Raw genomic sequence first — 52,325 nt, forward strand, 5'->3', positions numbered from 1 at the left:
CTGCTCGGCGAGCTGATCACCCGGCCGGGAGGATCGCGCATCCTGCGCGGACTCCTCGCGGTGCTGATCGGAGCGGTCCTGTACCGCTTGGTATTGACCATGGCCCTGAACGCCGGTCTTTCGCCGACGGATCTCAACCTCGTGACGGCGCTGACCTTGATCGGCGCATTCGCTCTGAATCGCGTGGTGGCGAGAGCGGGCCGCACCCTCGCACAACGCAGATCCGGGCAACGATCAGCGAGTTCCTGGGACACCACCCACACGAAGGGTGCGGTAAGTGCTTGAGCTGAACAAGGTGCGACTGGTTCACAACCAGGGCACCAGCACCGAGGTCGTCGCGTTGCACGACCTCAGCCTCAAGGTCGACACGGGCCAGTTCGTCACCGTCGTGGGCGCGAATGGAGCCGGCAAGAGCTCGATGATCCAGGTCATCTCAGGTGCGGCCAGGCCGACCAGCGGCACGGTCAGGATCGGAGGAGCCGACGTCACCCTGCGACCGGACTTCGGTCGCGCACGCCAGGTCGCCAGGGTCTTCGACGATCCTCGTGCCGGCACCGCGCCAGAGCTGAGCATCGAGGAGAACCTGGCCCTGGCGATGTCGCGAGGCCGCCGCCGCAGACTGCGCTTCGCCGTGACGCGGAGCCGCAGGAGCGTCATGCGCGAGCACCTGAAACAGTTGGGCCTGGGGCTCGAAGAGAGGCTCTCCGCCCCGGTGGCCCTGCTGTCGGCGGGTCAGCGACAGAGCCTCACCATGATCATGGCGGGGCTCACCCAGCCCGATGTGCTCCTGCTGGACGAGCACCTCGCTGCGCTCGACCCGGGCACCGCCCAACGGGTGCTCGCCCTCACCGTCGACCTCAGCGCCGAGCTCAGCTGCACCAGCGTGATGATCACCCACAACATGGAGCAGGCGATCAGCGTCGGCGACCGCCTGCTGGTCATGGGGCGAGGCCGTGTCATCGCCGACATCTCCGGAGCCGAGAAGGCGAGCCTGACCGTGCCGGGACTGGTGAGCCGGATCACGGAGGCGGGCGCCGAGGCGTCGGACCGGATGATGCTGAGCCCGCGATCCGGCTGACGGCCCGACGCGGCCGTGACACCCGACAGCAGCGACCGAAGCGAGTAGAGGAGCAGGCGTGTCTGAGATCTGGAGCCTTGTCACCTATGCCAGGCCGGGTGACGACCGAACATCTGTCGGCGTGAGGCTGGCGGACGGATCAGTCCGGTCTCTGCGAGCGTTCGAATGGGCGCACGACGTCATTGACGTCGTCAAAGACTGGTCGCGGCTGGAACCCGCGCTCAAGGCTCTTGATCCGCGCGCGGGTTCGGTCATTGCCGACGCCGTGCTCCGGGCACCGTTGCGCTTTCCGGACAAGATCGTCTGCGCCGGAGCGAACTACGCCGACCACCTTCGCGAACTCGGACTCGAACCCAAGCCCGGCCCGGTCTTCTTCTTCCTCAAGCCGCCGCCTTCGACGGTGGTCGGGCCCGGCGAGGCCATCCGGATCCCGACCGCGGACGGCGCGCGGGTCGACTACGAGGGCGAGCTCGGCGTCGTGATCGGGAAGCCGGGCGGCTCCATCACCCGGGAGGACGCCATGGGGCATGTCGCGGGCTACACGATCGTCAACGACGTCTCGGCACGCGGCCTGCTGGCCAGGCCGGACCCTCTGGTGCCGGCCATGGGGTTCGACTGGATCTCCTCCAAGGGACGCGACACCTTCTGTCCCACCGGTCCCGGAATCACTCCGTCGTGGCTGGTTCAGGACCCACATGCGCTCAGCCTCGAATTGTCGGTCAACGGTGAGGTGCGGCAGTCGGCGACGACGGGCGGGATGACCGCCTCGATCCCGGAACTGATCGCACAGGTGAGCGCGCTGATGAGCCTTGCGCCCGGGGACGTCATCGCCACGGGAACGCCCGCGGGCGTCGCCATGGCCAGTGGGCGCTACCTGCGCCCGGGAGACGAGATCTCCATCCGGATCGACGGGCTCGGCGTGCTGACGAACCCGGTGGAGGGCGCGTCGTGAGCGGCCAGCGCGAGCCGGTGAGGATCTTTTCGGGCATCCAGCCGACTGGGCGAAAGCACCTGGGGAATTTTCTGGGAGGCGTTCAGCAGTTCGTCGAAGGCCAGCATCGTGGCGACGCCGTCTACTGCATCGTCAACATGCATGCGACGACGATCGCCTACGCGCCTGAGGCGCTCCGCGAGCGTGTCTACGACACTCAGGCGCTCCTCATCGCGGCCGGGGTCGATCCTGACAAATGCGTGCTCTTTCGGCAGTCGGACGTCGCCGAGCACGGCGTGTTGTGCTGGCTGCTGTCCTCGGTCACCGCATACGGCGAGCTCGGCCGAATGCACCAGTTTAAGGAGAAATCGGTCCAGCAACGGGACCTCGTGAGTACCGGACTGTTCCTCTATCCCGTGCTGCAAGCGGCCGACATCCTGCTTTATCAGGCCCAGGAGGTCCCCGTCGGCGAGGACCAGCGCCAGCACCTCGAGCTCACCCGGAACCTCGCTCAGCGCTTCAACGCGCGTTTCGGCGAGACTTTCACGGTCCCTCGGATTCGTGTTCCGAAGACAGCGGCGCGCGTCATGGACTTGCAGGACCCGACAGCGAAGATGTCAACAAGCGCGCGAGGGGACGCCGGGACGGTGCACGTGCTCGATGACCCGGACACGATCGCGCAGAAGGTGCGCTCGGCCATGACGGACTCGGGCCGCGAGGTTCGCCTGTCTCCGGAGAAGCCGGGAATCTCGAACCTGATCGAGATTTATGCCGGCATCCCGGCTGTCGACAGAAGAGGTCGAGGAGCGATTCGCCCGAACGACCTATGGCCCATTCAAGAGCGCCGTCTCTGAATCGGTCATCGAGTTGCTCAGACCCATCCGTGAGCGCTATCTCACTATTCGTCCGGACGAACGCTCCTTGGATGCCGTCTTGGCGACCGGGGCGGAGAAGGCGACCGTTATCGCGTCCAAGACCATCAGTTCCGTGTACGAGTGCATGGGCCTCAACTGAGTCCGCTGCACCATCCCTGCGACACAGACGAACAGTCGGGGGCATCAGAAAAAGAGGAATGAAGGACATGACGTCGAAGAATTCTGTTTCTCGGTCCACCCGATGGCTCGGTTCCAACTCCCTGCCCTGCGCGGCCGCCGGTGCGACCCTTCTCGCGATCCTCGGCCTCACGGCCTGCGGCGCCCGCGAGGACGACAAGGCCGCCAGCGGCCCGTGCTCAGCCTCCTACCGCCAGGGGATGTTGGTGATCGCACAACTGCAACTGTTCAACAACATGGTCGAGGGCTACAAGGAGGGGTTCTCCAAGCAGACGGGAATTCCCGTAAACGGCCTGAAGATCGACGTCAAGAACGCGCAGGGCAACCCGACCAACTTCCAGACCCTGGCGCGCTCCTTCGCCTCCGGACCCTACGACCTTCTGGGGGTCATCGGAACCCCCACGACCATCGCGCTCGCGCAGTCGACAAAGAACAAGCCGATCGTGACCGTCTCGATCGAAGACCCCGTCGGGGCGAAACTGGCGGACTCCGTGGACAGACCCGGCAGCAACGTCACGGGCAGCATCGACATCCCTCCATCGGCGCAAGTCCTGGACGGGATCTTGGCGCTGCAGCCCAACGCGAAGACCATCGGCACGATCTACACCTCGGGCAACGACGCGTCCCTCAAATTCAACAAGGAGTTCGGCGCCGCGGCCAAGGCGCGCGGCGTCAAATTCGTCCAGACCTCGATCACCGGTTCCAACGAGCTGCAGTCGGCGGCGCGGTCGATGGTGGGCGACGTCGATGCGATGCTGATCGGTCGGGACGGCAACGTCGCGGCCGGTCTCCCGGCCATCGGAGCCCAGGCTCAGCGAAGCAGGCTTCCGCTGTACCTGGCGTACACCGGACCGGGTGCACTGGTCGATGGTGTCGTCGGCGGCTTCGGATCGGATGAGCGTGAGGTCGGCGAGCTCGCCGGTGTCGTCGCCGGGAAGATCTGCAAGGGTGCCGACCCGGCCACGACGCCCTTCTCCGTGTACACCGGACACCATTGGCAGTTCCGCAAGGACACCTTGGCGAAAGTCGGGCTGACCGTCCCCGACGGGCTGACGAAGACGTCCGAATTCGTCAATGGCGCGAGCTAAGCCTCGCCAGACGACCACGGCAGTCCGCGTTCCACCCCCGTCCAGTCATGTCCCTGCACCGCCACAGAGAGGGCCACAAATCCATGGTGCACGTGAGACCCGGAATCGACTCGATCAAGTTGTACGTCCCCGGTCGGGCCACCACGGGGCTGTCTGAGATCGGAGAGCTTCCCTACGTGCCGCTCGCGTCCAACGAGAGCCCGTTCGCGCCCCTGCCCAGTGTGGTGAAGGCGATCGAGGAGGTGGTCGGCAAGCTCAACAGGTACCCCGACCCGGGCGTGTACGCGCTCCGCGAAGCTCTCGCCGCCGAACTCGACGTTCCGCTGGCGCAGGTCGCGGTCGGCGCGGGATCCATGACGCTGTGCCTGCAGGCGGTGCTGAGCACCTGCGGGGCCGGCGACGAACTGATGTTCGCGTCGCCTTCGTACGAGGGGTATCCCCTGCTCGCGTCGGTGGCGGGCGCGACGGCGGTCAAGATCCCGCTGCGCGACGGCGCCCACGACCTCGACGCCATGGCCGAGGCCGTCACCGACCGGACCCGGGCGATCTTCATTTGCAACCCCAACAATCCGACGGGCTCCACCGTTGAGGCGCAGCGGATCGAGCGGTTCGTCGAAGAGGTCCGCGACGACATCCTGATCCTCATAGATGAGGCCTATGCGGAGTTCATGGGCGACCCGATCAAGACCGTCGGCCTCTCCCTGGTCCGGCGGCACGCGAACGTGGTGAGCCTGAGAACGTTCTCCAAGGCCCACGGACTGGCCGGCCTGCGGGTGGGATACCTGGTGGGCCAGCCCGCCGTCGTGGAGGTCGTGCAGCGAAGCCACATGCCGTTCAACACCAATACCTTGGCCCAAGCGGCGGCCATCGCGTCCCTGAAGGACCGGGACGGCCTCGCGGCTCGGCTCGCCGAGGTTCGCACGGAGCGGGCCTTCGTCCTTGACGGGCTCCGTCAGCTCGGGCTCCCAGTCCGCGACACGTTCACCAACTTCGCCTGGCTCGACCTCGGCGACCAAGCGGAGGCGTTCGCAGCCGAAATGGGCCGGCACGGGGTGCTCGTGCGGCCGCTTCCACCGCACGGCGTCCGCATCACCCTTGGGGACCGGGTCGCCAACGAGCGGGCCCTCGCGACCGTCGCGACCGTGCTCGCCACCTTTGAGCGCGATCTGTCCCCGGCCTGATGGTCTCGAACGACCTCGAACGACACGCAAGGCTCGAACGCCTGGCGGCGCTCCAACGTCTGGCCGACCTCGCGCCGCCGCCCGCGGCGACCCGGGCGTACGGGCCGGGGCCGGAGCAGGTGGGAGATCTCAGGCTGCCGCCGGGTGACGGGCCGTTCCCGGTCGCCGTGCTCGTGCACGGCGGCTTCTGGCGGCCCGCACCGACCCGAGCGATCATGTCGGCGTTGGCCGCCGACCTCACGACGCATGGGTGGGCCACCTGGAACGTGGAGTACCGACGCATCGGGAGCGGGGGGAGCGTGCCGTCCACGATCTCCGACGCGGCGGCCGCGATTCGTCACGTCCGAGACCTCCAGGCGCCGGTCGACCCGGGCCGGATCGCCGTGGTCGGGCACTCGGTGGGCGGCTACCTCGCCCTCAAGGTCGCGCCCGAGGTCGAAGTCTCAGGCATCCTCGCGCTGGCGCCCCTGTGCGACCTCGCAGACGCGGCGCGCCGTGGGCTGGGAGAAGGAGCGGTCACGACGTTCGTCGGCGCCGACCCGGACTCAGACCCCTTCTCCTTTGAGTCCGCCGCCCTCCCGATCGACCACCCCGGCATCAGTGTGCGTCTGCTGCACGGGGATGCCGACGACCGGGTCCCGATCGACCACAGCCGCTGGTTCATGGACCGGCTGCGCCGCTCCGGGGCGCAGGCCCGGCTCGTAGAACTTCCCGGCATCGGGCATTTCGAATTCCTCGATCCCCACCACGATGCGTGGGTGACGGTGCGGCGCGAACTTGACCGACTTCGCGGGCGCGTCGTCTGAAAGGGCCGACGACTCGGCATCGTCCGCGCGGGGCGTCCCGAATGCGGCGTCACCGACCAAGCAACCTGAGCGCGGCGTCCACGATGCCGACCGTGTCGATGCCGTGCAGCTTGTAGGCGTCATGGAGGTCACTGGACTGCCCGAAGTGCCTGACCCCGAGGCATCGGATCGCGTCGCCTCGCCAGCCCGCCAGAAAGGCGAGTGTGTGAGGGTGGCCGTCCTGGACGGTCACCAGTGGTGAGCGGGCTTGGCGGGGAAGCAGCGAGTCCAGCACCGTGGCATCGCCGCTCCCCTCGTTCATCGCCCGGAACACCAGATCCGGGCTTGTCAGGCACACGACGCCGGCGGTGACACCGGCCGAGTTCAGCGTTCGGGCCGCGTCGAGCACTTCCGGCATCACGGCTCCGACCCCGATCAGGGTGACATTCTCGGCGGAAGGATCGTTGTCGGTGACGCGGTAGCCGCCAGCGATGACCTGGCGCCTGCGGCGTTCCTTCAGAACCGGGTCGTCGGGAACACGGGCCAGGGCCGGATCGATCGGCCGGGTCGAGAGGCGGAAGTACGCGGACGTTCCGCCCGCGAGACCCACCTGCGACATCGCGTGCAGCATGCACCATTCGAGATCGGAGGCGAACGCGGGCTCCCATGCGGTACAGCCGGGCTGCTCCAGACCTATCGACGGCGTGGTGATCGACTGGTGCGCTCCGCCCTCCGGGGCGAGGGTGACACCCGACGGCGTTCCGACGAGGATCGACTGGCCGCCGGCGTAGATACCGGACGACCAGGGCTCCAGTGCCCGCGAGACGAAGGGGTCGTAGATCGTCCCGATGGGGATGAGCCGTTGCCCCCATCTGCTCCAGGTCGCCCCGAGCTCACCCAGCAGGCCGACGAGATTGACTTCCGCGATACCGAGTTCGATGTGCTGGCCGTCGATCGCCTCGGCCCACCGCAGCAGCCTTTCGGAGTCGTCGGCGAACCAGTCGATCCGTTCGCCACTGGACCAGACACCGGTCTTGTTGATCCATCCGCCCAGGTTCGTGGAAGAGGCCACATCAGGGCTGCAGGTGACCACGCGTGCGGCGATAGAAGGTGCATCGTTGGCCAGATCCCTGAGCAACCTGCCGAGGGCGGCCTGCGTCGACACCGGACGTCGGTGGGCGTGTGCCAGCGACCTCGGCACGTTCACCTCCTCGCGACACGCCGAGGCACCCCTCGCCAGGTCTCGCGAGCGGTGCTCGCACAAGGCCGCGGGGACCGATTCTTCCCCGAAGGCTCGCCATGGATCTTCCAGGGAGGTTCCGCAGCGCTCGGCCAACAGTCTCATCTGCGACTCGCTCAGCAGCGACGAGTGGTTGTTGGGATGTCCCTCGGTCGGCAGGCCGCATCCCTTGATCGTATAGGCGAAGATCACCGTCGGCCGGTCACTTCGGGCATCCCGCAGTGTCCTCACCAGGAGCCCGAGATCGTGCCCGCCAAGATCGCGTACGACGGCGCTGAGCTCTGCGGTGTCCATCCGTGCCAGCAAGGCGCTCAGGTCCGGCGCCGGGTCGGCCCCGGCCAGCCGGGAGGCCACGTCGGTCGGACTCGCCCGCAGGAGCCGCTGATACTCCTCGTTCGGCATGGCGTCGAGCCGTTGGCGAAGGGCCTCGCCTCCCGGCTGGGAGAACAGGCGACTGATCCGCTCACCCCATTTGAGCGTCACGACCTGCCAGCCCGCGGCCTCGAACATCCCTTGAAGACGATCAATCTGGATCCCGGGAACAACCCGGTCCAGCGATTGACGATTGAGGTCGACGATCCAGAGCAACTCACCGAGCTGAGAGACCATCGGATCCGCGACCGCCTCCCAGATCGCTCCCTCATCCAGCTCGGCGTCGCCGAGCAAACTGATGAACCGGCCGGCGGGGGGTGTGCCCTTGAACTTGGACCGCAGGTAGCGATGGGCGATCGCGGCCCAGATGGTCGCGGTGGCGCCGATGCCCACCGAGCCCGTGGAGAAGTCCACCGTGTCGGGGTCTTTGGCGCGGCTGGGGTAACTCTGCAGTCCGCCCTTCGAACGGAGCGTCGGAAGGTACGCGCGATCGAGGTCGCCCAGGAGGTAGTTGATCGCGTGAAGGACCGGGCTGGCGTGCGGTTTGACCGAGACCCGATCGACGGCGGTCAGGTTGTGGAACCAGAGCGCGACCATGATCTCCACCATTGACGCCGAGGAGGCTTGGTGGCCGCCCACCTTGATCCCGGTGTCATTAAGTCTGCCGCGGTTGGCGGCATCGACGATGGCCGCAGAGAGCCAGCGAACGCGGCGCGCGATCTCCGACAAAGCGTGTAGATCCGGCTCGGCGGAGCTTGTCACATCCTGTCGCCCGAATACAGCCGAGCTGGGTGCGGCCGAGCAGACACCGGCAGGCAGACTCATGGGAATCGTTTGGCCTTTCTCACGTGAGGATGCTGACTCTCTCTGGAGGGCGTCGCCCAGGCTCCGGCGTGCGCACCGCGACCGGAAGGACTTCGATCCCCGTCAGCGCCTCCGGCCGCCGCTCGGTTTTCTCACCCTTGGTGAAGACGTCCGGGGAGAGGCTGGCGAAGCCGTGGAATCGCTCCGCTTCGCCGCGCCGAGACGGCGCTCGCGGCTTCGCTGCTCACGCACCGTCCCGCCGGGCCGGCGGCCCGCCGACCAACTCACCGTCTCCGCGGATCGTGAGCTCATGGCGCACGTCCCACAGATAGGGAAAGAACCGGAACTCCTCCGTCTTGATCAGGTACGACAGGGCCATGCCCGCGGATCCCCGGGTACGGGGGCCGAGGATCCCCTCGATCAGCGTGACGTGCTCGCGCCGCCAGCGGACGAAAGCCCTGTCGAACGCCATCAGCGCCTCCGTGGCGAGATAGAGCGGTCCCCAAGCCGAACTGTCGACGTAGAGCTGCTCCCACGAGGACAGTCCAGCACGCTCCGCCGCCGCGCGATGGGCATCGGAGACCGACTGTCCGCGTGCGCGACGGTTCAGTTGCTCGGGCGTGTCCGGGTAGGTGTCGTCCAAGACGCGTCGCAGCCGAGGATCGCGGATGCCGCCCAAAAGCTCAATCTCACGGAACTGCACTGATTGCAGACCACTGCTGGTACCGAGATATCCGCGGAACTCATGGAGGCTCCATGGGGGCAGGGTCTGCAGCGAACGCAGCCCGGTCGTCACCATGTCCATGCAGTCGTTGACACGCGCCATGAGCCGGGTCACAAGCTCGAAGTCGTCGGCGCCAAGGGCCTCCACGACTCGATCGAGGTCATGGAGGATCAGCTTGAACCAAAGCTCCGATGCCTGATGAACGACGATGAACTGAAGCTCGTCCGGGTGCTGCGGCTCGCTTTTCGGGACCTGAAGTCCCAGCAGGTCGTCGACCATCAGATATGACGCATAGGTCACCCCGGTATCGGTTGCCACGGCCCACTCCCTCGATCGGCGCCGAACGGTCTTCCAATAAATTACAAGTCAGCACGGCAAGGTGTCAACTAACATGGGGACGCGGACCGCCACCCCAAGCGCTATCGAGGCACAGGCCAGCGCACTGTCGATCCCCCCTCAGCACCAAGGGCCCGACAGCGGCTGAGCTGGCCGCGTTGGCTGACACTGTGCTTCGATCAGGTCCGGGTTCCAGCCGAAGGGCCGCTCGTGGCGAGCGCGGCGGGTCGGGCTGGAGTGAACAGAAGCCGGCCCGGTTGGCTGATCCAGCCGGTTGGCGAGCTGGAAGGGATGAAAGGAGACGCTGAGCAGCGCGACCTGAGCGCCGGTCGTCATGGACTGCGCTATGCGGCTCATCAAATGGCAGCGCAGCCTTAAGTGAATTAGGTTTGGTCTTTCGGTCTCACTCCGACCACAGTCATAACCCCCATGGGTCAGCCGACGGTGAACTTGCGACGGGATCGCCAGATGGGCATCTGGTCGGGTTGGGCAGTTCGGCCGGGGGCGCCGACAAGTAAACGTTGAGTGGCGCGAGAGCCCGAATCGTCGCCGACCTCCAGAATCGCGTCGAGGTGGTCGTGGCCTTAGGGGCTCGTGTGCCGCAGTGATCGCTGCGCGCAGCGTCGGGCATCGCTCAGTCGCGTGGACGCCCGGCCGTATTCGAGGTGGAGCTGGGCAGCAGCTTGACCGACGTCCAGGTAGTCCAGTCCGGATCGGGCAGCGTCGCGGGACCAAGGCTGATGTGCACGCGATGGTGCCCTGAGGTCGACCTGGCCGGGGTGGGCAGACCGATCAGTTTGCCGCAGTCGCCCGCATGCCCTACGGCTACAGCATCACCGCCGCCCGCAGAATGCGGGCCGCGCCCCGCGACGATCACTACACCGCCCGCCGAGGCACCGCCCTCGACGACCGATTCCGCGAGACTGCCCAGAAAGGACCAGTTGTGCGAGACCATAGGCCCCCCGGGGATGCCGTATTGGCCAGGTCGCGATTCTCGCGCGCCGCCATGTCCGGCAACGGGCCTCCTCACCAGACACCCTGATCAGGAGTTCGCCCCTCACCCGGCCGCCCTTCGCCCCGGTGCCGGCCTAGGCACAAGCCGAGGCGCGTGAGGAATATGGAGATCCTCAGGCTCCGATAGCCGGTCGTGACGAGACCGCATTAACGCCAATCGTTGAGCACCCTGGTAACGCTGCGCGCGACAGTCCGGCTGGGCTACCCAGTTCTTCCTGCGACAAGGCACCCGCAACTCCACGAAGGAGTCGTCACGCTGGCAGCGGCATCCGAGTTGGCCCCGCAGGTCTATCAATACCTCGGCGAGGCGACGGTGGGGACTGTCGTTGGCCACCTCATGCGCACGCTGGCGGTAGGCATCGGTGAGGCGGAGTACGAACATGCCGTTCACTGTGCGCGCGACCCAGGGATGAAGCGCGAGAAAGGTGGTGAACCGCTCCGCGGGGATGGCCAGCACTTCGATCTCACCTTCGGCTTTGAGGGTTTCGGGCCGGGGCTGGTCCGCCAGGACCGGCTCGGCGCCAAGGAGATCGCCCCGCTGATGAACACGCAATAGCAGCAATTTGCCGCGCTCTGTGGACGTCCACGCCTTGACCCACCCGGATAGAAGCACGAACAATTCCGAACTCGGGTCTCCTTCAAAGCACAGCACCGCGCGGCGCTGATAGTTTTTTCGTCTGCCGATGTGGAGAAGGGCCTGCTGTTCGGGGATAGACAGTTGGTCGAACAATGGCGGCACCCTCATGAGCCCTGCAAGACGCTCAGCACGGGTGGCAGCGCAGCTACCAGCACGTCCACCGCCATGATGACGGCGGCCGCGCGGGACGTGGCACCAAGCCGGTGCACGATGAAGGCAACGAGCGCGAAAAAGGCCAGGACGACCAGCACTCCCGCCAGGAGTAGAACAAGGTCGAACCGCACAGGCGTCTCCTTTAGACGCGTTAATCGTTCTTCAGTCTGCAGGCTTGCCGAGGGCGTCGCTCAGCCTGCACACCTGGCAGGGCGAGGGCCCAGCTGGGATTTCGTCACGGGTGCACTCGGGTGGATGAGGCATGTGCTCGATCAACTCGGCGACTTCGGTGAGGAGGGACCGCAGTCGCTCTACCTGTGTGGCGAGAGTGCGGCGTTGTGCCTGCATTGCGCCGAGTTGACGCCGGCTGGCTTGGAGGTGCTCATGTTCTTCGGGGGTGACGACCACCAGGATGCGGCCGTCCAGCGTGATGCGTTGGGGCTCTGAGCGTTTTCCCATGGCGCTTCCTCGCAGTGCGACCCTCTCATGGTGATCATATCGCGCACGAAATGAACGCCGGCTCTGCGAGCACTACGGAATGCCGCTCCCAAGGGACGCTGCCGTGCGGTTCACCTGAGACTGCGACAGGCCCGAGTCGGCGCTAGATGGGATCCTCGCCGACGGTTTTCGTTGTGGTGTTATCGGAGGCCGCAGGCGTGGACTCAGGGAGTCCCATGTGTTCGCGGTCGCTGGTGGAGAAGGTGGGGGTGGTGCCGTAGGAGGCTTTGCGGGAGGCTCGGCGGAGGGTGGCCAAGACGGCGGGGCCGAGGATCAGGATGGCGGCGGTGTTGGTGATGGCGCGCCCGGTGTCCCATCCGGCGGTGGAGGTGAGCAGGGTGAAGACGGCGAAGCGGTGCAGGTTGTCCAGGACGGGGTCGCCGGGGACGTAGGAGATGTGGCCCTCGTGGTAGGGGACTTCGGCGCCGGTGATGAACGGCCAGAACCACAGGTTCATCAGGAAGCCGAACAGGTAGGCGACAAGGATGCCGTAGCCGACGAGCATGGCGATTTCCGCTTTGCCGGTGACTCGGCGGGGCAGCAGGCCCGCGCCCATGCCAATCCAGGCCGAGCACATCATCTGGAACGGCAGCCAGGGCCCAACTCCGGCGGTCAGCAACGCTGAGGCGAACAGGGACGTGCAGCCCAGGACGAACCCGAATCCGGCGCCGAAGACGCGGCCGGACAGCACGAGCATGAAGAACACCGTCTCGATGCCCGCCGTCCCGGCGCCGAGGGGGCGCAGCGCGGCGTTGACGGCGGACAGGACGCCGAGCATGGCCAGCGCCTTGGAGTCCATGCCGCCCTCGGACAGTTCGGCGAGCACAACGATGATCAAGACGGGCAGGGTGGCGATGAAGATGAACGGCGCGTCCGGTCCGTGCTGCATGCTCTGCGGTTGGACACGCACCAGCAGCGGCCAGATGAACATCATGAGCCCGGCCAGCGAGGCCAGGCCGAGGACGGCCGCGGACCGCGGGCCGATGCGCACCGCCTGGTCCGCGCGTCCCCATTCGCGGGTCCGGCGGCGGGGGCCCGGACGGTCGTGCGGGGCGGTCATCAGCCCGGTCATCCGACGGCCTCCGGGAGCGCGGCGCGGACGTCGGCGACGGTGAGCCAGTCCCCGCCGAGGATCTTGGAGACCTGGGGCGCGAACGCCGGTGAGCCGCTCAGGACCTCGGCGGCGGGGCCGTCGGAGATGATCTCGCCTTCGGCCATGATGGCGACCCGGTCGGCGACGGCGGCGACGAATTCGACGTCGTGGGTGGCGACGACGACGGCGCGGTGCTCGGCGGCGAGGGCGGCGATGGTGCGGGCGAGTTCGGCCTTGGCGTCGTAGTCGAGGCCGCGGGTGGGCTCGTCCAGGAGCACGATCCGGGGTGAGGCGGTGAGCTGGACGGCCAGGACGAGCGCGAGCCGCTGCCCTTCGGACAGGTCGCGCGGGTGGGCGCGCGGGTCGATGCCGGGGGCGAGGCGGTCGAGCAACGCGCGGCAGGCGCCGGGCTCGGCGGCCGATTCGCGGTCGGCGGCGGCGCATTCGTCGGCGACGTGTTCGAGGTAGAGCAGGTCGCCGGCGTTCTGCGGGACCAGGCCGACGACCTTGCGGGCCCCGGCGGCGGGCAGGCGCGCCGGGTCGGTTTCCGCCGCACGAACCGAGCCCCCTTGTCGCGGCCCGGATCCTTGCAGTGCCCACAGCAGGGATGATTTGCCGGAGCCGTTGCGTCCCATCAGCGCGAGGACGGTGCCCGCGTGCAGGTCCAGGTCGACGCCGCGTACGGCGACAGTGGCGCCGTACCGGACGACGATCCCCGATCCGGTGAGCAGCGGCTCGGCGCGGGCGGCGGGAGCGGGCGCGCGGTTCACGGTGGTGGTGCGGAGGGCGGCGCGGAAGGATTCGGCGCGGCGGCGGGCGTCGCGTACCGACATCGGGAGCGGTTCCCATTCGGCCAGGCGACCGAGGGCGACGATCGGCGGGCCGATGGGCATGTCCTTGAGGACGTCGGGCGGGGTTCCGTCGACCACGCCGCCGTCGCCGGGGAGGTAGAGCATGCGGTCGGCGAACGGGATGACGCGCTCCATGCGGTGTTCGGCCAGGACGACGGTGGTGGACAGGTCCTGGACGAGGCGGGCCAGGGTGGCCAGGACGTCTTCGGCGGCGGTGGGGTCCAGCGCGGAGGTGGGTTCGTCCAGGACGAGGACCCACGGGTGCATGGTCAGCACCGAGCCGATCGCCACGCGCTGCTGCTGGCCGCCGGACAAAGTGCGCAGCGCCCGGCGGCGCAGGTCGGCGATGCCGAGCAGGTCGAGGGTCTCCTCGACGCGGCGGCGCATGACGGGCGGTGCCAGGCCGAGCTGCTCCATTCCGTAGGCGAGTTCCTCTTCGACAGTGTCGGTGACGAAACCGGCGAGCGGGTCCTGCCCGACCATGCCGACCAGGTGCGCGAACTCGCGGGGCGGGCGGGACGAGGTCGCGGTCCCGGCGATGGCGACGGTGCCGTCCAGGTGGCCTCCGGTGAAGTGCGGGACCAGCCCGTTCAAGGTGCCGAGCAGGGTGGACTTCCCGGCGCCCGTGCGTCCGGTGACCAGGACCAGTTCACCCTCGCCGATGGCGAGGGTGACGTCGGCGAGGACGGGTTCGGGCTGTCCGTGGTACCAGAACGTGACGTCGGCCAACTCGATCATGCGCGCACTCTCTCGGGGACGTTCTCCGGGATGCCGCCGGCGGCGGCGGGCGGGTGGTGGTCGTGCGGGGTTTCGGGCGGCGGGGACAGCAGCGCCGGGAGGACCCCGACGAGCACGCCGCACAGCGGCGTCCACGACAGCAGCGGCCATGACAGGTCGGTGAGCGAGGGGTTGAGATTGGTCGGGTCGACGTCGGAGGTGGCGAACATCGCGGCCGCGACCGCGACGCCGCTGGCGGCCACGACGATCTCGGCGGGTCGCCAGCGGTCGGGGCGGTACCGGGTGCGGCGCACCCGCCGTCCCGCCAACCGGAACCCGAGCATCGCCACCACCGTGCCGGACGCCAGCACGGGGAAGGCCAGGAAGCGCGGTGTCGTGCCGTCGAGAGTGGCGTAGACGCCGACGCACACGCCGATCAGTCCGACGATCATCAGCAGGCCGGTGGTGAAGCGCGCCCGCCGCCGGGCGGTGCCCGCGCGGCCGTAGCCGCGCGAGTCCATGGAGGCGGCCAGGTGGAGCGAGCGGTCCAAGGCGTCCTCCAGGACCGGGATGACGATAGTGCGCAGGACGTGCATCCGTTTCCCGGTCGTGCCGCCGCGCAGTCTCCGGGCGCGGCGGACGCGCAGCGCGCTCTCGGCGAGCTGCGGAAACACCGACAGCGCGACGATCACGGCGGTGCCGACCTCATACAGCGCGGGCGGCATCGCCTTGAGCAGCCGCTTGGGGTTGGCCAGGGCGTTGCCCGCGCCGAGGCAGATCACCATGGTCGCCAGCCGCAGCCCGTCGTACAGTCCGCCGAGCAGCGACTCGGCCGACACCGCGCCGAACAGGCGGATGCCCGCCGCCCAGGCGGGCAGCGGGATCTCCGGGAAGGTGAGCAGGATCGTCGATCCTTCCGCCCCGCCGAACACGAACCGGAACCCGACCCGGAAGACCACGATCAGCACGCCGAGGCCGAAGTAGATCCGGAACGCCAGCGCCCACGGCGCCTCGGACCGGCGGGCGATCACCACGAAGCAGACAACGGCCAGGATGGTGAGCAACAGCCACGGGTTGGTCGTCCGGCTGGCCGCGACCGCCAGGCCGAGCGTCCAGATCCACCACGCTCCCGGGTGCAGGTCCCTGGGCAGGAAATACCCGCCCGCCCACGCGGTCGCCCTCCGGCCCGGCGCGCCCATCACCAATGCCTTGCGCGTCTGCGCCGCAGCGCCGTGACCCAGGTCGCCAAGGCCAGCAGGATCGCGGCGGCCAGGGCCGCCCAGGGCGCGTAGTCGCTGGCCCCGGACTGCTTCTTGATGACCTGGTTGACGTCGGGCGCGTTCTCGCCGCCGGTGAAAGCCACGTTCTTGCCGGGGTCGTCGGCCGTTCCCGCGCGCGGTTTGGGCGGTGGCAGCGCGCCCTGCCGCCCGGTCGGCCCCTGGCCGGTTCCGGGCACCTGCGCGCCGTCGGGTCGGCCGTCGCCGTCGCCGTCGCCGTCGCCGTCGCCGTCCGTGCCGGTGCCCGAACCGGGACCCGTGCCGCCGCCGTCCGCGCCTCCAGTGCCGCCGGACGACCCGGGCTGCTTGACGTTGGGGTTGTTCGAGGTCGGCTTCGGCTCCTTGCGCGCCGTGCACGGCCGGCCCGACGTGCCGGGGCGGACCGCCGCGATCCGCGGCCGGGGATTGGTGTCGGCGGTCGCGTTCAGCGAGAACGACCAGCCTTCGAACCCTCCGGGGATGAAGTCGCGGTTCTTCACGCCCCACTGGCTGTAGGTCCAGGCGCAGTTGTTGCCCGCGTGCCAGTACGACCAGTACCCGGCCGCGGGCGGGGTGTCGATGCACAGTTCGCGGTAGCCCTCGTTGCCCTTGATCGGGAGTTTCTCGACGGCCGACGGACGGTTCTCGATCCGGCAGATGAACGCCTCGCCCCAGCGCTGCACGCCCGCGATCTGGAACCCCGCGCCCTTGAGCGCGTCCAGGCCGGTGCCGCGCGAACCACGGGGGTTGCAGCGCACGATGGTCGTCCCGCCCAGTTGCTGGAAGTCGACGACCACGGTGACGCCCGTGCTTGACTTGCAGAACCCTGGACTTCCCTTGGAATGGTCGATCGCGTGAGCGCCCAGCGGCGCCGTGGCGACCGTGCCGGCCAATGCCAGCAGGACCGCCCCGGCCAGCGCGGCCACCCGCCTCAGCACGGCCGGACGACCGGGACGGCCGCGCCGGGGCCGGACCGCCGCGCGGGACGATGGGCGGGTCGCGGCGCGGGTCGCCGGGTGGGTCAGCGGGCGGGTCGGCGGGTGGGTCAGCGGGCGGGTCGGCGGGTGGGTCAGCGGGCGGGTCGGCGGGTGGGTCACTGCACCGTCAGCGTCGCGGTTGAGTACACCGTCCCGCCGGTGCCGGTGGCCTTGATCGTGTACGTGTACGTGCCGCGCGCGATCGGCTTGACTGTCTTCGACCCGCCCGGGACGGCGAGCCCGCCCGACCACGCGCCGCCCCCGGTGGCCGGTGAGACGGCCGACGCGGTCAGGCTGGTGGCGTTGGTCGAGGTCCAGGTCAGCGTGGTGCTCTGCCCCAGGGTGATCTGCCGGTCCAGGTCGTCCACCGACAGGCCGACCGTGGGATTGCCCAGGTTCACGGCGGGGTTGCGGGGCGTCACGCCGGGCGGCGGGTTGGTGGTGGCGGTCTTGTTGAGCGAGAACGACCAGCCCTCGAACCCGCCCGGAACCACGTTGCGGTTGAGCGCGCCGTAGCTGCTGTAGGTCCAGGTGGTGCCCGCGCCCGTCGCGTTCCAGTACGACCAGTACGCCGATCCGGGAGGCGTGATGACGCACGCCTCCTTGTAGGACGGGTTGCCCGTGATCGGGATCGACTCGGTCGCCGCCGGACGACTCTGGAGGCGGCAGACGAAGGCGAGCCCCCATTGGGCGACGCCGGTGACGGAGATCCCGGCGTCCTGCAGCGCCTTGATGCCCGTGCGCTGAGTGCCCGGGGACGCGTTGGGCGAGCAGCGGGTGATCGTCGGCGCGGCGGTGCCGCCGTTGCCGTCGAGTTCCTGGAAGTCGATCACCACGGTCACGCCGGTCAGGGCGTCGGCGCCGGTGCAGATCCCGTCGTACCCGGCCAGCACCGCGCGAGGGGCGGCCTCGGCCGAGGGGACGACCGCGAGTCGGCAGGCGGCCAGCACGGCGAGTCCGCTCAAGAAGGTGACGGTCTTACTCATCAGGCGTTCCCCTCGGGGTTGTCGGGCGGCTGGTTGACGGGAGGTTGCTTGTCAAGGGGTGAGCCGCCGGGCGGACTCGGTGGGCTCACACCGGGCACGGGCCCGGTAGGTGGTCCGGGGATCGGCATGACGGGCCCAGGCACGACCGGAGCAGACGCACCGAGGCCGGCGCCCTGCATTTCGAGCGGCGGGACGGGCGGTGTCGCGGGCGGCGGTGGGCCGTGCGGTGCGGCCGTCCGCGGGGCGGGCCCGCGGCCGAACACCAGCCATGCCGCCGCGCCCGCCGCCGCGACGACGAGCGCGAAACCGGCGAGCAGCCAGATCGGCGGCGTCCATTTCGAGTCGTCGCTGACCTTCTTGAAGGGCGTTTCGTCGGCGACCGGCAGACTCAGTGCGGGTGTCAGCGGGGAACGCCAGGCGCTCAGCCACGACCGTCCGGCGACGCCGGGGGCGGCTGCGATGCTGGTCGCGCCGTCGCTCGTCCGGTCGGTCGGCTTGGCCAGGCCGCCGTCGGTCAGCACCAGCGCGCTCAGGGCGCGGGTGGTGGTGCTCACGTCCAGCCCGGCCGCCTGCCGTCCGGTCGCGACCTGCGTGCTGAGGATCGGGTCGATCGCGTTGCCCGGACCGCGCACCACGCCCTCGGCGGCGGACTTCGCGCTGAGCGCGGCGACCGCACTGGTCAGCGCGGAGACCCGCTTGCTGGACCAGCCCGCGGGGACGCCATTGACCCGCGTGCGGACCTGCGCGGCGACCGGGGCCCGCGTGCCCTGGGCGGCCGCGGCGAGGTCGGCGGCGGCCGGGGTCGTCCGCGCCTGGCCGTTCACCGCGACCACCGCGGCGGCCGTCGCCGCCAGGTCCCCGGTGGCGCACCCCGTGCCGCCCAGGTTCGCCGGGAAGGTGCCGTCGCGGCACTGGCTCTTGAGCAGCACCTCCAGCGGCGCGGCGGCCTCGCCGGGCGCCGCTCCCGCCGTGGTGGCCAGGACCGCCCACGCGTGTCGCCGCACCGAGGTGCCCGAGTCGCCGTAGAAGCCCTTGTCGGTGAAGCGGCCCTGGCCGTCGCGCAACCCGGCCAGGCTCCTGCCGAGTTCACCGACCGTCGCGGCGATCCCGGACGGCGCGGCCGGTTCGGCCTGGAGGAACCGGCCGATGATCTGCAGCTTGGCCAGCGGCTCGGCGTAGGCGGCCGGTCCCTGTTCGTAGGGGACGCCGTAGGCGTACGCCTTGACCGACGCCGGGTCCAGCAGGAAGCGCGAGGCCCGGGTGATGGCGACCGGCTGTTCGTCCAGCGCACGCAGGGCGAGCACCAGGTCGGCCGTCGCGTCGTAGTCGACGTAGGTCTTGCCGCCCTCGGCTGTCTCGACGTGGTCCCCGTCGACGAGTCTGCCCGCCAGGTAGGCGCCAAGCCTGCCGGCCGGCGTGGCCGTGCTCTGCTGCGCCTGGCTCTGCGTGGGAGGCACCACGGTGCCGCCGCCGGTGGAACGGGGCGGGGGCGCCTTGCTCCCGGCGCGCTCGCTGGGCGGCTTGACCTTGCCCGGAGGCGTCTTCCCGGCACCGGGACGCGGCCTGGGCGGCGGCAGCCCGCCACCGCCCCCGGGCTTCGGCCCGGTCGCCGTGGGAGTCGGGGTGGGAGTGGAGGTCGGAGGTCCGGTCGGATCCGGGCTGGGCTCGGAACCGGGATCCTTACCGGGCTCGGGGGTCCTTCCCTTGGTCAGGTCGTAAAAGCCCACCTTGGACAGGCCGAGCGACGCCTGCGCGCCGGCGCGGATCCAGGAGTCCAGCCCGGCGATGCCCCCGCTTCGGGCCTTCTGGTACTCCTCGGGCGTGTAGGCGATGGCGCCGATCTGGTCGGCGAGGCCGGTGCCCGAGTCGTCCGCGGCGGTCGCCTGCGCGGACCGCAGGTAGGCGGTGCCCCCGGCCACCGCGTCGCCCGCTCCCCCGGCCTCTGCGAGCGCCTGGACGATCAGCCCGGTGCTGTTGGTGTTGGGCGCCTCGGTGCTGACACCGCCGCCCCATCCGCCGCCGGGTTTCTGGTTGGCCTTGAGCCACGCCACGGCCTTGGCGATCGGTTCGTCGAGCCCGTCCGCGCCCGCCTTGCGCGCCGCGAGCAGCGCCGACAGCGACAGCCCGGTGGCATCGCCGTCCGGCGCCGACTGGTCGAACGCCTTGCCCTCGTCGCAACTGGAGACCTTGTACCCATTGGACGTGACGTGGTCGCCGGTCTCCTCGGTCGGGACGTAGCCGAAGAAGATCCGGAAATAGCCCTCCGAACACTGCTGGGTGAGGAGCGTGTCGATGGCGAGCCGGTCGTTCTCGCCGACCCCGGCGAGCCCGATCACCCCGAGCGCCTGGCCGAAGACGTTGGCGTTGTTGCTGACCGAGTCCGACAGGTCCGGGTTCTTGGAGTAGTCGCTGATCCGCCCCTTGTCGGGCCCCGAGCGCATGATCGCGCCCTTGGTCTCGGCCACCATGTCGTAGCCGCCGAAGCCGCGCGGGTCGCGCCCGGACGCCTCGGCCGCGACCAGGACCTTGGCGGTGGCGCCGCCGACGATGACCTGGTCGTACCCCATGCCGGGGACGAGCCCGTCCCAGGTGAAGTAGTCACTGGCGTGCCTGCCGCCGTCGAGATAGTCGACGATCTTCGTGGCGCGTGCGCCCTCACCGGAGGCGCGCATCGCGAACAGGGCGTCGATCATCAACCCGTGGTCGGGCAGGATCCCGCCGTTGGGGTTCTGCAACGTCCCGTCCGCGGCGAGCTGGCGGCCGAGCCAGCGCGAGTTCGCCTGGGCGGCGGCCAGCTCCGCCTCATCGGCCGCCAGAGCCGCCGTGCGTGGGCCCGCGAATGCTGCGCCGAGGGCGACGGCGGCGGCCAGCACGGCGGCGGCCGGCCAGGTCGAACTACGACAGGTGCGGTCCACGCCCTCGTCCTTTGCACTGGAGGGAGGGACCGGCGTTACGCGCCACCCGCGTCCACCCCTGTTGATCGCGACAGTGGTCTGACAGTGATCCGTCCGCGGGATGGACCCGACTCGTCACCCGCGAGGGCGACCTACGGTTGCGCGACAGTGCCGGACTTCGACCGGCTTCCTCACCGCGAACGGAAATCTATGCACTTGTTAACAAACAACCTCACAATAACATGATCAGCCGCATATTAACATGAGTTTGTACAATTGCCAGAAAATGGCCAGCAATCGCTTCCCAGTGGACGAGGATCTGAAGCGTTCCATCAGGCGCCGACCGGTTCGGCCGTGCGCTTGGAGCGAGCGGATCCGGAGGTCAGGAGCCGCTCGGCGAGGGGTGCGAAGCAAAGTCCGATGGTGGCCCACAGGATCGCCTGCGCCGCGACCGAGTAGAGGCGGAACTCGAACAGCGTGTCGGCCGGGAATCCCGGGTAGACGATCTTGCCCTGCGGGTCGGTCAGCGGCTGCGGCGTCTCGGTCGCGTAGCGCCCGAACTCGCGGACGTTCGCCGACAGCTCGCCCAGCGATGGCAGCACCAGCATCACCGCGCCGAGCACGACCGCGCACGCCAGAGCGGCGAGCAGCGAGGCGTTCCACGCGCCGAAGCGGGGCTTGAGCCGCTGGCCGAACCACGCACCGGCCACCAGCACGACGATCGAGACGCCGACCATCAGCAGGTACAGCCCGCTGCGGTCGCGGATGGTCTCCTCGTGGCCGATCGCGGGCGGGTTGGCCGGGTACTTGATGAACGGGATCAGGTACAGGGCGAGGAAACCGCCGGCGGCGACCAGCAGGGCCAGCGCACGCGGCTTCACCCCTCCGGTGCGTCCGCAGGCCAGTGCGTAGGCGACGCCGTACAGCGCGCCCATCGCGATCCCGAACACGATGATCCCGACGCCGATGCCCACACTGCCCTGCACGGCCCGGCTGAACGGGTCGGCGTGCTCGTGGGCGACCGGGAGCCCGGCGGCCCTGTCTAGCAGCGACTGGGCCTCATCGCGGCCGCCCTCGTAGTCGATGGCGTCCTGAATTCGAGGCTCGGCGAAGATCCTGGCGAACACGAACGCCAAAAGGCCGGCGAATGCGCCCACGAGCATGCCACGCACGATGAATTGCCGTTCCACGGCGTCACTCCTTGAAAAATGCGGTCCCCGAACCGGTGGATCAGTGGCAGGGGAATCCAAGGAAATGCCGCGCGTCGTGGACGAACTCGTGGACGTGGGTGTCGTTCCCGAAGATGGACGTGGCGCCCTGGTCGATGCCGATGAAGTAATACAGCGCCACGCCGAGAAGGACCGTTCCGAACAGCCACAGGGCCGCCCGGGTGCCGTCCAGGACGACGGGGGTGGCGCCGGTACCGGCGCCCTGAACGGTGGATGTGCTCATCTGTGGCCTCCAGGGATCTCGCGTCCCGCACTCGATGGACCGTGGAGATGATGGGGGTCTGACTCCCGGGCCCGTCGCGGGCCGGATCACAGTGGCGCGACCGTGCCGGATTCACACCGGCTTCCCCTACCATCTCCCGCCGTGACCGTATGCTTCGCGCAGCCGACCGTCAATGGGACACAAGCCACACCGGACGGGACACCGGGCCGGTGACCGTCCGACTCGTCCTGATCAGCCACGCGTCCACGGCGGCCGTGCGGCACGCGCGCTTCCCCGACGACGAGCCGCTCGACGCCCGCGGCCTCGCCGCCGCGACCGCGTGCCACGGCGCATTGGGCCGTGTCAGCGCAGCTCACCGCGGTCCCGAACGGCGCTGCGCGCAGACCGCCGAGGCGCTCGGGCTGGACGCCGCGCCGGACCCGCTGCTCTGCGACCTGGACGCGGGCGCCTGGCGCGGACGGCGCCTGACCGACCTGGGGTCGGAGAACCCGGCGGACGTGTACGCCTGGATGACCGATCCCGGTCGGGCTCCGCACGGCGGGGAGCCCGTCGCCGACGTGATCGCGCGAACGGCCGCCTGGCTCGACCGGCTCCCCGACACCCCGTCCCGCATCGCCGCCGTCACCCACCCGGCGATGATCCGCGCAGCCGTCCTGCACGTCCTGGACGCTCCACCTGGCGCCTTCTGGCGGGTCGACGTCCCGCCCCTGTCCCAGACCCGACTCTCCCTCAACGACGGGCGATGGCGCCTGCGCGAGACCGGCCACCCCCTCGACCCGGTTTGCGATGACGCAGGCTGACTTACAGCTCGCACAGATAGGGGCGGGTCCTTGGGTGACGCTCGGCATTGGACTATTGGTCGGGGAGTTGCATCGCCGAACGGGCAAGGCGGAGAAGACCAGCACGTAGCCGTTTTTCACCCAGCTCCGGCAAGAGCGCGGATACGTGCTCGGCCGACAAGGCGGCGGGCAGGGCGTGGGAGGTGTGTTCTGGGTCAGATGTGGCACCGAGCAGGATCGCCGTGTGGCGGTGCCAGAACCGGTAGGCCCCGACCCGGTATCGGGCACCCGGTGCATCTGCCTCTGACATCCGGACCAGATCCAGGTGCTCAAGCAGATAGTCGAAGTAGGCCTTGATGAATGCGGCGAGCCGTTCGTCGACTGCGGCCAGGGCCGAGCGGTGGCGGTCCATGCAGGATTGCCTCCTGCAACACACGCTCCCGGGCTTCCAGCAGGGCAGCGGCCAGGCCGGACTTGTCGCCGAACCGGCGGAACCAGGTGTCGGTGCCGGCGACTGCGGCCACCTGATACATGGACATCGCCCCTGCGCCCCGTTCGGCGAACAATCGGGCAGCGGCCCTCGGCACCGCGGCCCGGGTTACGTGCCGCGTCTGCTCGTTCCTTCGGGGCGGTATGCGCAGCAGTTCCAACGGCATTGCAGAACCGGACCGCGGTTCGCTATCGTCACAGGCCACAACCGGACTATAGTCCGAATCTCTTGGAGGTAGTGGCATGACCGCACTCATCACCCGCGACGAACTCAAGACGGCGATCGACGCTGGCGCCGTGACCGTCATCGACGCGCTGGGCGGCGAGTACTACGCAAAGCAGCATCTGCCCGGTGCCATTGCACTGATCCGCGACGATGTCGACACCCAGGCCCCCACCCTGCTCCCCGACCTCAATGCCGCGATCATCACCTACTGCTCCAACCCGGCGTGCCCCAACAGCGGACAGGTCGCCGACCGGCTCACCGCCCTCGGCTACACCAACGTCCGCAAGTACCGCGAGGGCATCCAGGACTGGATCGAAGCCGGACTCCCGATCGAACCTGCCTGATCTCCATCCGGGGAAGGGGCACTGCGAGAAGCCTTGCCCCTCCCCCAGGAGAGGCACGTCTCTGCGCCACAGGCCAAGCATTGAGGACCGCATCGCCACAGGCGCCGCCTTGCTCAGCGAGCCTCCATGGATCCAATTCGCCGCACTCGTGCCCGCGCGGCCCGACTACGACCCGGGCCACCCTCTGGATTGCCACCGGCGACGGATCAGTGACCCGGATCGTCTTCGACAAGTTGCTGCAGCTCCTGCGGTTCGGCTGCTCATACGAGGCGATCGCCGACGCGACCTGCTCGGCGAGCACGATCCGCAAGCGTCGCGGTGAGTGGATCCGGCGCAGTATCTTCGCCCGGCTCAAGCAGATCGCGCTGGCCTCCTACGACCAGATCATCGGCCTCTTGCTCGACCAGATCGCCATCGACGGCTCCATCACCAAGGCTCCCGGCGGTGGCCACGCCGCCGGACGCCCCCGGTCGACCGCGGCAAAACAGGGTCTGAAGCGTTCGGGGATGACAGACGGTTACGGCGTCCCTCTAGGCCGCGTCCTGGCGGGGCCAACCGCCACGATTCCCCGCGGCTCGCCCCGACCCTGGACCGGCTGGAAGACTTGGGCCCGCTGCCCCAGGACATCACCGTGCACCTGAACGCTGGCTACGATTCAGACAAGACCCGCACCCTGCTCCAAGAGCGCAGACTGGATGGTCGGAGAGCGCATAAGGGCGGCAAGGCACCGATCCAGGCAAGCCACAGGTGGCACGTCGAACGCACCTACGCCTGGCAGAACGCCTTCCACCGCATCGCCCGCTGCTACGAGCGCCGCACTACTGTCTCGACGCCTTCTTCGACCTCGCCGACACGGCCATCACCGTCCGTGGCCTGATCCGACAGGCATGGATCACCCACCGCTGGGACCAACACCCAAACCGCCGACCATCAACGCGCCTATCTGCACAGTCTCTCAGTTGCCGGGGCGGGGTGTCCGATCGTCCGCGGACCCGGTCTCAGATCAGGCGGTGCGCCTCCTCCTCGCAGACCGGGTCGCCGACGGCCACGCCGTGCAGGACGTGGGCGAGGACCTCCGCTCCGCGCACCACCCGCGGACCGGGACGGTTGAAGTGGGCGGGCCCGTCCAGGACCCAGACCTGCTCGGCCCGCCCCCGCCAGTCGTCCGGCCTGGTCTCGGCCCTGGTCCGCTCCGGCCTGAAACCGCACGGCATCAGCAAGATCACGTCCGGACGGGCGGCGTCGAGCCGGTCGGTCGTCATTGGCCCGGTGTGCTCACCCGGCGAAGCGAGCAGCGGTTCCCCGCCCGCCGCGCTGACCTGCTCGGGCACCCAGTGCCCGGCGGGCCACAGCGGATCCAGCCACTCGACCGCCGCCACCCGAGGCCGCGCGGCACCGGACACCGCCTCACGCACTCGGACGAGACGTTCCCGCAGTCCGCGCGCCCTGTCCGCGGCGGTTTCGGGGACATCCAAGATCTTGCCCACCTCGACCAGGGTGTCGAGGACGTCCGGCAACGTCCGCGGTTCCAGGCTGACGACCCGGGGCCCGGCGTCCAGAACGCGCAGCACGCCCGCCGCCTTCCGGTAGGAGACCGCGCACACCTCGCACAGATCCTGCGTCAGCACCACGTCCGGGGCAAGGTCGGCCAGCAGCTCCGCGTCCAGGGTGTACAGCCCGGAACCCCGGTGGGCCACCGCCCCGGAGATCTCCCGGCTGGACAGGTCACCGACGTCGAAGCCCGCGGCGGTGACGACGGGCACGCCCGCGACCGCGTCCGGCGGCCAGTCGCACTCATGCGTGCGCCCCACCAGGTCAGCGGCCAGCCCCAGCTCCGCGACGATGTCGGTGGCGGCAGGCAGCAACGACACGATCCGCATACCCCGACCTCAGAGCGGCCGACGTCACCCCCGACCGGTTCCGGACATGGAGCCCGACGTCCGGTCTGCATAAGCTCTCAGGGACAAATTCATACGCGTCCTGGTGGGGGGAAGCCGGTCCGAAGCCGGCGCTGACCCGCAACCGTAGGCGGCCCCCAAGCCGCGAGCCGGAATGCCCCGCCAGGGTGCCGTCGACTCCTACTGCCGTGGTCTGCAGGACAGAGTCAGGATCGCCCGGCCATCGCGCCGGGCGGATTCGCGGCGGCTATCGCGACTCGAGCGAAGGGCCCCCTTTCATGCACATCGCCGTTCGGCGCTTGCTCGTCCCCCTCACTGCCGGAGCCGTCGCCTTCACGGGCCTGACGGCACCCGCACAAGCCGCACCGCAAGCCTCAGGGAAGAACGCCGCCAAATGGCAGGCGACGCAACTCGACGCCCACGGACGCATCTACAACGACCAGTTTGACTTCACTGATTGGGGGCTGACGGTCGACACCCTCATCGCCCTGAAGGCAACCGGAGCGAGACCGCAGATCGCCGAGAAGTCGACCGCCTATGTCGCCGCTCACGTGCGCTCGTACAACAGCCTCGACGACTGGGGCCAGCCGGGAGTCCGCTTCTCTGGCGCGACCGGCAAACTCCTCTACCTCGCCGTGGCGACCAGGTCGAACCCGCGGAACTTCGGCGGCTTCGATCTGCGCGCCGAATCACTGGCCCTCATGACGACCTCAGGAGCCGACAAGGGCCGGTTCCAGGACCAGGGCACCACCGATTACAGCAATACCTTCGGGCAATCGTTCAACGTCCTCGGCCTGACACGGTCCGGGGGCGTCCCGAACGACGCGGTGAAATACCTGGTCAAGCAGCAATGCGATGTCGGCGGGTTCCGGCTCTACCCCGACGCTGTCGCGACCGCCTGCGATCAGGCCACCGACCCGGTCTTGGATCCCGATTCGACCGCGATGGCGGTCCAGTCCCTGCTCGCCGCCTCCAAAGCGGGAAACAAGGCAGCGGGCCGCGCCGCGCGCAAGGGCGCGCTTTGGCTCTTGCGGCAGCAGGCCGCGGACGGATCCGTCCAGGGATCGGGCCCGACGGCCGCCCCCAACACCAACAGCACCGGCCTGGCAGGACAGGCACTTCGCGCCGTCGGCCAATCGGGCCTGGTGGGCGGGGCGAACGCCCAAAAACTCCGAGCCGGTGCCGCCAAGGCGGGCCGCTGGGTCCAGGCGCTGCAATTGACCAGCAACAACGCAGGCCAAGCCGGTGGTGACATCGGAGCCATCGCCTACGACCAGACGGCCCTCACCGACGCACAGCAGAACGGCATCACCGCGGCGAACCGCGACCAATGGCGCCGAGCCACCCCGCAGGCACTGCTCGTCCTGGCCCGCACCGGCCTCGACGACATCGGCGAATAAAGGCGCCAGCGATGCCGCGCGTATTCCGAGATAGGTCAGCATTGACCCGCTACTGATTCCTTCGGTCGGCCTCGGCTGATCAAGGTTGCGAACACCATGGCAGGCTCCCTCCAGATGCCGATCCGGTGACGGTGGAAGAGGAGATCCGCCCTCGTACCTGAGCGCACCCCGGACCGACACCGTCGAGCTGTGGTGCGCCGCCGCCTACCGGACGCGGAGGGCGTTCGGCGGCCGCGTGGTGGTCGAGCTGCACGATTGCTCGATGATCGAGAACACCACTGCGGTCGCCGACGCCGCCCGTCCGGCCACGACCGGTACACGGCCGGGTTCCGCACGTTCGCCGATGGCATCAGCCCCGAGGCCAAGCAACAGCGGTTCTGCGAACTCGCCGGGAAGCTGCCCGACCTCCAGCACGCCGAGGTCACCGGACCGATCGTGATCGCCAGGCTGGAGGAGGCCCCGATCACCGGAGGGGAGCCTCTGATGCTGCGCTCACCCGTCCCCGCCGCCGACAAGAGGCAAGCCAAGCGATCCGACGCACGGGTTCGAGGGTGTGTACGTCCCAGGCGTGGTCGTCTCCACCAGCCTCGGGCTGCCCGACATCGAAAAGCCCCTCCTCGAGACCGTCCCGCGCGCCCAGGCTGCGTCGCCCGCGTCACCGACCCGCCAGCCCTCGTGGGCTCCGATATCGGCTCGCCGAACCACTTAAACGCCGCCCGCACCGTTCAACGCCTGGAGGAGGTCAGATTGGCAGCCTGCCACATGGAGGCGCACGCCAGCCCCAAGCACCGCGGTCACATCGTCGGCAAGACTGTCGTCGGCCCGCCCGAGGCGCGACCCAGACTCGTCGTCTGCGTCCGCTCCGACGTTCGCGGCAACGGCGGGCTCGACGCCGTCACCGACCGAGCCATGGCGCCCGCCGACGTAGGCGCCAACATGACCGAGTTCGGCACGTCTACCTCGCTCACCATGACACCCTGCGCGACCTGAGCGTCAACGTGGTGGCTGATCCCGTCACCCTGCTGCGTCTAGCCATGGACACCGTCACCGACGCGCGCGCCACGATCGCCGCCAACGGCACCTAGGCCGCGCTCGTCGACCGAATGCAGAGCCACGCCGAGTTGTCTGACCCGCCCGCTTCCTGCATCCCGTTGAGCGCTAGGGCCCTAGGGCCCTAGGGGCCGCCGTTCGATCAGGCCCTAGGGCCCCATGCTCCGATCGGGCCCTAGGACTCTGATTACCACTGTTTTCCAACAGTATTTTGACTGATCAATGGAACGCAACAAAACGTGCGCTCCGGACATCGAAAGGGATGGGTTCAATGCGTAAACCCCGCAAGGTTGTGCAAGTCGTCGCCATCGCGACATGCGCCACCGGACTGGGTGCTGCCGGCCTGACGTCAGCTCTCTCTCACCAGACCACAGGCTCGGCTGCCAAGGTCGCGAATGTGGCCCCGGCCGCGGCGAAGGCACCGGCGTCCTCCGACCTCGCGGCGGCGCAGAAGGCGGCCCGCGGCGCCGGGTCCAAAATGATGAAGAACAAGGCCACCGGCAAGTGCCTGCGGGCCTATGCGGGTGACCTCAAGCTCGCCAAGTGCAACCGTAACGACGATTTCCAGTATCTCGGCCAATGGGCCTCCAAGATGTACTTCCCCAACACCGGCTGCGCGTCGGCGAACATCCGCACCTGGGACGTCCGGATAGAGAGCTGCGCCAATCCCCCCACTCGCGGTTACGGCTTCAACTGGGCCCTCCTGTGGGAGGTCCGCTCCTACAACACTGTCGGGAACACCGACGGCTGCTACCTGGAAGGCGGCAACAAGGGCAACTTCGTCCGCTGCTCCCCCGGCTACACGGGCGACAGCAAGAAGTGGCAGTGGGGCCTCTGGGGGTGAGCCCTGACCGCCGCATCTTCACCCGGTCACGGCTTGATCGAAGGCCGCACTTGCTCTCCCGGTGCGGAGGTTGACTGGTCAAGGTGGTTGGGTGAACGGGCCGGCTGAGGGTGTAGGGCACCGGTGACGTGGCCAGACATCGCTCAAGACAGCGGGATGACCGATGCGCCGATAGTCTTTCGGCCACCACATCGCGGTGGCGCGGCCATGACCCGACGCCTCGTTCTGCATCGCTTTCGGCGATGCAGAACGAGGCGTTTCGTCAGTTGCGGCGTGTCGCCGTCAGGGAGCTATGACTGCCGGTCGTGATGGCACTAAGCATCCCCACACGGGCCACATCGCGTGGGCCAGCCCAGACAATAAGGAAGCCACCCTCATAGGCGTTCCGGCACGCTAAGACACGTGACCAGTCAATCGAGCGGCAACGTAACCGATTTTACGCAGATGGCCCACCCCGAGGGCCGTAGCAGCCCCGGCCATGTGAAGCACCAACATGTAGTTTCGCAAGTTCTACTAAAGCGGTGGGCTATACCGGGACCGAGGAGCAAGGGGTGGTTCCTCGCCAATTTTGACCCCGACTCCCTCACAGGAAAAGAAACTCAAGTCGCCAAAAGCGTGTGCGTATGACGAGGACTATGTGCCCGTCGAATCTGCCGCGACCGAGGCCGCTCTGGCAAACGACCGAGTACAAGGTTCACGGAGTCTTTGCAGCGCAAGCACATCCTGCGGGCCACGGCCCTGGTCGCTGCCTCCGCCACCGGGCCCGACCATCCCGGTGGGTACTCCTGGGGACCAACCCCCGACTCATCATGTCCACTGGCTCGCCGTTTCCGGACACGCACGCGGCTAGGGCATCGGCCGCGCCCTGATGCCGGCCGCGATGCACTCTTTCATCCAAGGCCCCGCAGCCATCGAGGTAGCGACCTTCGGCGCCGATCACCCCGGCGCCGCCGAAAGCGGCGCCCGGCTCTTCTGCGAACGCCTCGGATTCACCGCCGCAGAAGCAACGGCCCCAGACCCCGAGGGCGGCTCTCGCCAGAATTATCGCAAGACCCTCCCCTGAAGCAGGGAACCAAGCTCTGCATGACCCGTACTCCGCTCTGCACATCAGTCAGTACGCCGACACGTGTCTACCTCATCGTTCACAAGGCCGACCAAAGGTGATGCCGGCCGAGTTACCTCAAGTGACCTCCAGTACATGCCGGTGGCAGGTCGGCCGCATCGGGCGGGTCAGGATGCCGACTGGCGATGTTGGGCATGCACGAACTGGTCGGTCCGCAGCCAGTCCCCGCCGTCCTCTGGTCTGTGCACGATGGAGTCAAGCACGCCCCCGCATCGTCCGATCCGCCTGTCGGCAAGCCTCGAGACCAGGGGCGCGTCGACCGTGAGCGCCACCACCAGGCGCACCTGCGTCTACTTGCCCGTCGTTCCTGTCCGGCGCGGCCCGGAATGTGTGGAGGGTCGGCTCATCGGTCGTTAGGGGGTGCTGCCGTCGGGGCGGTGGAGGGGGAGTCGCAGGGTGAAGCGGGTGCCGGGTGTTTGGTCGGCGATGTGCAGGGTGCCGTGGTGGGCCAGGGCGATCTGGCGGGCGATGGCCAGTCCCAGGCCGGTGCCCCCGGGATCGGATCGGCGGGTGTCGGCGCCTCGGTAGAAGCGGTCGAAGACGTTCTCGCGTTCGCTGGCGGGGATGCCGGGGCCGTCGTCGGTGACGTCCATGACCGCGTGCTCGCCGTCTCGGGCGACGGTGACGTGGACGCGGCTCCGGGCGTGCCGTTCGGCGTTGTCGAGCAGGTTGTTCAACAATCGCGCGAGGCGGACGGGTGAGGCGTCCACCTCGACTCCGTCCTCGGCGTCGACGGTGACGGACACGTCGGGGAGCCGGTGGCTCTCGGCGCGGCGGGCGGTCTCGGTCCGGGCCAGGTGCGCCAGGTCGACCCGCTGCGTCCGCAACGGGGTGTTGGCCTCAAGACGGGCCAACTCCAGCAGGTCGGAGACGATGTCGCCGATGCGCTCGGCGTCGTGCAGCGCGGCGTGCAGGATCTCTCGGGAATCGGCGTCGGGGTCGGTGAGGGCCGATTCCAGGCGGGTCTGCAGTCCGGCGAGCGGACCACGAAGGTCATGGGAGGTGTCGGCGACCGCCTGCTGCTGGCGCCGCAGCGCCCGCCGCGCCGCCACCGCGGCTTGACGCTCGTGTTCCCTGGCGTCCCGCAGCCGCCGGTTGACCTCCTGCAACTCCCGGGCCCGCACGAACAACTCGGCCTCGATCGCCCTGGTCCGCGCAACCAGCGCCTCCGCCAGCGTGTCACCGCCCGCGTTGGCTCCGGTGTCGGTGTCGGTGTCGGCTTCGCGTAGCCGCTGGATGAACCCGGTCACCTCCTCGACCCGGTTGATGACCAGCGCCACTCCCCTGTCCGGCCCGAGGACCGGGGCGTTGAGGATGCTCCAGTACCGCTCATGAAAGGTCCCGGCCTGCTCCGGTTCCTCGGTGTCGTAACGCTGCAACGGCATGGTGTCGACCTCGGCCGCGGTCACCACCCGCTCCAACGACTCCCGCAACTGCTCGGCGCTGCGCCCCGACCGCCCGCCCGGAAACACCTCGAACACATTCCGGCCGACCAGCCTCTCCCGCGACCAGCCCGTCAGCCGCTCGTAGGCGCCGTTGACCGCGACGTACTCCCACCCCGGCGACAGAATCGAAACCGCCACCGGCGACGCCTCGAACACAGCCGAGAAATCAACCTCCACCACCTTCCACACCTATCACCACCACAGTCAATCGACCCCCATCAAGAGGTCGATCTCCCTGGCCAGGTGGATGGTCGAGAGACTCCCGGCCAGCGGCATCATCCACGGCGACGCCGACCAATACCCCGGGCACGCACAGCATGCCAGCCGACCTCCGCGACTTCCTCAAGAAGCCCGTGCACCGGCTGCTAGCGCTACCCGAAGACACCTGAGCGAGCGGGGAGGCGCGTCAGGCGGTCGTCACCAGGATGTCCCGGAGGTAACTGCCGGGCGTCTGACCGAAATGGCGGCGAAAGGCAAGGATGAAGCCGTTGGTGCTCGCAAAGCCGACCCGAGCGGCGACGGCGCCAACCAGGAGACCCTCGTCCAACAGGTCCAGTGAGCGATTGAGGCGCAACCGAGTCCGCCACTCAGTGAAGGTCAGGCCGGTCTCGACCCGGAAAGCGCGGCGCAGGCTCGTGGGGCTGGTGTAGCTAGACTGCGCCCATTCAGCGGCGGTGCGCGGGTCCTGGGGATCGGCGAGCAGCGCGTCCGCCACCGCGGCCGCCGCCTGGCTGCGAGGCAGCGGGAGCAGCAGCCGCCTACCGCCGGGGAACAGGGCGGCGAACAGGTCCGGGTCATCGCTACCCCCGCCCGGGATGCGGACGGCCCGCATCAGCAGCACTCGCTGGGCATTGGTGACGTTGATCGGCTTGAGCTGGTCGAACGGCAGCCGGTGCAGGTCGGCGGCGAACGTCACCGAGACGATCAGGGCCTCGCGGTCGAACCGGGCGCTGTGCGGGACTCCGGCGGGGATCCACAGGCCGACGGACCGGTTCAGATGGTGGGTGCGGCCCTGCGCCGTGACCAATACCTGCCCGACGGGGACGTGAAGGAACTGATGGAACTCGTGGGCGTGCAGGGGATGGCCCCACTCGGCGATCTCGCAGTCGTCGGACAGTGGCGGCAGGGCCCGCAGGTCATTCCTCACCGTCGTCAACCTCCGTGGGTGCTCTCTGAGTGGGAAGCATCGCCCTCGCCGTTGGATCGAGACAAGCGAAGGTAAGGCTAGCCTAACCCGCTGTTGACCTGTGAGGGAGCCGTGAACTCGACGATGACCGAACTCTCCTCCCCGCACACCCGGCCGGTCCGGGGCGTGGCGGTGACCCTGTCCGGCTCCATGGCCCTGGCGATCGTCATCGTCGCCGGCGTCGGCCTCGGCGCGCGGGACATCTCGCCGCTGGACGTCGTCCGGGCACTGGCCCATGCGGGCGGAGCCGACTACGACGCCCAGGTGCTGTGGACCGAGCGCATCCCACGGACGCTCCTAGCCGTCCTGGTCGGCGCCTCGCTCGGCTCCTCCGGGCTGATCATGCAGGCGCTGACCCTGAACCCGCTGGCCGATCCCGGCATCCTCGGCGTCGAACAGGGAGCGGCGTTGTTCGTGGTGTCGGGCGTGGTGATGTTCCACGTGACCGGCGTGCGCGCCTACTTCTGGTTGGCCCTGGCGGGAGCCGCCGTCACGGCAGCCCTGGTGTATGGCATCGGCGTCCGCACCCAGACGGGCAGCACCACCATCGGGCTGGTCTTGGCGGGCGTCGCGGTCGCCGCGATCTGCGCGTCGGCGACCACGCTGCTGGTCGCGCGGGACGACGCGGCCAACGCGCACCTGAGGTTCTGGTCGGTCGGCCAGCTCACCGGGAGGGCCGGGGTCTTGGACGAGATCGTGCCGTTCGCCGCTGCGGGCCTGCTACTCGCGCTGCCGCTCGGCCGCACGCTGAACATGCTCAACCTCGGCGAGGACGCCGCCGCGGCGCTGGGCGTCCGCGTCGGCCGCGCCCGGCTGATGTGCGCCGCCGTCGGCGTCCTGCTGTGCGCCTCGGCCACCGCCGCTGTCGGGCCGGTCGCCTTCGTCGGGCTCGTCGCGGCGCACTGCGCGCGGCTGATGATCGGGGCCGACCACCGCTGGGCGCTGCCCCTGTCGATGACGTGCGGCGCGGTCCTGCTTTGCCTGGCCGACATCGTCGGACGCCTGGCCGGCGGGCAGGGCGAGGTCCAGGTCGCAGTCATGACGGCGCTGCTCGGCACCCCGTTCTTCGTGTGGCTGGCCCGCCGCGGTGACCTGGTGCGCGTGTGATGGCCGTCCTCGATCCGCCCGAGGCCGGGCCGCCCGAGGCCGGACCGCCCGGGACCAGGCCCCGCGAGACGAGCGCCGCCGCGGTGGCGCTCCTGCTCAGCAGGCGGCGCCGTGCCCAGGCCAGGCGCGCGGCCGTGCCCGCCGTCCTGCTGTCGGTACTGCTCGTCGGGCTGGTGGCCGCGTCACTGCTGCTGGAATTGCGGCGGGTCCCGCTCGCCGACGTGGCGCCCGCAGCGCTCGGGTTGCGGGACGGGCTCGCCGATTACGTGATCTTCCGGATCCGGATGCCGCGGGTCCTGGCCGCGGGCCTCGCGGGCGCGTTGTTCGGCATCTCCGGCGCGCTGTATCAGGGGCTGATCCGCAATCCGCTCGCCACCCCCGACATCGTGGGCGTCTCGGCCGGGGCCGGGGCCGGGGCGATCACCGTCCTGGTGCTGGCGCCGACCCTGCCGTACGGGACGACGCTCGCCGCGCTCGCCGGGTCGTTTCTGGCGGTCGGGCTGATCCACGCGCTGAGCTGGCGCGGCGGCGTGGACACCTACCGGCTGGTCCTGGTCGGGATCGGGCTCAGCGCGGTCTGCACCGCCTACACCAACTACCTGTTCACCATCGCCGACGAGCACAGCATGGACGTCGCGATGCGGTGGCTGATCGGCAGCACGGCCGGGGCGACCTGGCAGGGCGTCAGGGTGCTCGCCGTCGCGCTGGCAGTCTGCCTGGTCGTCGCCCGGCTGCTCACCCGGCCGCTGGCGGGCATCGCCCTGGGGGACGAACTCGCCACCGGCCTCGGCACCCACGTCCCGCGCGCCCGCATGCTCACGCTGCTGCTGGGCGCCGCCGCGGCGGCCCTGGCCACCAGCGTGGTCGGCCCGATCGGGTTCGTCGCCCTGATCAGCGGGCCGATCGCCGCCCGGCTGGCCGGCGGTGACCGCGCGTGCGCGCTGGCGCCGCTGGTCGGCGCGGTCATCGTGGTCGGCGCGGACGTCCTGGCCCAACGCGCGCCCCTGGTCAGCCCGGTCCCGACCGGGGTGTTCACCGCGCTGCTCGGCGCGCCCTACTTCGTCCACCTGATCCTGCGACGCCCGAACGGAGCCCCCGCGTGAGCGACCCGTCCGCGACGAGCGACACCGCGCCGGGGACCCACCGGCTGCGCGCCACCGGCATCAGCGCCGGCTACGGCAAGAACCTGGTCATCGACGAGCTGTCACTCGCCGTCCCGGCCAGCCGGATCACCGCGCTGGTCGGGCCGAACGCCTGCGGAAAGTCGACGCTGCTCAAGGCCGTCGCGCGGCTGCTGCCGATCGCTTCCGGCTCGGTCCTGCTCGACGGCGCCGACATCCACGCGATGCCGACCCGCCGCCTGGCGCAGCGGCTCGGCATCCTGCCGCAGTCGCCGATCGCCCCGGCGAGCATCACCGTGGGCGACCTGGTCTGGCGGGGACGGCACCCGCACCAGCGGTTCGGACGGCGCCGCACCGCCGCCGACGAAACCGCCATCGCCGAGGCGCTGCTCGCCACCGGAACCGCCGACCTGATCGACCGACCGGTGGACCGACTGTCCGGCGGCCAGCGGCAGCGGGTGTGGATCGCGCTCGCCCTCGCGCAGGACACCCCGACGCTACTGCTGGACGAGCCCACCACCTACCTCGACATTGCCCACCAGATCGAGGTCATGGACCTGCTCGCCGACCTCAACCGGCAGACCGGCAAGACCATCGTCCTGGTCTCCCACGACCTCAACCAGGCCGCGTGCTACGCCTCGACGATCGTCGCGCTGCGCGACGGGCGGATCGTCCGGCAGGGCCCGCCCGAGGACGTCCTCACCGAGCAGACCGTCGCCGACGTGTTCGGCATGTCCTGCGTCGTCGTCCCGCACCCCCGCAACGGCGCGCCCCAGATCTTCCCTCTGGGCCGCCGCGACCTCAACTGGGAGATAGGCAGCAAATGAGAATGATCCGAATCGGCGCCGCGCGGCTTCTGGTGGCGGCGGCCGTCCTCGCGGGCCTGGTGACCGGCTGCGGCGACTCCGGCGACGGCAAGGCCGCGCCCCCGGCGGAGACGGCCGGGTTCCCGGTAAGCCTCCCGAACGCGTGGGGAACCACCAAGATCGACAAGCGGCCCACGCGGGTGGCGACGGTGTCGGAAGGGGACACCAGCATCGCCCTCGCGCTCGGTCTGACGCCGGTGATCGCCCCCGACTCCGAGCAGGGCGAGCCGCTGACCGAGTACAAGAAGCGCGCGCTCGACGGGCTCGGCATCGCCAAGCTGAAGACCTACAAGACCACCGACGGCACCGACTACGAGGCGATCGCAGCGGAGGCTCCCGACGTCATCCTCGCGGTGAACAGCTGGCAGATGGACACCGACTACGCCAAGCTCACCCCCATCGCGCCCGTGGTGACGTTCGCCAACAAACAGGACGCCGACACCCTGCCCTGGCAGGATAGGCTCCGCACCGCCGCCAAGGCTTTGGGGATGACCGGCAAGGCCGAGCAGATCGTCCGGGCCAACGAGAAGACCGTGAGCGACGCGGTCGCCGCGCATCCGGAGTTCAAGGGCAAGACCTACGCCTACGCGGTCGTTCATCCGGAGCAGATCACCTACATGTCCTACGCCGACCAGGACCCGGGTGTCTTCGAGCTGCTCGGGCTGCGCAAGGCGCCGCAGGCGAGAAAGTACACGGCCAAGGCCAACAGCGTCAGCCTGGAGAACTTGGACCACCTCGACGCCGACCTCCTGCTGGTCGCCTACCCGTTCGGCGACGAGGGTCTGCTGAGCAAGTCCGAGCTGGAGAGCAACAAGATCTTCCAGTCGATCCCCGCGGTGCGGGCCAAGCGGTTCGCGGTGCTGCCGACGGAGAACGGCTTGGCCGCGACCCTCGCCTACCCCGACGCGCTGAGCCTGCCCTGGGTCGTCCAGCAGCTCACGCCGATCCTGGCCGGGATCGCGTCCGCCAGTTGATCTGCACGTTCCACCGGTGAGGGGCCGGACGCGGTGCGCCGCGTCCGGCCCCTCACCTTTTCCGGTGCCGGTCAGGGCATGGGTCGGCCCGCACCGTCGGACAGCCGGGCCTCGGGCATCCTCAACAGGAGACGTCCCCGGGCGATGGTGTCGGCGCGGTGCGCGATCACGATGAGGGTGCGCTGGTCGGACGCGGCCGCGAGGGTCTGCTCGATCCGGGCGGCGGTCACCGGGTCGACGTCGGCGGTCGCCTCGTCCAAAATCAGCACCGCCGGGTCGGCCAGCGCGGCCCGGGCGATCGCCACGAGCTGGCGTTCCCCGGCCGACAGGCGCGCGCCGTGGCGGCCGACGCCGGTGTCTAGTCCGTCGGGCAGCGACGCCGCCCACGCGGTCAGGCCGAGCCGGTCCAGCGCCGCCTCGACGGCGAGCCGCCCGGGGCGTCCGGGGACCATCGCCATGTTCTCCGCGACGCTGCCCTCAACGAGCACCACCTCCTGCGGCACCAGGACGATCCGTTCCCTGACCTGCACGGGATCGGCGGCGGCCAGGTCGACTCCGGCGTAGTTGACGGTGCCGGACGCGGGCCGGTACAGACCGGCCACCAGCTTGCCCAAGGTGGACTTGCCCGAACCCGTCTCGCCCGCTATCACCAGATGGTCGCCGGGGGCCACGGTCAGCGACAGGTTCGCCAGGACCGGCGGTCCGGCGGGGTAGCCGAAGTCGACGCCGGCGAGGGTGAGCGCTCCGCTGCCGGGGAACTCCGTGGCGCCGGTGCCCGGTGACGGGTTCGCGTCACCGCACAGTTGGATGAGTTCCAGCACGCGGGCCAGTCGCACCTGCGCCTCCCGCGCGTCGCCGATCGAGGCGGCCAGGTCCTCGAAGCGGTTGACGATGTCCCGGGACGCCAGGACGAACACCACGGCCACGCCCACGCTGAGAAGGCCCGCGTCGATCAGCGCGGCCCCCGCCACCACGATCCCGCCCACGGCCGCCGCCTGGAGCAGCGCCAGCAGGTTGAGCCGCAACTCCGCGCGGACGCGGTTCCGCTCCGCGGCCAGCAGCCGGTCATTGGCCCGTGCGAACCAGCCGAGCCAGCGCGCGACGCCGCCGCTGACGCGCAGTTGCTCCTGGGCGGGCAGCGACTCGGCGAAGCTCGCGGCGACCGCCGCCTCTGCCTCGGACAGCTCCCCGTAGGCGGGTCCGGCCGCCCTCTTGAACCGGCCGACGATGACCACCGCGACCGGGACGAACCCCACCAGCAGCAGGATAGTCAGCGGCCACGACAGCACGACCAGCATCAGCACGGTCACCGCCAGGACGGTCGTAGCCGTCACCAGGTCGGGCAGGGTGCCGCCGACGAACGCGCCAAGGCCGTTGATCTCTCCGGTGAGCCGCCGCAGCAGGTCGCCGCGCCGGTGCGCCTCCAGGAACCGCAGCGGCGCCCGCGCAACCGCCTCGGTCGCGCGCTCGCGCACCCCCGCGAGGACAAGCTCGCCCACCTCGACGATCCGGTACCGCGCCTGCCAGGTCACCACCCCGCCGACCACGACCATGACCGCCAGGGCCAGAGACCAGCCGAGCACGCCGTCCCGGTCACCGTTCCCGGCCGCACCGACGATCCGTCCGATGGTGGCGGTCACCGCCACCGCCAGGCCCGCGCCGACCAGTTCGAGCACGATGACGCCCGCCAGCGCGAGCCGGCGTCGGCGCAGGAAGGGCCAGGCGCGGCGCAGCACCCGGCGCTGTTCGGGCAGCCCGCTCAGCCTCGCCTCAGCCACGGCCGACCTCCGTCGCCTGCGGTTGGGGCGGCGGCTCGGGCGCGTGCTCGCCGGACCCGGCGCCTCCGGTGAGGACGATCTGCCGATCGGCGCGGGCGAGGACAGCGTCGGAGTGACCCGCCAGGACCACGGCCTTGTCCGCGGTGGCGGCACGGAGCCGGTCCAGGACCCGCGCCTCGGTGTCGGCGTCGAGCGCGGAGGTGACGTCGTCCAGCAGTAGGACGGGGCTGTCGCGCAGCAGGGCCCGGGCGAGCGCGACCAGTTGACGCTGGCCGCCGGACAGCGCGGTGCCTCGCTCGCCCACCTCCTCGTCCCAGCTTCGTCCGGCCAGCGCCAGGTCCAGGCCCGCGATGTGCGCCGCGGTCGACAGCCGTTCGGGCGAGTGGTCCCCGCTGATCGTCAGGTTGTCGCGGACGGTGCCCCTGACCAGTAGTGGATCCTCCGGGACGAACCCGAGGACCTGGAACACCTCGTCTGGATCGAGGTCGGCAAGGGGCACCCCTCCGAAGGTGGTCGCCCCTGTTGCGGGGACGAGCCCGGCGATGGCGCGCAGCAGCGTGCTCTTCCCCGCCCCCGTCGGCCCGGTCACCGCTACCCACTCCCCCGGGCGCGCGACCAACTCCAGCGGCCCGATCGGCGGGCGGCCCGGCCGGGGGACGGTCAGGCCGCGCACCGTCAGATCCCCGGAGGCCGGGCCCACCGCCGTTCCCGAACGTTCCCGGGGAAGGTCGAGGATCTGCGTGATCCGGTCGGCGGACACGCGGGCCTCGGCGCGGTCGCCCAGCCGGGCGACCGCCGCGTTCACGGCGAGCGATACGGTCCCCATCCACAGCACGAACGTGGTGAGCGCGCCGACCGTGATCCGTCCGTCCGCCACGGCGAGCCCGCCCACCAGCAGCCCGGCGACGACGGCGACCTGCGGGATCGTCTGGGTCAGCCCCTCCCACAGGGCGCTCACCGAGGCCAGCCGCAGCGTCTGCCCGGTCACCCGGCCGCTGTGGGTGTGATGCCGTTCGAGCATGAGGGGTTCGGCGCCCACTCCGCGCAGGGGCAGCAACGCCGACAGCAACTGCTCGGTGGTGGTCTCTCGGGCCCCGTGCGCCCGCGCCAGATCCCCGGCGCGGGCGGCGAGCATCGGCGGGAACACCAGGTTCACCGCCGCCAGCACGGGGACGGTGATGGCGGCGAAGCCCAGCAGCAGCGGGTCCAGGCCGCCCAGCGCGGGCGTCAGCACCACGACCGTGATGCCGATGACTGCCCAGGTGGCCAGGCCGTGGACCCAGACGCCCACGGCCTCGACGTCGCGGGTGGCGCGGGTGATCAGGTCCGATCCGACCCGGCCGCGCATCGTTTCGGTGTCCAGGGCGAACACCGCCCGTAGCAGCCGGGTGCGCAGCCACACGGCGGTGCGGGCGTCGGCTTGGGTCGCCCACCGCTGCCATCCCCGCATGCCGGTGTACTCCACCGCGGCGACGGCCGCCAAGACCGTGACCCATCCCGCCGCGGCGGCCACGGACCCTCCCTCCAGACCGTCGTCGACGGCTCTGCCCAGGACCCACGGCAGGCTGAGGAAGGCGAGCTGCCGGACCGAGGCCGACGCGATCGACAGCACGACATCGCGGCGGGTCGCGAGCAGGCATTCGCGCAGGAGCTCTCGCGGCCGGGAGGGAAAGGACGTCACTTCGGCGAGCGTAGGGAGCGGCGGGGGGCGCGGATCCAAGGCAGCGCGCGAACGGTCGAACCCGACGGCCGTTCGCACGACCTGGTCTCCTGGTTGGATCCCGGCGCTCCGGGCGCCCCTACCGTGATCGGACCAGACCCGGAGGAGTCATCGAGATGCCGTCCCGCAGAGCCCGCCACGTCGTCACGTTCCCCATCGTCCTGCGCGAGCTAACGGTGCTGCGCGTCTGCGACGTGACCCCCGGAATGCGGCGCGTCACGCTGGGCGGGGAGCAGCTCGGGGCCTTCCACCGCGACGGCCTCGACCTGCCCGCGCTACGGTCGGACGGCTTCGACGACCACGTGAAGTTCTTCTTCCCCGCCCCGGGCGAGTCGCGGCCGGTCCTGCCGCGCCAGGACATCAGCAGCCTGGACTGGCCGGCCGACGCCCGGCCCATCGCCAAGGACTACACCCCGCGCCGGTTCGACCCAGCGGCGGGTGAGATCGACTTCGACTTCGTCCGGCACGAGGGCGGGCCCGCCTCGGACTGGGCACAGCGGGCCCGGCCGGGGCAGACCGCCTGGATCGCCGGGCCGAAGATGTCCGAGAGCCATCCGGTGGACGCGGAATGGCTGCTGGTCCTGGGCGACGAGACCGCGCTCCCCGCCATCGGACGCTGGCTGGAGGAGATGCCCGACGGAACCCGCGCGAAGGTCTTCATCGAGGTCAGGGACCTCGCCGAACGCCAGGACCTCCCGACCCGCGCCGACGCCGACATCGTCTGGCTGTCGCGGGACGGGGCCCCGGCGGGCACCACCGGCCTGCTCGCCGACGCCGTCCGGACGATGCAGTGGCCGCCGGGCACCGTGTTCGTCTGGGCCGCGGGCGAGGCGGGCGCGCTGAAGCCGGTCCGCCGTCTTCTCGCCGAGCGGAACCTCGCGCGCGAGCACACGCACATCACCGGATACTGGCGGCGCACCGAACCCGCCCCCGGCGGCACCGAGCCCGGTGAGGACGGGGAGGACGTCCACGAGCGCCTGCACGAGCTCACCGACCTGGCGCCCGGATACGCGATCCGGGCGGCCGTCACACTTGGCCTCATTGACCACCTGCACGCGGGAGCCGGTGAGGTCGCCGAACTGGCCGGCCTGACGGGCGGCGCCCCGTCCGCCCTCCGGGCGCTGCTGGACTACCTGGCGAGCATCGACGTGGTCGCCGCCGAGCCCGGCGGGCGGTACCGGCTCGCCCCGATCGGCGAAGAGCTCGCCGAGGACGACCATTCGGCGGAGGAGTACCACGCCGACGGCGTGCGCGCGGCCCTCGACCTCGCCCTGGCCGACCTGGCCGAGACGGTCCGCACCGGCCGCGCGGGGTACCGGCGCCGCAACGGCGTCCCGCTGGCCACCCTCCTGGAGCGGCCGACGAGGATGGCCGAGCAGGCGCGGGCCGTGGTCGAGGAGAGCGCGCTCTGGGTCTCCCCGAGCGTGGTCAGCGCCTGCGACTGGACCGCCGTGACCTCCTTCACCGCGGCGGGCAACGGCGCGGGCGCCGCCACCAACGCGCTGCTCAAGGCGTTCCCGCACCTGCGCGCCCGCCTCACCGCCCTTCCCTCGGCGTTGAAGGCGGTCAAGGAGCGGGTCCTCGACCCAGCGGTGCTGCCGCGGCTCGAGCTTGTCTCGGCTTCGAACCCGCTCCCGCAGGACGGCGATGACCTGCTCCTGCTCGTCAACCCGTTCACCTGGCTGCCCGACGACGACGCGGTCCACCTGCTGAAGGCCACCGCCGACCTGCTCCCCGAACCGGGTCGCCTCCTGCTCGTCGAGCAGGCCCGGACGCCGGACGCCGATGACCTGCTCTACGACCTCCAGCTCAGGTGCGCCTTCGGCAGCGGCCTGCGCACGCCGGACGAGATCGGCGAACTTGCCGCCCGCGCCGGGCTCGGCGCGACGAGCGTCCAGGAGATCGGCTGGCACCACCATCTCTGGGACCTCCGGCCGGGCGATCAGCACGCCGCATTGTCAAGTAAGGCAAACCTTAGTTAGGTTTGCCTTACTTGGCGGGGCCGGGCTCCGGCGCCGCGCCCCGGCCGCACAAGGAGGGCACGCCCGGTGGCACCCCAGAACCCGTCCGCGCGCCGGACCCAACCTGGGCGGGCGCCGCGCGGGGTCTTGCAATGACGGGTGTTCCCGTCGCGGGCCTGGACCCGCACCGGCTGCTGGTGTTCCTGGTGCAGGTCGGCGGGCTGCTGCTGCTCGCGCTGCTGCTCGGCCGGGTCGCCCGGCGGCTCGGTATGCCCGCCATTGTCGGCGAGCTGGCGGCGGGCGTCCTCGCAGGTCCGTCGGTGCTCGGCCATCTGGCTCCGGCGCTCAGCGGCTGGGTCCTCCCACACGAGCCCGAGCAGGCGCACCTGCTCGACGCCGTGGGGCAGCTCGGCGTGCTGCTGCTCGTCGGACTCACCGGCGCGCATCTCGATCTCGGACTGATACGCCGCCGCGGCGGCGCGGTGGCGTGGATCAGCGGGGCGGGGCTCGCCGTCCCGCTCACGCTCGGGATCGGCTGCGGGCTGCTGCTGCCCGGGTCGCTCGTCCCAGACGGGGCCGGGCGCGGCACGGTCGCGCTGTTCCTCGGCGTGGCGCTCGGCGTCAGCGCCATCCCCGTCATCGCTAAGACGCTGCTGGAACTGCGGCTCCTGCACCGCGACGTCGGACAACTCACGCTGTGCGCCGTCACCGTGGACGACCTGGCCGGCTGGGTCCTGCTGTCGGTGGTGTCGGCGATGGCCACCACGGGCGTCCGGACCAACGAGGTGCTCCTGGCCGTCGGCAAGGTCGCGCTGGTGATCGCCCTGACCGCGGTGGCGGTCCCGCTGGTCCGGGCCGGGCTGCGCGCAGCGCGGCACGGCAGCCAGGACGCGGTGGCCGCGGTCGCGCTGATCCTGCTCGCGGCGGCCGGGACGCAGGCGCTCGGCCTGGAGGCGGTGTTCGGCGCCTTCGTCGCCGGCGTCGCGCTCGGCGGCGAGGAGGGCCCGGCCCGGCTGCCCGGCCTGGACGCGGCGGTGCTGACCGTCCTCGCGCCGCTGTTCTTCGTGACGGCGGGCCTGCGCATGGACCTCGGCGCGCTCACCCGGCCGGTCGTGGCCGGGGCCGCCGCCCTGCTACTGGCCGCCGCGATCACCGGGAAGTTCGGCGGCGCCTATCTCGGCGCGCGGCTGAGCGGGCTTGGGCACTGGGAGGGCCTCGCCCTCGGCGCGGGCATGAACGCGCGCGGCGTCGTCGAAGTGGTGATCGCGATGGTGGGCCTGCGCCTCGGCGTGCTGCCCCCAGAGATCTACACGGTGATCGTGCTGATGGCGGTCGTGACCTCCGTGATGGCCCCACCGGTGCTGCGCTCGGCGATGGCCAGGGTCGCCGAGTCCGATGACGAGCGCCGCCGCGGACACACCCAGGGCGGGCTTGAGGTGAGGCGGGAAGTTGCGAACTCCTGAGCTGCCGGACGACCCGGCGCAGGCGGCGGCGACCGCCCGGCCGCGCGGCGGGCGGCCGCTGCGCGCGACCGGGCTCGGCGCCGCCGTCCTCATGCTGCTGGGCGTCGTCCTGCTGAGCATCGCGGTCGGCGCCAAGTCGATCCCGCTCGGCACGGTCGTGCGCGGCCTCCTGACCCCGGACGGGTCGGAGAACGCGGTGATCGTCCACGACTACCGGACGACGCGGACGCTGCTCGGACTCGGTGTCGGCGCGGCGCTCGGCGCATCCGGGGCCCTGATGCAGGCGCTCACCCGCAACCCGCTCGCCGACCCGGGGCTGCTCGGGATCGAGTCAGGCGCATCCGCGGGCGTGGTGCTCGCGATCGGCCTGTTCCAGATCACCAGCCTCATCGGCTACGTCTGGTTCGCGTTCGCCGGGGCGGCGCTGACGGCCGTCGTGGTGTACGTGCTCGGGACCACCGGCCGCGGCGCGGCCACCCCGGTCCGGCTCGTGCTCGCCGGGACAGCCGTGAACGCCGCGCTGATCGCGGGGATCTCCGCGCTGACGTTCCTGGACGACCGGACTTTCGCCGCGATGCGGCTGTGGTCGGTCGGTTCGCTCGCGGGCCGCGACGCCGACGTGCTGACCGAGGTGACACCGTTCCTGCTGGCGGGTCTGGTGATCGCGCTGTGCTTGCCGGGCGCGCTCAACGCCCTCGCGCTCGGTGACGCGGCGGGCGCGGCGCTCGGCGCGCGGGTGGCACGGACCCGCGTCCTCGGCGTCCTGGCGATCACGCTGCTGTGCGGCGCAGCGACGGCGGCCGTGGGCCCGGTCGGTTTCGTCGGGCTGACGGTGCCGCACATCGCGCGGCTGGTCACCGGGCCCGACCACCGGTGGATCCTGCCCTACTCCGTCGTGCTCGCGCCGGTCCTGCTGCTCGGCGCCGACGTCGTCGGCCGCGTCCTGGTCCGGCCGGACGAGCTGGCCGTCGGCATCGTCACCGCGTTCCTCGGCGCGCCGGTGATCATCGTCCTGGTGCGGCGCCGCCGGGTGGCGGCGCTGTGACCCGGGTCAGCCGCGTCGGCGGGCCGGTCGCCGGGCTCCGGCTGGCCGGACGGCACGTCGGGCTGCGCGTCGGGGTGCGTCCCGCCGTCGCCGGGACGGGCCTGCTCGCCGCCCTGGCCGCCATGGTGGTCGTCGCGCTCGGCACCGGCGACTACGCGGTGCCGCCGTGGGACGTCGTCCGGTCGCTCACCGGGCACGGGACCGCCGTCACCGACTACGTGGTGCGGACACTACGGCTGCCGCGGGTCTCGATGGCGCTCGTCGTTGGCGCGTCCCTCGGGATCAGCGGCGCGATCTTCCAGAGCGTCGCCCGCAACCCGCTCGGCAGCCCCGACCTCGTCGGGTTCGAGACCGGCGCGGCGACTGGCGCGCTGCTGCAGATCCTGGTGCTCGGCGGCGGCCCGGCGGCGGTGGCGCTGAGCGCGGTCGGCGGCGGGTTCGGCACCGCGCTCGCGGTGTACGCGCTGGCGTATCGGCGCGGCGTGCACGGCTACCGGCTGATCCTGGTCGGGCTGGCGGTCGCGGCGGCGCTCAGCTCGGTGAACTCCTACCTGATCGTGAAGGCGTCGCTCCAAGAGGCGCAGGCCGCCGCCGTGTGGATGACCGGCAGCCTGAACGGGCGCGGCTGGGAGCAGCTCGGCCCAACGGCCGCAGCCGCGGCCGTGCTGGTCCCGGCCGCACTGTGGCTGTCGCCGCACCTGCGCGCGATGGAACTCGGCGACCCGGCCGCCAAGGCGCTCGGCGTACCGGTGGAGAGGTCCCGGCTGCTGCTGGTCCTGGTCGCGGTCATGCTGGCGGCGGTAGCGACGGCGGCGGCCGGGCCGATCTCGTTCGTGGCGCTGGCCGCGCCGCAGCTCGCCCGCCGCGTCACCCGGACGGCGGGCGTCGCGCTCGTCCCGGCCGGGCTGATGGGCGCGCTGCTGCTGCTCGCGAGCGACTACGGCGCGCAGCGCGTGCTCGCGCCGATCCAGCTCCCGGTCGGGATCATGACCGGGGCGATCGGCGGGCTGTACCTGATGTGGCTGCTGGTCCACGAGTGGCGGTCCGCCCGGGCCTGACGGGCGGCACCTCGCCAGGCCCGGGCGGTCAGTCGTCGTCCTCGTCCGGCTCGTGGTGGTCCAGGTTCACCACGCCGCGCTTCCAGAAGCCGTCCACGTCGGTGGTCTCGCGGTCCATGCCGCGTTCGCGGTGCAGGTAGCGGCGGATCGGCCGCAGCTCGCCCGCCTCCCCCGCGATCCAGACGTACCCTTCGCCGTCCGGGAAGACGAACTCCCGGATGGCCTTGTCGAGCAGGTCGGACGGGCCAGGCCGGGCCCGGTGCAGCCAGGTGACCCGCACGTCGGCCCGGCTCGGGAGCGACTGTTCTTCCTGCGGGCCGTCCACGAGCAGGTAGACGGACGCGTTCGCGCCCGCAGGCAGCGCTTCCAGGAAGCGGGCGATACCGGGCAGGGCGGTCTCGTCTCCGGCGAACAGGTACCAGTCGAAGTCGAACAGCACGATGATCGAGCCACGCGGCCCGACCACGCCGAGCACCTGGCCGGGCGCGGCCTGCGCGGCCCAGGCGGAGGCCGCGCCGTGCCCGTGCAGGACGAAGTCGAGGTCGAGCTCGCCCGCCGCCGCGTCGTAGCGGCGCGTGGTGTAGTCGCGGTGGACGGGATAGGGCGGCCCTTCGGGCATCTGGATGCCGTCGCCGTCGGCGTCCATCACCGGCAGGACGGGCTCCGCCGCGCCCGGCTCGGGGAAGAACACCTTGAGGTGGTCGGCCGGGGACCGGTCAACGAACCCGGCCAGTTCCGAGCCGCCGAGGGTGACCCGAGTCATCCGCGGGGAGAGCCGGGTGACCCGGACGACCTCCAGCCTGCGGACGGCCAGGTCGTGGTAGACGACGTCGAATTCGCGTGCTGCGCGCGTCATGGGACTCCGATCGGTGGAGGGTGCCTGGTTTCAGTTCTCGCCGTCCATGACGCGGACGAGGCTGAGCGGGCGCATGTCGGTCCAGTGCGCCTCGACGTAGTCCAAGGCGGCGTCGCGGTCGGCGTCGCGGAGGACGACGTCCCAGCCGCCGGGGACCTCGGCGAACGCGGGCCACAGCGAGTACTGGCCCTCCTCGTTGACCAGCACGTGGTAGGAGTGGTCGGTGCTCTCGAACGGGTTGGTCATCGGGTTTCCTTTCCGGTGGCGGCGCGCAGCGCGGCGTCCAGGACAGGGCCCATCCGCGCCAGCGCCTCGGGTGACATCAGGTCGTCGTGGGCGAACGGCAGCCGGTGCTCGGTCAACTTTCCGGTGATGTAGGGCGGCCAGACCACGCCCGGCGCCTCGTCGGGCGGCGTGCTCTCGGCCGCGGTGAAAAACAGGGCGTCGCCGTCGTAGCGGGGACTGCGGCTGCGCGCCAGGAGCCGGACGCACTCGACATTGACGTCCACGATCGCGTGCAGCAGAGCGTCGTCGAACCCGGCGAGAAGTCCGTGGCTGCCGCGGATGGCCGCGATCGCCCGGCTCCGGCCGGTCTCGCCGTCGTCCTCGCCGTCGGGTGGTGCGACGCCCGCGACGCCGAGCAGGAACCGCGACTCCTCGCGTTCGAGCGTCGCGCGCCAGCGCGGGTCGTCGGCGAAGCCGTAGTCCTCCAGTTCGGGCGGGTAGGCGTCCAGGAGGGCCAGGAACGCGACGGTCTCGCCGTCCTGCCGGAGGAGGGACGCGAGCGTGTGCGCGACCGTCCCGCCGAAGGAGTAGCCGAGCAGGTGGTACGGGCCCCGCGGCTGGACCTCGCGGATCTTGGCGAGGTAGCGGCGGGCCAGCCCGGCGACATCGGCGACGTCGGGCAGCAGACCCGCCAGCCCCGGCGACTGGACGGCGTACACCGGCCGGTCCCGGTCCAGGTGGGGCAGCAGGCCCGCGTACTGCCAGCCGAACCCCGACGCGGGGTGGACGCAGAACAGCGGCGGCGCCGTCCCCGCGCCGCGCACCGGCAGCAGCGTGCGCAGGGCGTCGCGGCGGGCGTCCGCGCCGGCCCGGGCGGCGACCTCGGCGATCGACGCGGCGGCCATGATCGTGCCGACCTGCACCGGGATGTTCAGCTCCGCGCGGACGCGCCCGGCCGCCCGCATCGCCAGCAGCGAGTGCCCGCCCAGCTCGAAGAAGTTGTCGTCCGGGCCGACGCGGGGCAGACCGAGCACGTCGGCGAAGATCCGGCACAGCAGGTCCTCGCGGGCGTCGGCGGGCGGGCGCGAGGGACGGGCATCCTCCGATGCGGGGGCGGGCAGCGCACGGCGGTCCACCTTGCCGTTGACAGTGAGCGGCAGCGCGTCCAGCGCGGCGAACACCGAGGGGATCATGTACCCCGGGAGCCGCGCCGCCAGGTCGCGGCGCAGCCCGACCGGGTCGGCGGCGGCCCCGGGCTCGGGGACGACGTAGGCGGCCAGCCGGGTCGTCCCGCCGTGCTCATGCGGCACGACGGCCGCGGCGGCGACGCCGGGAAGCGCGGCAACGGCCGCCTCCACCTCGCCCGGCTCCACCCGGAAGCCGCGGATCTTGACCTGGTCGTCGGCACGGCCGAGGAAGTCCAGCCGCCCGTCCGCGCGCCACCGCATACGGTCGCCGGTGCGGTACATGCGCGTGCCGGGCGCGCCGAACGGGTCGGCGACGAACCGGGCGGCGGTGAGGCCGGGCAAGGCGCGGTAACCGCGCGCCAGGCCGTCGCCCGCCAGGTACAGCTCGCCGGGGACCCCTTCGGGCACGTGCCGCAGCGCCGCGTCCAGCACGTACGCGCGGGTGTTCCAGATCGGGCGGCCCACGGTGGACGTCTCGCTTTCGGCGACGTCCGCGCCGAGGGCATTGATGGTGTACTCGGTCGGGCCGTACAGGTTGTAGCCCGATGTCCCGGGTGTTTCGGCGAGTTCGCTCCACAGCGCGGCGGGGACGTCTTCGCCGCCGAGCAGGACGAGCGCGGGCCGGTGCCGGTCCTGGTCGAGCAGACCGGCGTCGATGAGCTGCCGCCCGTAGGACGGGGTGACGTTGACGACGTCCACGCCCACCCGGTCGTAGTGCTCGGTGAGCGCGGCCGGGTCGAGCCGCAGGTCCTCCCCGATGACGTGGACCTCGTGGCCGTCCACGAGCCAGAAGAATTCCTCCCACGACATGTCGAACGCGAACGAGACGGTATGCGCGACGCGGAGCCTGTGTCCCGCGGCCCGTCCGATGGCGGGGCCGAAGATCCGTTCGCGGTGGTTGAACAGCATGTTCGTCAGGCCGCGGTAGGGCACGACGACGCCCTTGGGCCGTCCCGTGGAGCCGGAGGTGTAGATGACGTAGGCCGGGTGGTCGGCGCAGCGGCGACCACTGCGGTCGGCGTCGGCGATCGGGGTGGCCGCGAAGGCCGACAGGTCAAGGTCGTCCAGGGTGAGGCGTGGGGCCGCGGTGACGCGGTCGGCGACGGGTGTGGTCGTCAGGACGCAGATCGGCGCGGCGTCCTCGACCATGGCGGCGAGCCGGTCGCCGGGATGGTCGAGGTCGAGCGGCAGGTAGCCCGCGCCGGTCTTCAGGACGGCCAGCATCGCGACCACGAAGTGCAACGAGCGGGGCAGCGCGAGCGCGACGAGCCGTTCCGGGCCCGCGCCCCGCTCGATCAGCAGTCGGGCCAGGCGGTTGGCGCGCGCGTCGAGTTCGGCGTAGGTGAGGTGTTCTTCACCGAAGACGAGCGCGACCGCGTCCGGGGTGCGGGCGGCCTGCGTCTCGAACAGGTCGGGGAACGGGACGTCCGGGACGTCGTGCCCGGTGTCGTCGCCGAGGGTCAGCAGCCGGTCGCGTTCGGCGGCGCCGACCAGGTCCAGCCGTCCGACCGGGGTGCCGGCATGTCCGGCGAGCCGTTCGACCAGGTCGGCGAGCCGGTCGGCGATGGCCTGTGCGGCGTCGCGGTCGTAGAGGTCGGGGCGAAACGCCAGGCTCAGCTCCAAGCACGGTTCGGGCGTGACGGCGAGGGTCAGCGGATAGTGGGTGCCGTCCACGCTGTGCGTCCAGCCGATCTGGTTGGCCTCGACGGCGTCGCGGCGCGCGTCGTCGTCCAGCGGCGTGTTGCGGAAGACATAGAGGGTGTCGAAGAGCTGCCCGAGCCCGGCGGCGGCCTGGATCGCGCCGAGCCCGGCGTGGTGGTGCGGCAGCAGCGCCGCCTGCTCGCGCTGCGCCCGCACCAGCAGGTCCCGCAGCGGCTCGCCCGGCCGCAGCACGACCCGGACCGGCAGGGTGTTCATGAACATGCCGATCATGTGGTCCACGCCCGGCAGCTCCGGGGGACGTCCGGAGACGGTCGCGCCGAACACCACGTCGCTGCGGCCGGTGATCGAGGCGAGCAGCAGCGCCCACGCGGTGCTGAGCACGGTGTTGAGCGTGACGCCCGAACCGCGCGCCAGCCGCCGCAGTTCGTCGCTGGTCCGCTCGGACAGCACGATCTCGCACACGTCGGCGAGGACCGGCTCGCGGGCCGGGTCTGCGGGCGCGACGAGCGTCGCCTCGTCCAGCCCGGACAGTTGCCGCCGCCACGCGGCGACGGCCGCGTGACGGTCCTGGCCCGCGAGGAACCGCAGGTAGTCGCGGTAGGGGGTGACGGGCGGCAACGCGTGGGGGTCGCCGCCGTGCCGGTAGAGGGTGAACAGCTCCTCGAAGAACAGCGACTCGGACCAGCCGTCGGTGAGGATGTGGTGCTGGGTGACGCACAGCATGTACCGCTCGGCGGCGAGCCTGATCAGCGCGACGCGCAGCAGCGGCGGCTCGGTCAGGTCAAACCGGGTGACGCTGTCGGCCAGGGAGAATTCTTGCAGGGCGGCGTCCTGGTCGGCGGGGGCGCGGCCGGTCCAGTCGAGTTCCGTCCAGGGCAGCGTCCACTGGCCGGGGACGATCTGGACCGGGCCGTCGAAGCCCTCGTGCCGGAACCCGGCGCGCAGGTTCGGGTGGCGGCGCAGCAGCGCGTCGAAAGCGGCGCGCAGCGCGACGGCGTCCACGGCGTGCCGCAGCTCCACGAAGTTCTGCATGAGGTAGACGTCGAGTGCACGGTCGTCGTAGACGGCGTGGAAGTACAGGCCCTCCTGGAGCGGCGCGAGCGGCAGCACCTCCTCGGCGGACTGGCACAGCTCCCGCACCAACTCCCACTGCCGCCCGGTGAGCACGACGAGGTCGGCGGCGTCGGGCACCGTCCGGTCGGGCCCGGCCCGGTCGGCCCGGTCGGCCCGGTCGGCCCGGTCGGCGGACGCGGCGGCCAGCCCGGCGACCGTACGGTGCTCGAACACGTCGCGCGGCGTGAGGACGACCCCGTCCTTGCGGGCGCGCGAGACCAGCCGGATCGAGATGATGCTGTCCCCGCCGAGCGCGAAGAAGTCGTCGTCCACGCCCGGCGCGGGCACGCCGAGGACCTCGGCGAAGGCCGCGCACAGGACGGCCTCGCGGTCGTCGCGCGGGCCGCGCGAGGAGACCAGGCCCGACAGGTCGGGCGCGGGCAGCGCGGCGCGGTCGATCTTGCCGTTGACGGTCATCGGCAGCGTGTCGAGCGCGACGATCGCGGCGGGCACCATCGCGTCGGGCAGCTCGGCGGCCAGCCGGGCGCGGATCTCCCGCGGCCCGGGGCCGCCCACCACGTAGCCGACCAGGCGCGGAATCCCCGGGGCGTCCTCGCGCACCACGACCGTCGCGGCGGTGACGCCCGGGACCCGCGCCAATGCGGCCTCCACCTCGCCCAGCTCGACGCGGACGCCGCGGATCTTGACCTGATCGTCCACCCGGCCCAGGAACGCCAGCGCGCCGCCGGGCAGCCGCCGCACGCGGTCGCCGGTGCGGTACATCCGCTCCCCCGGCGCGCCGGACGGATCGGCCACGAACCGCGCGGCCGTCAACCCGGCCCGGCCCAGATAGCCCCGCGCCAGGCCCGCGCCGGACAGGTACAGCTCGCCCGGCACCCCGTTGGGGACCGGACGCAACCCGGAGTCGAGCACGTGGGCGCGGGTGGCGGCGATCGGGCGGCCGACCAGCGGGACGGGGCTGTCGGCCAGGTCGGCGGCCAGTGCGTCCACGGTGTACTCGGTCGGCCCGTACAGGTTCACCGACATGACGCCCGGCGCGTCCCGCACCGCCGACCACAGCGCGGCGGGCACGGCCTCACCGCCGAGCAGCAGCAGCCGGGGGCGGTGCGCGCCGTCGTCCAGCAGCCCCCATTCGAGGAGTTGCACGGCGTAGGTCGGGGTGACGTCCATCGTGTCGATGCGGTGTTGGCGGACATAGCGGACGACGTGCTCGGCGTCCCGGCGGTCGGTCTCGTCCAGGACGTGCAGCTCATGCCCCGCGACCAGCCAGAACAACTGCTCCCACGAGGTGTCGAAACTGAACGAGGCGGTGTGCAACGCCCGCA

44 protein-coding genes, 1 pseudogene and 3 riboswitches (1 of these 48 cut by a window edge) are annotated in these 52,325 nt (G+C 70.8%); of the genes and pseudogenes, 22 read left to right on the forward strand and 23 right to left on the reverse strand.

The features are described 5' to 3' along the window. The 7 genes from FXF65_RS42055 to FXF65_RS42085 all read left to right on the forward strand — a co-directional run. Positions 1-285, forward strand: partial view of an ABC transporter permease gene (locus tag FXF65_RS42055; RefSeq protein ID WP_222869037.1) — the final stretch only. It extends 657 nt beyond the left edge of the window; 285 of the gene's 942 nt are visible here — the last part of the coding sequence; its start codon lies off the left edge, out of view; the stop codon is at positions 283-285. Continuing rightward, positions 278-1,078, forward strand: a complete 801-nt coding sequence (locus FXF65_RS42060) for an ABC transporter ATP-binding protein (protein ID WP_148356079.1) — start codon at positions 278-280, stop codon at positions 1,076-1,078. The genes FXF65_RS42055 and FXF65_RS42060 overlap by 8 nt, the downstream gene beginning before the upstream one ends. A gap of 58 nt (positions 1,079-1,136) precedes the next feature. Continuing rightward, positions 1,137-2,030: a fumarylacetoacetate hydrolase family protein gene (locus FXF65_RS42065; RefSeq protein ID WP_222869038.1), complete on the forward strand. Its 894-nt coding sequence runs from the start codon at positions 1,137-1,139 to the stop codon at positions 2,028-2,030. Further along, a complete protein-coding gene (trpS, locus tag FXF65_RS42070; RefSeq protein ID WP_222869039.1) occupies positions 2,027-2,863 on the forward strand; it encodes a tryptophan--tRNA ligase in 837 nt (278 codons plus the stop codon). The genes FXF65_RS42065 and trpS overlap by 4 nt, the downstream gene beginning before the upstream one ends. Before the next feature lie 218 nt (positions 2,864-3,081). After that, positions 3,082-4,149 carry an ABC transporter substrate-binding protein gene (locus FXF65_RS42075; protein ID WP_187412819.1) on the forward strand — a complete coding sequence of 356 codons (1,068 nt, stop codon included), beginning with the start codon at positions 3,082-3,084 and terminating at the stop codon, positions 4,147-4,149. Between the two features lie 92 nt (positions 4,150-4,241). Then, a complete protein-coding gene (hisC, locus tag FXF65_RS42080) occupies positions 4,242-5,330 on the forward strand; it encodes a histidinol-phosphate transaminase (protein WP_222869040.1) in 1,089 nt (362 codons plus the stop codon). After that, the gene (locus FXF65_RS42085) at positions 5,330-6,136 is read left to right on the forward strand and encodes an alpha/beta hydrolase family protein (RefSeq protein ID WP_148356082.1); all 807 of its coding nucleotides are present in this window, start codon (positions 5,330-5,332) and stop codon (positions 6,134-6,136) included. Before hisC ends, FXF65_RS42085 begins: the two co-directional genes overlap by 1 nt. Positions 6,137-6,185: 49 nt before the next feature. Here the strand turns inward: FXF65_RS42085 and FXF65_RS42090 are convergent, their stop codons facing one another. The 5 genes from FXF65_RS42090 to FXF65_RS42110 all read right to left on the reverse strand — a co-directional run bounded on the left by FXF65_RS42090 (position 6,186) and on the right by FXF65_RS42110 (position 11,526). Next, entirely contained in the window at positions 6,186-8,456 is a 2,271-nt protein-coding gene (locus FXF65_RS42090; RefSeq protein WP_246199479.1) for a transketolase-like TK C-terminal-containing protein, read from the reverse strand. Positions 8,457-8,775: 319 nt separating this feature from the next. After that, on the reverse strand, positions 8,776-9,573 hold the full coding sequence (locus tag FXF65_RS42095) for a tryptophan 2,3-dioxygenase family protein (protein WP_148356084.1): 798 nt from the start codon (positions 9,571-9,573) through the stop codon (positions 8,776-8,778). Positions 9,574-10,225: 652 nt separating this feature from the next. Further along, positions 10,226-10,546, reverse strand: coding sequence for a hypothetical protein (locus tag FXF65_RS42100; protein ID WP_148356085.1), 321 nt, complete (start codon positions 10,544-10,546; stop codon positions 10,226-10,228). Positions 10,547-10,648: 102 nt separating this feature from the next. After that, a complete protein-coding gene (locus FXF65_RS46370; protein ID WP_148356086.1) occupies positions 10,649-11,350 on the reverse strand; it encodes a Crp/Fnr family transcriptional regulator in 702 nt (233 codons plus the stop codon). Continuing rightward, positions 11,347-11,526, reverse strand: a complete 180-nt coding sequence (locus FXF65_RS42110) for a hypothetical protein (protein WP_148356087.1) — start codon at positions 11,524-11,526, stop codon at positions 11,347-11,349. The genes FXF65_RS46370 and FXF65_RS42110 overlap by 4 nt, the downstream gene beginning before the upstream one ends. A gap of 124 nt (positions 11,527-11,650) precedes the next feature. On the opposite strand from FXF65_RS42110, the gene FXF65_RS42115 reads away from it, so the two are divergent. Continuing rightward, a complete protein-coding gene (locus FXF65_RS42115) occupies positions 11,651-11,842 on the forward strand; it encodes a hypothetical protein (RefSeq protein WP_148356088.1) in 192 nt (63 codons plus the stop codon). Positions 11,843-11,996: 154 nt separating this feature from the next. On the opposite strand, the gene FXF65_RS42120 is transcribed toward FXF65_RS42115, so the two are convergent. From FXF65_RS42120 to FXF65_RS42160, 8 genes are all read right to left on the reverse strand, one after another. After that, on the reverse strand, positions 11,997-12,965 hold the full coding sequence (locus tag FXF65_RS42120) for an ECF transporter S component family protein (protein WP_246199483.1): 969 nt from the start codon (positions 12,963-12,965) through the stop codon (positions 11,997-11,999). Further along, on the reverse strand, positions 12,962-14,575 hold the full coding sequence (locus FXF65_RS42125) for an ABC transporter ATP-binding protein (RefSeq protein WP_148356089.1): 1,614 nt from the start codon (positions 14,573-14,575) through the stop codon (positions 12,962-12,964). Before FXF65_RS42125 ends, FXF65_RS42120 begins: the two co-directional genes overlap by 4 nt. Then, positions 14,572-15,753, reverse strand: coding sequence for a CbiQ family ECF transporter T component (locus tag FXF65_RS42130; RefSeq protein WP_148356090.1), 1,182 nt, complete (start codon positions 15,751-15,753; stop codon positions 14,572-14,574). Before FXF65_RS42130 ends, FXF65_RS42125 begins: the two co-directional genes overlap by 4 nt. Beyond that, the gene (locus FXF65_RS42135) at positions 15,753-16,907 is read right to left on the reverse strand and encodes an ABC transporter substrate-binding protein (protein WP_222869041.1); all 1,155 of its coding nucleotides are present in this window, start codon (positions 16,905-16,907) and stop codon (positions 15,753-15,755) included. The genes FXF65_RS42130 and FXF65_RS42135 overlap by 1 nt, the downstream gene beginning before the upstream one ends. After that, entirely contained in the window at positions 16,904-17,773 is an 870-nt protein-coding gene (locus FXF65_RS42145) for a hypothetical protein (protein ID WP_222869042.1), read from the reverse strand. The genes FXF65_RS42135 and FXF65_RS42145 overlap by 4 nt, the downstream gene beginning before the upstream one ends. Beyond that, positions 17,773-20,688: a hypothetical protein gene (locus FXF65_RS42150; protein WP_148356092.1), complete on the reverse strand. Its 2,916-nt coding sequence runs from the start codon at positions 20,686-20,688 to the stop codon at positions 17,773-17,775. The genes FXF65_RS42145 and FXF65_RS42150 overlap by 1 nt, the downstream gene beginning before the upstream one ends. Before the next feature lie 46 nt (positions 20,689-20,734). After that, a riboswitch (adenosylcobalamin (AdoCbl) riboswitch) is annotated at positions 20,735-20,885 on the reverse strand. 114 nt (positions 20,886-20,999) lie between these two features. After that, positions 21,000-21,857 carry a CbtA family protein gene (locus FXF65_RS42155; RefSeq protein WP_148356093.1) on the reverse strand — a complete coding sequence of 286 codons (858 nt, stop codon included), beginning with the start codon at positions 21,855-21,857 and terminating at the stop codon, positions 21,000-21,002. Positions 21,858-21,897: 40 nt separating this feature from the next. Further along, the gene (locus tag FXF65_RS42160; protein ID WP_148356094.1) at positions 21,898-22,119 is read right to left on the reverse strand and encodes a CbtB domain-containing protein; all 222 of its coding nucleotides are present in this window, start codon (positions 22,117-22,119) and stop codon (positions 21,898-21,900) included. A gap of 34 nt (positions 22,120-22,153) precedes the next feature. Continuing rightward, positions 22,154-22,306, reverse strand: a riboswitch (cobalamin riboswitch). Between the two features lie 22 nt (positions 22,307-22,328). On the opposite strand from FXF65_RS42160, the gene FXF65_RS42165 reads away from it, so the two are divergent. Then, complete coding sequence (locus FXF65_RS42165; RefSeq protein ID WP_246199487.1) at positions 22,329-22,919, forward strand: histidine phosphatase family protein; 591 nt, start codon at positions 22,329-22,331, stop codon at positions 22,917-22,919. Positions 22,920-22,971: 52 nt separating this feature from the next. Here the strand turns inward: FXF65_RS42165 and FXF65_RS42170 are convergent, their stop codons facing one another. Next, positions 22,972-23,310: a hypothetical protein gene (locus tag FXF65_RS42170; RefSeq protein ID WP_246199489.1), complete on the reverse strand. Its 339-nt coding sequence runs from the start codon at positions 23,308-23,310 to the stop codon at positions 22,972-22,974. Between the two features lie 320 nt (positions 23,311-23,630). Between FXF65_RS42170 and FXF65_RS42175 the strand changes: the two genes are divergently transcribed. Beyond that, positions 23,631-23,957 (forward strand): rhodanese-like domain-containing protein, encoded by a 327-nt coding sequence (locus FXF65_RS42175; RefSeq protein WP_148356096.1) that lies wholly within the window; start codon positions 23,631-23,633, stop codon positions 23,955-23,957. 91 nt (positions 23,958-24,048) lie between these two features. Further along, positions 24,049-24,887: pseudogene (locus FXF65_RS42180) on the forward strand (IS5 family transposase); the annotation flags it as partial. 68 nt (positions 24,888-24,955) lie between these two features. Here FXF65_RS42180 and FXF65_RS42185 read toward each other — a convergent pair. Then, positions 24,956-25,828, reverse strand: a complete 873-nt coding sequence (locus FXF65_RS42185; protein WP_222869043.1) for an ABC transporter substrate-binding protein — start codon at positions 25,826-25,828, stop codon at positions 24,956-24,958. A 93-nt stretch (positions 25,829-25,921) separates the two neighbouring features. Next, positions 25,922-26,036, forward strand: a riboswitch (cobalamin riboswitch). A 97-nt stretch (positions 26,037-26,133) separates the two neighbouring features. Between FXF65_RS42185 and FXF65_RS42190 the strand changes: the two genes are divergently transcribed. Further along, on the forward strand, positions 26,134-27,255 hold the full coding sequence (locus FXF65_RS42190; protein WP_148356098.1) for a prenyltransferase/squalene oxidase repeat-containing protein: 1,122 nt from the start codon (positions 26,134-26,136) through the stop codon (positions 27,253-27,255). 204 nt (positions 27,256-27,459) lie between these two features. Here the strand turns inward: FXF65_RS42190 and FXF65_RS42195 are convergent, their stop codons facing one another. After that, positions 27,460-27,669 (reverse strand): hypothetical protein, encoded by a 210-nt coding sequence (locus FXF65_RS42195; protein WP_148356099.1) that lies wholly within the window; start codon positions 27,667-27,669, stop codon positions 27,460-27,462. Between the two features lie 333 nt (positions 27,670-28,002). Between FXF65_RS42195 and FXF65_RS42200 the strand changes: the two genes are divergently transcribed. Together FXF65_RS42200 and FXF65_RS42205 are read left to right on the forward strand one after the other, a co-directional pair. After that, positions 28,003-28,245 carry a beta/alpha barrel domain-containing protein gene (locus tag FXF65_RS42200; protein WP_148356100.1) on the forward strand — a complete coding sequence of 81 codons (243 nt, stop codon included), beginning with the start codon at positions 28,003-28,005 and terminating at the stop codon, positions 28,243-28,245. A 457-nt stretch (positions 28,246-28,702) separates the two neighbouring features. After that, positions 28,703-29,149, forward strand: a complete 447-nt coding sequence (locus FXF65_RS42205) for a hypothetical protein (protein ID WP_148356101.1) — start codon at positions 28,703-28,705, stop codon at positions 29,147-29,149. A gap of 1,476 nt (positions 29,150-30,625) precedes the next feature. Here the strand turns inward: FXF65_RS42205 and FXF65_RS42210 are convergent. Together FXF65_RS42210 and FXF65_RS42215 are read right to left on the reverse strand one after the other, a co-directional pair. After that, positions 30,626-31,906 (reverse strand): sensor histidine kinase, encoded by a 1,281-nt coding sequence (locus tag FXF65_RS42210; protein ID WP_148356102.1) that lies wholly within the window; start codon positions 31,904-31,906, stop codon positions 30,626-30,628. A 217-nt stretch (positions 31,907-32,123) separates the two neighbouring features. Then, positions 32,124-32,864, reverse strand: a complete 741-nt coding sequence (locus FXF65_RS42215; RefSeq protein ID WP_222869044.1) for a helix-turn-helix transcriptional regulator — start codon at positions 32,862-32,864, stop codon at positions 32,124-32,126. Between the two features lie 111 nt (positions 32,865-32,975). Here FXF65_RS42215 and FXF65_RS42220 point away from each other — a divergent pair, with 111 nt between their 5' ends. From FXF65_RS42220 to FXF65_RS42235, 4 genes are read left to right on the forward strand one after another with little or no spacing between them, the layout of a single operon-like run. Further along, positions 32,976-34,010, forward strand: coding sequence for a FecCD family ABC transporter permease (locus FXF65_RS42220; RefSeq protein WP_222869045.1), 1,035 nt, complete (start codon positions 32,976-32,978; stop codon positions 34,008-34,010). Next, positions 34,010-35,113 carry a FecCD family ABC transporter permease gene (locus FXF65_RS42225; protein ID WP_148356103.1) on the forward strand — a complete coding sequence of 368 codons (1,104 nt, stop codon included), beginning with the start codon at positions 34,010-34,012 and terminating at the stop codon, positions 35,111-35,113. The genes FXF65_RS42220 and FXF65_RS42225 overlap by 1 nt, the downstream gene beginning before the upstream one ends. Beyond that, on the forward strand, positions 35,110-35,958 hold the full coding sequence (locus FXF65_RS42230; RefSeq protein ID WP_148356104.1) for an ABC transporter ATP-binding protein: 849 nt from the start codon (positions 35,110-35,112) through the stop codon (positions 35,956-35,958). The genes FXF65_RS42225 and FXF65_RS42230 overlap by 4 nt, the downstream gene beginning before the upstream one ends. A gap of 2 nt (positions 35,959-35,960) precedes the next feature. Further along, entirely contained in the window at positions 35,961-36,971 is a 1,011-nt protein-coding gene (locus FXF65_RS42235) for an ABC transporter substrate-binding protein (protein WP_222869046.1), read from the forward strand. A 71-nt stretch (positions 36,972-37,042) separates the two neighbouring features. Here FXF65_RS42235 and FXF65_RS42240 read toward each other — a convergent pair whose 3' ends face one another. Together FXF65_RS42240 and FXF65_RS42245 are read right to left on the reverse strand one after the other, a co-directional pair. Further along, the gene (locus FXF65_RS42240; RefSeq protein ID WP_148356106.1) at positions 37,043-38,749 is read right to left on the reverse strand and encodes an ABC transporter ATP-binding protein; all 1,707 of its coding nucleotides are present in this window, start codon (positions 38,747-38,749) and stop codon (positions 37,043-37,045) included. Further along, positions 38,742-40,430: an ABC transporter ATP-binding protein gene (locus FXF65_RS42245; RefSeq protein ID WP_148356107.1), complete on the reverse strand. Its 1,689-nt coding sequence runs from the start codon at positions 40,428-40,430 to the stop codon at positions 38,742-38,744. Before FXF65_RS42245 ends, FXF65_RS42240 begins: the two co-directional genes overlap by 8 nt. 155 nt (positions 40,431-40,585) lie before the next feature. Between FXF65_RS42245 and FXF65_RS42250 the strand changes: the two genes are divergently transcribed. The 4 genes from FXF65_RS42250 (at position 40,586) to FXF65_RS42265 (ending at position 45,996) form a co-directional block, all read left to right on the forward strand. Beyond that, positions 40,586-42,451, forward strand: a complete 1,866-nt coding sequence (locus tag FXF65_RS42250) for a siderophore-interacting protein (RefSeq protein WP_148356108.1) — start codon at positions 40,586-40,588, stop codon at positions 42,449-42,451. 131 nt (positions 42,452-42,582) lie between these two features. After that, positions 42,583-43,893: a cation:proton antiporter gene (locus tag FXF65_RS42255; protein WP_148356109.1), complete on the forward strand. Its 1,311-nt coding sequence runs from the start codon at positions 42,583-42,585 to the stop codon at positions 43,891-43,893. Beyond that, entirely contained in the window at positions 43,880-44,938 is a 1,059-nt protein-coding gene (locus FXF65_RS42260) for a FecCD family ABC transporter permease (protein ID WP_246199490.1), read from the forward strand. The genes FXF65_RS42255 and FXF65_RS42260 overlap by 14 nt, the downstream gene beginning before the upstream one ends. Beyond that, on the forward strand, positions 44,935-45,996 hold the full coding sequence (locus FXF65_RS42265; protein ID WP_246199492.1) for a FecCD family ABC transporter permease: 1,062 nt from the start codon (positions 44,935-44,937) through the stop codon (positions 45,994-45,996). The genes FXF65_RS42260 and FXF65_RS42265 overlap by 4 nt, the downstream gene beginning before the upstream one ends. Positions 45,997-46,024: 28 nt before the next feature. Here the strand turns inward: FXF65_RS42265 and FXF65_RS42270 are convergent, their stop codons facing one another. The 3 genes from FXF65_RS42270 to FXF65_RS42280 all read right to left on the reverse strand — a co-directional run. Beyond that, positions 46,025-46,852, reverse strand: a complete 828-nt coding sequence (locus FXF65_RS42270; protein WP_148356110.1) for a siderophore-interacting protein — start codon at positions 46,850-46,852, stop codon at positions 46,025-46,027. 30 nt (positions 46,853-46,882) lie between these two features. Then, positions 46,883-47,098, reverse strand: coding sequence for an MbtH family protein (locus tag FXF65_RS42275; protein ID WP_148356111.1), 216 nt, complete (start codon positions 47,096-47,098; stop codon positions 46,883-46,885). Continuing rightward, positions 47,095-52,325: amino acid adenylation domain-containing protein (locus tag FXF65_RS42280; protein WP_148356112.1), on the reverse strand; the 5,231-nt coding region annotated here is incomplete at its 5' end. The genes FXF65_RS42280 and FXF65_RS42275, both read right to left, overlap by 4 nt.

This window comes from Actinomadura syzygii (assembly GCF_008085905.1).
Taxonomy (GTDB): domain Bacteria; phylum Actinomycetota; class Actinomycetes; order Streptosporangiales; family Streptosporangiaceae; genus Spirillospora; species Spirillospora syzygii.

Bases quoted from the DNA above. Each gene is read 5' to 3' on its own strand.
- FXF65_RS42085 (WP_148356082.1), top strand. From the start codon at position 5,330: ATGGTCTCGAACGACCTCGAACGACACGCAAGGCTCGAACGCCTGGCG.
- FXF65_RS42160 (WP_148356094.1), bottom strand. From the start codon at position 22,119: ATGAGCACATCCACCGTTCAGGGCGCCGGTACCGGCGCCACCCCCGTC.
- FXF65_RS42235 (WP_222869046.1), top strand. From the start codon at position 35,961: ATGATCCGAATCGGCGCCGCGCGGCTTCTGGTGGCGGCGGCCGTCCTC.
- FXF65_RS46370 (WP_148356086.1), bottom strand. From the start codon at position 11,350: ATGAGGGTGCCGCCATTGTTCGACCAACTGTCTATCCCCGAACAGCAG.
- FXF65_RS42190 (WP_148356098.1), top strand. From the start codon at position 26,134: ATGCACATCGCCGTTCGGCGCTTGCTCGTCCCCCTCACTGCCGGAGCC.
- FXF65_RS42270 (WP_148356110.1), bottom strand. From the start codon at position 46,852: ATGACGCGCGCAGCACGCGAATTCGACGTCGTCTACCACGACCTGGCC.
- FXF65_RS42175 (WP_148356096.1), top strand. From the start codon at position 23,631: ATGACCGCACTCATCACCCGCGACGAACTCAAGACGGCGATCGACGCT.
- FXF65_RS42130 (WP_148356090.1), bottom strand. From the start codon at position 15,753: ATGGGCGCGCCGGGCCGGAGGGCGACCGCGTGGGCGGGCGGGTATTTC.
- FXF65_RS42100 (WP_148356085.1), bottom strand. From the start codon at position 10,546: ATGGTCTCGCACAACTGGTCCTTTCTGGGCAGTCTCGCGGAATCGGTC.
- FXF65_RS42075 (WP_187412819.1), top strand. From the start codon at position 3,082: ATGAAGGACATGACGTCGAAGAATTCTGTTTCTCGGTCCACCCGATGG.
- FXF65_RS42120 (WP_246199483.1), bottom strand. From the start codon at position 12,965: ATGACCGGGCTGATGACCGCCCCGCACGACCGTCCGGGCCCCCGCCGC.
- FXF65_RS42255 (WP_148356109.1), top strand. From the start codon at position 42,583: ATGACGGGTGTTCCCGTCGCGGGCCTGGACCCGCACCGGCTGCTGGTG.
- FXF65_RS42115 (WP_148356088.1), top strand. From the start codon at position 11,651: ATGAGGCATGTGCTCGATCAACTCGGCGACTTCGGTGAGGAGGGACCG.
- FXF65_RS42275 (WP_148356111.1), bottom strand. From the start codon at position 47,098: ATGACCAACCCGTTCGAGAGCACCGACCACTCCTACCACGTGCTGGTC.
- FXF65_RS42250 (WP_148356108.1), top strand. From the start codon at position 40,586: ATGCCGTCCCGCAGAGCCCGCCACGTCGTCACGTTCCCCATCGTCCTG.
- FXF65_RS42170 (WP_246199489.1), bottom strand. From the start codon at position 23,310: ATGGACCGCCACCGCTCGGCCCTGGCCGCAGTCGACGAACGGCTCGCC.
- FXF65_RS42125 (WP_148356089.1), bottom strand. From the start codon at position 14,575: ATGATCGAGTTGGCCGACGTCACGTTCTGGTACCACGGACAGCCCGAA.
- FXF65_RS42145 (WP_222869042.1), bottom strand. From the start codon at position 17,773: ATGAGTAAGACCGTCACCTTCTTGAGCGGACTCGCCGTGCTGGCCGCC.
- FXF65_RS42225 (WP_148356103.1), top strand. From the start codon at position 34,010: ATGGCCGTCCTCGATCCGCCCGAGGCCGGGCCGCCCGAGGCCGGACCG.